This window comes from Pseudomonas sp. Marseille-P9899 (genome assembly GCF_903166565.1).
In the GTDB taxonomy this organism is placed as follows: domain Bacteria; phylum Pseudomonadota; class Gammaproteobacteria; order Pseudomonadales; family Pseudomonadaceae; genus Aquipseudomonas; species Aquipseudomonas huaxiensis.
In genome coordinates this window covers 456,225-512,895 of the sequence record NZ_CAESCG010000003.1, presented here as the reverse complement: position 1 = coordinate 512,895, position 56,671 = coordinate 456,225, and the positions used below count along the sequence as shown (strand labels likewise).

At 63.6% G+C, this 56,671-nt stretch carries 51 protein-coding genes and 1 pseudogene (2 of these 52 only partly in view); 29 read left to right on the top strand and 23 right to left on the bottom strand.

The features are described from left to right. The 4 genes from HWV67_RS18150 to HWV67_RS18135 form a co-directional block, all read left to right on the top strand. A protein-coding gene (locus HWV67_RS18150) for a sensor histidine kinase (RefSeq protein ID WP_175652226.1) crosses the window boundary here: on the top strand, window positions 1–886 show its 3' portion. The gene continues 872 nt to the left of window position 1, outside the view; the window shows 886 of its 1,758 coding nt (coding positions 873–1,758); the start codon falls outside the window, past its left edge; it ends in the stop codon at window positions 884–886. Then, entirely contained in the window at window positions 880–2,214 is a 1,335-nt protein-coding gene (locus HWV67_RS18145) for a sigma-54-dependent transcriptional regulator (RefSeq protein WP_175652225.1), read from the top strand. The genes HWV67_RS18150 and HWV67_RS18145 overlap by 7 nt, the downstream gene beginning before the upstream one ends. Window positions 2,215–2,475: 261 nt before the next feature. Then, window positions 2,476–3,801: an MFS transporter gene (locus tag HWV67_RS18140; protein ID WP_175652224.1), complete on the top strand. Its 1,326-nt coding sequence runs from the start codon at window positions 2,476–2,478 to the stop codon at window positions 3,799–3,801. A 123-nt stretch (window positions 3,802–3,924) separates the two neighbouring features. Then, window positions 3,925–5,147 (top strand): IS3 family transposase gene (locus tag HWV67_RS18135; RefSeq protein WP_175652223.1). Its coding sequence is split into 2 segments (ribosomal slippage): window positions 3,925–4,276 and window positions 4,276–5,147, totalling 1,224 coding nucleotides; the frame shifts between segments, so codons are not numbered across the junction. 41 nt (window positions 5,148–5,188) lie between these two features. On the opposite strand, the gene HWV67_RS18130 is transcribed toward HWV67_RS18135, so the two are convergent. Then, window positions 5,189–5,938, bottom strand: coding sequence for a COG4705 family protein (locus tag HWV67_RS18130; RefSeq protein WP_175652222.1), 750 nt, complete (start codon window positions 5,936–5,938; stop codon window positions 5,189–5,191). A 332-nt stretch (window positions 5,939–6,270) separates the two neighbouring features. On the opposite strand from HWV67_RS18130, the gene HWV67_RS18125 reads away from it, so the two are divergent. Further along, window positions 6,271–6,558: a hypothetical protein gene (locus HWV67_RS18125; RefSeq protein WP_175652221.1), complete on the top strand. Its 288-nt coding sequence runs from the start codon at window positions 6,271–6,273 to the stop codon at window positions 6,556–6,558. A gap of 108 nt (window positions 6,559–6,666) precedes the next feature. Continuing rightward, window positions 6,667–7,272, top strand: a complete 606-nt coding sequence (locus HWV67_RS18120) for a flavin reductase family protein (RefSeq protein WP_175652220.1) — start codon at window positions 6,667–6,669, stop codon at window positions 7,270–7,272. A 9-nt stretch (window positions 7,273–7,281) separates the two neighbouring features. Here the strand turns inward: HWV67_RS18120 and HWV67_RS18115 are convergent, their stop codons facing one another. Continuing rightward, a complete protein-coding gene (locus HWV67_RS18115) occupies window positions 7,282–7,512 on the bottom strand; it encodes a hypothetical protein (RefSeq protein ID WP_175652219.1) in 231 nt (76 codons plus the stop codon). A 40-nt stretch (window positions 7,513–7,552) separates the two neighbouring features. After that, complete coding sequence (locus tag HWV67_RS18110; protein ID WP_095154794.1) at window positions 7,553–7,861, bottom strand: putative quinol monooxygenase; 309 nt, start codon at window positions 7,859–7,861, stop codon at window positions 7,553–7,555. A gap of 303 nt (window positions 7,862–8,164) precedes the next feature. Between HWV67_RS18110 and HWV67_RS18105 the strand changes: the two genes are divergently transcribed. Beyond that, complete coding sequence (locus tag HWV67_RS18105; RefSeq protein ID WP_175652218.1) at window positions 8,165–9,070, top strand: AraC family transcriptional regulator; 906 nt, start codon at window positions 8,165–8,167, stop codon at window positions 9,068–9,070. Window positions 9,071–9,086: 16 nt separating this feature from the next. Here the strand turns inward: HWV67_RS18105 and HWV67_RS18100 are convergent, their stop codons facing one another. Beyond that, entirely contained in the window at window positions 9,087–10,724 is a 1,638-nt protein-coding gene (locus HWV67_RS18100) for a 5-guanidino-2-oxopentanoate decarboxylase (RefSeq protein ID WP_175652217.1), read from the bottom strand. A 116-nt stretch (window positions 10,725–10,840) separates the two neighbouring features. On the opposite strand from HWV67_RS18100, the gene HWV67_RS18095 reads away from it, so the two are divergent. Next, a complete protein-coding gene (locus HWV67_RS18095; protein ID WP_175652216.1) occupies window positions 10,841–11,719 on the top strand; it encodes a LysR substrate-binding domain-containing protein in 879 nt (292 codons plus the stop codon). A 45-nt stretch (window positions 11,720–11,764) separates the two neighbouring features. On the opposite strand, the gene HWV67_RS18090 is transcribed toward HWV67_RS18095, so the two are convergent. Continuing rightward, window positions 11,765–12,379, bottom strand: a complete 615-nt coding sequence (locus HWV67_RS18090) for an NAD(P)-dependent oxidoreductase (protein WP_110971762.1) — start codon at window positions 12,377–12,379, stop codon at window positions 11,765–11,767. 28 nt (window positions 12,380–12,407) lie between these two features. Continuing rightward, entirely contained in the window at window positions 12,408–13,292 is an 885-nt protein-coding gene (locus HWV67_RS18085) for an MBL fold metallo-hydrolase (RefSeq protein WP_175652215.1), read from the bottom strand. 102 nt (window positions 13,293–13,394) lie between these two features. On the opposite strand from HWV67_RS18085, the gene HWV67_RS18080 reads away from it, so the two are divergent. Next, a complete protein-coding gene (locus HWV67_RS18080; protein WP_110971760.1) occupies window positions 13,395–14,303 on the top strand; it encodes a LysR family transcriptional regulator in 909 nt (302 codons plus the stop codon). A gap of 78 nt (window positions 14,304–14,381) precedes the next feature. After that, window positions 14,382–14,555 (top strand): hypothetical protein, encoded by a 174-nt coding sequence (locus HWV67_RS18075; RefSeq protein WP_175652214.1) that lies wholly within the window; start codon window positions 14,382–14,384, stop codon window positions 14,553–14,555. Here the strand turns inward: HWV67_RS18075 and HWV67_RS18070 are convergent. Continuing rightward, entirely contained in the window at window positions 14,539–15,435 is an 897-nt protein-coding gene (locus HWV67_RS18070) for a helix-turn-helix domain-containing protein (RefSeq protein ID WP_175652213.1), read from the bottom strand. The genes HWV67_RS18075 and HWV67_RS18070 overlap by 17 nt on opposite strands. Before the next feature lie 165 nt (window positions 15,436–15,600). Between HWV67_RS18070 and pobA the strand changes: the two genes are divergently transcribed. After that, window positions 15,601–16,791 (top strand): 4-hydroxybenzoate 3-monooxygenase, encoded by a 1,191-nt coding sequence (gene pobA / locus HWV67_RS18065; protein ID WP_175652212.1) that lies wholly within the window; start codon window positions 15,601–15,603, stop codon window positions 16,789–16,791. 174 nt (window positions 16,792–16,965) lie between these two features. Further along, the gene (locus HWV67_RS18060; protein ID WP_175652476.1) at window positions 16,966–18,366 is read left to right on the top strand and encodes an MDR family MFS transporter; all 1,401 of its coding nucleotides are present in this window, start codon (window positions 16,966–16,968) and stop codon (window positions 18,364–18,366) included. 7 nt (window positions 18,367–18,373) lie between these two features. Here the strand turns inward: HWV67_RS18060 and HWV67_RS18055 are convergent, their stop codons facing one another. Continuing rightward, entirely contained in the window at window positions 18,374–19,258 is an 885-nt protein-coding gene (locus HWV67_RS18055) for a DMT family transporter (protein WP_110971757.1), read from the bottom strand. A gap of 157 nt (window positions 19,259–19,415) precedes the next feature. Further along, window positions 19,416–20,048 (bottom strand): TetR family transcriptional regulator, encoded by a 633-nt coding sequence (locus HWV67_RS18050; RefSeq protein ID WP_175652211.1) that lies wholly within the window; start codon window positions 20,046–20,048, stop codon window positions 19,416–19,418. A gap of 264 nt (window positions 20,049–20,312) precedes the next feature. Here HWV67_RS18050 and HWV67_RS18045 point away from each other — a divergent pair, with 264 nt between their 5' ends. The 4 genes from HWV67_RS18045 to HWV67_RS18030 all read left to right on the top strand — a co-directional run bounded on the left by HWV67_RS18045 (window position 20,313) and on the right by HWV67_RS18030 (window position 27,772). Further along, the gene (locus HWV67_RS18045; protein ID WP_110971755.1) at window positions 20,313–21,464 is read left to right on the top strand and encodes an efflux RND transporter periplasmic adaptor subunit; all 1,152 of its coding nucleotides are present in this window, start codon (window positions 20,313–20,315) and stop codon (window positions 21,462–21,464) included. 3 nt (window positions 21,465–21,467) lie between these two features. Further along, window positions 21,468–24,620: a multidrug efflux RND transporter permease subunit TtgB gene (ttgB, locus tag HWV67_RS18040; protein ID WP_175652210.1), complete on the top strand. Its 3,153-nt coding sequence runs from the start codon at window positions 21,468–21,470 to the stop codon at window positions 24,618–24,620. Continuing rightward, entirely contained in the window at window positions 24,617–26,071 is a 1,455-nt protein-coding gene (gene adeC, locus HWV67_RS18035; RefSeq protein ID WP_175652209.1) for an AdeC/AdeK/OprM family multidrug efflux complex outer membrane factor, read from the top strand. The genes ttgB and adeC overlap by 4 nt, the downstream gene beginning before the upstream one ends. Before the next feature lie 447 nt (window positions 26,072–26,518). Further along, entirely contained in the window at window positions 26,519–27,772 is a 1,254-nt protein-coding gene (locus HWV67_RS18030; RefSeq protein ID WP_175652208.1) for an OprD family porin, read from the top strand. Between the two features lie 68 nt (window positions 27,773–27,840). Here the strand turns inward: HWV67_RS18030 and HWV67_RS18025 are convergent, their stop codons facing one another. Then, window positions 27,841–28,746 carry a TauD/TfdA dioxygenase family protein gene (locus HWV67_RS18025; RefSeq protein WP_175652207.1) on the bottom strand — a complete coding sequence of 302 codons (906 nt, stop codon included), beginning with the start codon at window positions 28,744–28,746 and terminating at the stop codon, window positions 27,841–27,843. A 183-nt stretch (window positions 28,747–28,929) separates the two neighbouring features. On the opposite strand from HWV67_RS18025, the gene HWV67_RS18020 reads away from it, so the two are divergent. Beyond that, window positions 28,930–29,856, top strand: coding sequence for a LysR family transcriptional regulator (locus tag HWV67_RS18020; protein ID WP_175652206.1), 927 nt, complete (start codon window positions 28,930–28,932; stop codon window positions 29,854–29,856). On the opposite strand, the gene HWV67_RS18015 is transcribed toward HWV67_RS18020, so the two are convergent. Further along, window positions 29,813–30,859, bottom strand: coding sequence for an ABC transporter substrate-binding protein (locus HWV67_RS18015; RefSeq protein WP_110971749.1), 1,047 nt, complete (start codon window positions 30,857–30,859; stop codon window positions 29,813–29,815). The genes HWV67_RS18020 and HWV67_RS18015 overlap by 44 nt on opposite strands. A 285-nt stretch (window positions 30,860–31,144) precedes the next feature. Between HWV67_RS18015 and HWV67_RS18010 the strand changes: the two genes are divergently transcribed. The 3 genes from HWV67_RS18010 to HWV67_RS18000 are packed head-to-tail and all read left to right on the top strand — an operon-like array spanning window position 31,145 to window position 35,170. Continuing rightward, complete coding sequence (locus HWV67_RS18010) at window positions 31,145–32,737, top strand: ABC transporter permease (RefSeq protein ID WP_175652205.1); 1,593 nt, start codon at window positions 31,145–31,147, stop codon at window positions 32,735–32,737. Further along, window positions 32,734–33,558: an ABC transporter ATP-binding protein gene (locus HWV67_RS18005; RefSeq protein WP_110971747.1), complete on the top strand. Its 825-nt coding sequence runs from the start codon at window positions 32,734–32,736 to the stop codon at window positions 33,556–33,558. Before HWV67_RS18010 ends, HWV67_RS18005 begins: the two co-directional genes overlap by 4 nt. Before the next feature lie 10 nt (window positions 33,559–33,568). Then, entirely contained in the window at window positions 33,569–35,170 is a 1,602-nt protein-coding gene (locus HWV67_RS18000) for an arylsulfatase (protein ID WP_110971746.1), read from the top strand. Between the two features lie 51 nt (window positions 35,171–35,221). On the opposite strand, the gene HWV67_RS17995 is transcribed toward HWV67_RS18000, so the two are convergent. Beyond that, window positions 35,222–35,911 (bottom strand): Crp/Fnr family transcriptional regulator, encoded by a 690-nt coding sequence (locus HWV67_RS17995; RefSeq protein WP_175652204.1) that lies wholly within the window; start codon window positions 35,909–35,911, stop codon window positions 35,222–35,224. 91 nt (window positions 35,912–36,002) lie between these two features. Between HWV67_RS17995 and HWV67_RS17990 the strand changes: the two genes are divergently transcribed. Further along, window positions 36,003–36,527: an Mpo1 family 2-hydroxy fatty acid dioxygenase gene (locus tag HWV67_RS17990; RefSeq protein WP_175652203.1), complete on the top strand. Its 525-nt coding sequence runs from the start codon at window positions 36,003–36,005 to the stop codon at window positions 36,525–36,527. 62 nt (window positions 36,528–36,589) lie between these two features. Here HWV67_RS17990 and pcaC read toward each other — a convergent pair whose 3' ends face one another. The 9 genes from pcaC to pcaR all read right to left on the bottom strand — a co-directional run bounded on the left by pcaC (window position 36,590) and on the right by pcaR (window position 46,155). Then, the gene (gene pcaC / locus HWV67_RS17985) at window positions 36,590–36,982 is read right to left on the bottom strand and encodes a 4-carboxymuconolactone decarboxylase (RefSeq protein WP_175652202.1); all 393 of its coding nucleotides are present in this window, start codon (window positions 36,980–36,982) and stop codon (window positions 36,590–36,592) included. 12 nt (window positions 36,983–36,994) lie between these two features. Further along, window positions 36,995–37,786, bottom strand: coding sequence for a 3-oxoadipate enol-lactonase (gene pcaD / locus HWV67_RS17980; RefSeq protein WP_175652201.1), 792 nt, complete (start codon window positions 37,784–37,786; stop codon window positions 36,995–36,997). Between the two features lie 10 nt (window positions 37,787–37,796). Continuing rightward, on the bottom strand, window positions 37,797–39,161 hold the full coding sequence (locus tag HWV67_RS17975) for a 3-carboxy-cis,cis-muconate cycloisomerase (RefSeq protein WP_175652200.1): 1,365 nt from the start codon (window positions 39,159–39,161) through the stop codon (window positions 37,797–37,799). Window positions 39,162–39,206: 45 nt separating this feature from the next. Further along, complete coding sequence (locus HWV67_RS17970) at window positions 39,207–40,496, bottom strand: MFS family transporter (protein ID WP_175652199.1); 1,290 nt, start codon at window positions 40,494–40,496, stop codon at window positions 39,207–39,209. A 123-nt stretch (window positions 40,497–40,619) separates the two neighbouring features. Continuing rightward, window positions 40,620–41,825, bottom strand: a complete 1,206-nt coding sequence (gene pcaF, locus HWV67_RS17965) for a 3-oxoadipyl-CoA thiolase (protein ID WP_175652198.1) — start codon at window positions 41,823–41,825, stop codon at window positions 40,620–40,622. Continuing rightward, window positions 41,822–42,601, bottom strand: a complete 780-nt coding sequence (locus HWV67_RS17960; protein WP_175652197.1) for a CoA-transferase subunit beta — start codon at window positions 42,599–42,601, stop codon at window positions 41,822–41,824. The genes pcaF and HWV67_RS17960 overlap by 4 nt, the downstream gene beginning before the upstream one ends. Next, window positions 42,598–43,458 carry a CoA transferase subunit A gene (locus HWV67_RS17955; protein ID WP_175652196.1) on the bottom strand — a complete coding sequence of 287 codons (861 nt, stop codon included), beginning with the start codon at window positions 43,456–43,458 and terminating at the stop codon, window positions 42,598–42,600. The genes HWV67_RS17960 and HWV67_RS17955 overlap by 4 nt, the downstream gene beginning before the upstream one ends. A 192-nt stretch (window positions 43,459–43,650) precedes the next feature. After that, on the bottom strand, window positions 43,651–44,997 hold the full coding sequence (locus HWV67_RS17950; protein ID WP_175652195.1) for an MFS transporter: 1,347 nt from the start codon (window positions 44,995–44,997) through the stop codon (window positions 43,651–43,653). 282 nt (window positions 44,998–45,279) lie between these two features. After that, complete coding sequence (pcaR, locus tag HWV67_RS17945) at window positions 45,280–46,155, bottom strand: pca regulon transcriptional regulator PcaR (RefSeq protein ID WP_175652194.1); 876 nt, start codon at window positions 46,153–46,155, stop codon at window positions 45,280–45,282. A gap of 563 nt (window positions 46,156–46,718) precedes the next feature. Here pcaR and HWV67_RS17940 point away from each other — a divergent pair. Together HWV67_RS17940 and HWV67_RS17935 are read left to right on the top strand one after the other, a co-directional pair. Next, window positions 46,719–46,919 carry a hypothetical protein gene (locus tag HWV67_RS17940; protein ID WP_095154761.1) on the top strand — a complete coding sequence of 67 codons (201 nt, stop codon included), beginning with the start codon at window positions 46,719–46,721 and terminating at the stop codon, window positions 46,917–46,919. Between the two features lie 332 nt (window positions 46,920–47,251). Continuing rightward, on the top strand, window positions 47,252–48,724 hold the full coding sequence (locus HWV67_RS17935) for an inorganic phosphate transporter (RefSeq protein ID WP_095154760.1): 1,473 nt from the start codon (window positions 47,252–47,254) through the stop codon (window positions 48,722–48,724). Between the two features lie 56 nt (window positions 48,725–48,780). On the opposite strand, the gene HWV67_RS17930 is transcribed toward HWV67_RS17935, so the two are convergent. Further along, complete coding sequence (locus HWV67_RS17930) at window positions 48,781–50,256, bottom strand: helicase HerA-like domain-containing protein (RefSeq protein WP_175652193.1); 1,476 nt, start codon at window positions 50,254–50,256, stop codon at window positions 48,781–48,783. Window positions 50,257–50,427: 171 nt separating this feature from the next. Between HWV67_RS17930 and HWV67_RS32165 the strand changes: the two are divergent. The 5 genes and pseudogenes from HWV67_RS32165 to HWV67_RS17910 all read left to right on the top strand — a co-directional run. Further along, window positions 50,428–51,447: pseudogene (locus tag HWV67_RS32165) on the top strand (cache domain-containing protein); the annotation flags it as partial. A 90-nt stretch (window positions 51,448–51,537) separates the two neighbouring features. Further along, window positions 51,538–52,302, top strand: a complete 765-nt coding sequence (locus tag HWV67_RS32160) for a methyl-accepting chemotaxis protein (RefSeq protein WP_371929318.1) — start codon at window positions 51,538–51,540, stop codon at window positions 52,300–52,302. A 143-nt stretch (window positions 52,303–52,445) separates the two neighbouring features. Beyond that, window positions 52,446–53,570: a glycosyltransferase family 4 protein gene (locus HWV67_RS17920; RefSeq protein WP_175652475.1), complete on the top strand. Its 1,125-nt coding sequence runs from the start codon at window positions 52,446–52,448 to the stop codon at window positions 53,568–53,570. Next, entirely contained in the window at window positions 53,563–54,330 is a 768-nt protein-coding gene (locus HWV67_RS17915; RefSeq protein WP_175652191.1) for a DUF2334 domain-containing protein, read from the top strand. Before HWV67_RS17920 ends, HWV67_RS17915 begins: the two co-directional genes overlap by 8 nt. Further along, window positions 54,327–55,310 carry a lysylphosphatidylglycerol synthase transmembrane domain-containing protein gene (locus HWV67_RS17910; protein WP_175652190.1) on the top strand — a complete coding sequence of 328 codons (984 nt, stop codon included), beginning with the start codon at window positions 54,327–54,329 and terminating at the stop codon, window positions 55,308–55,310. Before HWV67_RS17915 ends, HWV67_RS17910 begins: the two co-directional genes overlap by 4 nt. A gap of 159 nt (window positions 55,311–55,469) precedes the next feature. Here HWV67_RS17910 and purU read toward each other — a convergent pair whose 3' ends face one another. Further along, entirely contained in the window at window positions 55,470–56,321 is an 852-nt protein-coding gene (gene purU, locus HWV67_RS17905) for a formyltetrahydrofolate deformylase (RefSeq protein WP_095154754.1), read from the bottom strand. Window positions 56,322–56,629: 308 nt separating this feature from the next. On the opposite strand from purU, the gene mvaT reads away from it, so the two are divergent. Then, window positions 56,630–56,671, top strand: the start of a protein-coding gene (gene mvaT / locus HWV67_RS17900) for a histone-like nucleoid-structuring protein MvaT (protein WP_095154753.1). It continues 339 nt past the right edge of the window; only the first 42 of its 381 coding nucleotides appear in the window; the start codon lies at window positions 56,630–56,632; its stop codon lies off the right edge, out of view.

Sequence of the window (56,671 nt, the reverse complement as noted above, 5' to 3'; positions counted from 1 at the left end):
GCCGCAGACCGGCAATGACGGGCGCAACGCCGCGCTGGCCGCCGCGGCGATCTGGCTGACCCTGGTCTTCGCCGTGCTCTTCGTCAACCAGCGCCTGCGCCTGGCCCGCCTGCGCCAACGCAGCCGCGAAGAACTGGAACGACTGGTGGAAGAACGCACCCGCGACCTGCGCACCGCTCAGGAAGGCCTGGTGCAATCGACCAAGCTGGCGGCGCTGGGGCAGATGTCCGCCGCCCTCGCCCACGAACTGAACCAGCCACTGACCACCCAGCGCATGCAACTGGCGTCGTTGCGCCTGCTGCTGGACCACGACCGCGTCGAGGAAGCCCGCCTCGCCCTGCAACCGCTGGAGCAGATGCTCACGCGCATGGCCGCACTCACCGGGCACCTGAAAACCTTCGCCCGCAACAGCCCCAGCGGCCTGCGCGAAAGCCTCGACCTGGCCACGGTGGTCGATCACGCCCTGCAACTGCTCGATACCCGCCTGCGCGCCGAAAGCGTCAGCACCGCGCTGTACCTGGCCCGTCCAGCCTGGGTCCGCGGCGATGCGATCCGCCTGGAGCAAGTGCTGATCAACCTGTTGCACAACGCCCTGGATGCCATGGCCGGCAAAGGTTATCGCCGCCTGGAAATCCGCATCGACTGCGAAGGTGACGGCTGGCGCCTGAGCGTGCTCGACAGCGGCGGCGGCATCGCTCCGGAACACCTGGGCAGCGTGTTCGACCCGTTCTTCACCACCAAGCCGGTGGGCGAAGGCCTCGGGCTGGGCCTGGCGATTTCCTATGGCATCATCCACGAAGCCGGCGGCCGCCTGCAGGTCGACAACCAGCCCGGCGGCGCCCGCTTCAGCTTCACCCTTCCCCGCGACCCGGAGCCCGTATGTTGAATTCGGTGATTGTCGTCGACGATGAAGCCAGCATCCGCACGGCAGTCGAGCAGTGGCTGAGCCTGTCGGGCTTCGAGGTCAAGCTGTTCAGCCGCGCGGACGAATGCCTGGCGAATCTGCCGGCGCACTTTCCCGGGGTGATCCTCAGCGATGTGCGCATGCCCGGCATGGACGGCCTGCAACTGCTGGATCAACTGCGCAGCCGCGACGCCGACCTGCCGGTGATCCTGCTGACCGGTCATGGCGACGTGCCCATGGCCGTCGAAGCCATGCGTAACGGCGCCTACGACTTTCTGGAAAAGCCCTTCAGCCCCGACGCCCTGATGGGCAGCCTGTGCCGCGCCCTGGAAAAACGCCGGCTGGTCCTGGAAAACCGCCGCCTGCACGAACAAGCCGACATCAAGAGCCGGCTGGAGTCCGCCCTGCTGGGCATGACCCAAGGCATGCAGCAACTGCGGCGTCAGGTGCTGGAACTGGCGAACCTGCCGGTCAACGTGCTGATCCGTGGCGAAACCGGCAGCGGCAAGGAACGTGTCGCCCGCTGCCTGCACGACTTCGGCCCGCGCGCCGACAAACCCTTCGTCGCGCTGAACTGCGCGGCCATTCCCGAGCACCTGTTCGAAGCCGAACTGTTTGGCCATGAAAGCGGCGCCTTCACCGGTGCCCAGGGCAAACGCATCGGCAAGCTGGAATACGCCGACGGCGGCACGGTGTTCCTCGACGAGATCGAAAGCCTGCCGCTGGCCCAGCAGGCCAAACTGCTGCGGGTGATCCAGGAGCAGCGCCTGGAGCGCCTCGGCTCCAACCAGAGCATCGCGGTAGACCTGCGCATCATCGCCGCGACCAAACCCGACCTTCTCGAAGAAGCCCGCGCCGGACGTTTCCGTGAAGACCTGGTGTATCGGCTGAATATTGCCGAGCTGCGTCTGGCACCGCTGCGTGAGCGGCGTGAGGACATCCCGCTGCTGTTCGAGCACTTCGCCCGCCACGCCGCCGAACGCAGCGGCCGCAGCGCGGCGCAGTTGAGCATTGCGCAACTGGGCCAGTTGCTTGGCCACGACTGGCCGGGCAACGTCCGCGAACTGGCCAACGCCGCCGAGCGCCACGCCCTCGGTCTGGCCGACCCGACCTCGCCTCCCGAAGAACCCGGACAGTCCCTGGCCGCGCAACAGGAGGCTTTCGAGGCCAACTGCCTGCGCGCCTCTTTGCGTCGGCACAAGGGCGAAATCAAGGCAGTGATGGAAGAACTGCAACTGCCGCGGCGCACCCTTAACGAAAAAATGCAGCGCCACGGCCTGGTCCGCGAAGACTTCCTCGATCGGCCCTGAGCGTCGGCGGATTCCTGCTCAAGCCCGTCTTCACATAAGCGGATTTCCGCTCATTTGATTTTTCATTGTTGCTGTTTGTGCTGCCGCTATCGCTGGCAAGCCCGCGCCCACAGGCGCCTTGAAAGCCTCTATTTCAAGGCTTTGGTGAGAGCTGGCTGACCAGCGATGACGGTGATCAAGCCCCCTGGCACAGCTCCTGCTATAGACCCGCCAGGCTGCGTTTCGGCGCGCTCCACAAAAACAACGATGAAGGTCCCGTCAATGGATAACTCCACCTCCGTGCCTGCTGGGGCGATTGCCACGCCCGCGCCGGTAAAAACCACCTCCAGTCGCCTCAAGTCGATCTTCAGCGGATCGGTCGGCAACATGGTCGAGTGGTACGACTGGTACGTCTCCGCCGCATTCTCCCTGTACTTCGCCAAGGCCTTCTCCCCCGCCGGCGACACCACCGCGCAACTGCTCAACACCGCCGCGATCTTCGCCGTGGGCTTCCTGATGCGCCCGATCGGCGGCTGGCTGATGGGCATCTACGCCGACCGCAAGGGCCGCAAGGCCGCACTGATGGCCTCGGTATTGCTGATGTGCTTCGGCTCCCTGGTCATCGCCCTGACCCCGAGCTATGAAACCATCGGCGTCGCCGCACCGGTCCTGCTGATCATCGCCCGCCTGATGCAGGGCCTGTCGGTAGGTGGCGAATACGGCACCTCGGCGACCTACCTCAGCGAAATGGCCACCAAGGAACGCCGCGGGTTCTTCTCCAGCTTCCAGTACGTCACCCTGATTTCCGGCCAGCTCATCGCTCTTGCCGTGCTGATCGTCCTGCAACAGACCCTGACCACCGAACAGCTCTACTCCTGGGGCTGGCGCGTACCCTTCGTGATCGGCGCGCTGTGCGCGGTGGTTGCGCTGTACCTGCGTCGCGGCATGGAAGAAACCGCTTCCTTCACCAAGAAGGAAAAAAACAAAGCCAAAGAGAGCCTGATGCGCACCCTGATGCGCCATCCGAAGGAACTCGCCACCGTGGTCGGCCTGACCATGGGCGGTACCCTGGCCTTCTACACCTACACCACCTACATGCAGAAATACCTGGTCAACACCGTCGGCATGAGCATCACCGACTCGACCATGATTTCAGCAGCCACCCTGTTCCTGTTCATGTGCCTGCAACCGGTGATCGGCGCCCTCTCCGACAAGATCGGTCGACGTCCGATCCTGATCGCCTTCGGTGTTCTCGGCACTATCTTCACCGTGCCGATCCTGACCACCCTGCACACCATCCAGAGCTGGTGGGGCGCGTTCTTCCTGATCATGGCGGCGCTGATCATCGTCAGCGGCTACACCTCGATCAACGCCGTGGTCAAAGCCGACCTGTTCCCCCCCGAAATCCGCGCGCTGGGCGTCGGCCTGCCTTACGCCCTGACCGTCTCGATCTTCGGCGGCACCGCTGAATACGTGGCCCTGTGGTTCAAGAGCGCCGGCATGGAAACTGGTTACTACTGGTACGTCACCGCCTGTATCGCCTGCTCGTTGCTGGTGTATGTGTTCATGAAGGACACCCAGAAACATTCGCGAATCGTGACGGACTGATCCACACGACACTCGCTCGCAATAAAAACAAAGCCCCCGGCCAATTGGCCGGGGGCTTTTTTCATGCGCGTGACCCGTCCTGAATAAGGTTTACACCTTCTGACCTTATTTCAGGAGGGAGCAATGGATTCGGGGAAAAGGCGCAGCCAGCGCGATTACACGCAGGCTTTTAAATTGTCAGTGGTCGACCAGGTCGAAAAGGGCGAGTTGAGTTATAAAGAGGCTCAACGGCGCTATGGTATCCAGGGCCGGTCTACGGTGTTGGTGTGGCTACGCAAACATGGTCGGCAGGATTGGAGCCAGGGCGCGTCTATTCGAGTGCCGAGGAACAGGTCCATGACCGAGCCAACGCTACCGCTCACACCCGAGCAGCGGATCAAAGAGCTTGAAGAACAGCTTGCACTGAGTAATCAAAAGGCTCAGTTCTTTGAAGCTGTCGTGAATGTTCTGAAGAACGACTACGGTGTATCCGTCGTAAAAAAGCGACCCGGCAAGTCCTCGCGCAAGGGCAAGTCAAAGACCTGAGTATTAGCAGGGCTTGCCTGTTCATGGGTATTTCACGCCAGGCTTACTACAAGCGCAATCGAGCTTTTGATGCCAAGGCTAGCACCGCTCAAAAGGTCGTGGATTTCGTTCTGGAAAAGCGCCGGCGTCAGCCAAGGCTGGGAACACGCAAGCTGCACTATTTGCTGCATGCCGAAGCAGAAACGGCATTGCAGGTGGGGCGGGATCGGCTGGTTCACATCCTGCGAGAAGCGCGAGAACTGGGCCCTCGCCGGCGGGCCTACCACAAGACAACTCACAGCCATCATCGATTTCGCCGTCATCCCAACCTACTCAAGGCAGGCCCGCAGCAGATCGTCGCCAGTGGTCCTGAGCAAGTTTGGGTAGCGGACATAACCTATCTGCCGACCCAAGAAAGCGTTGCTTATCTGAGCCTAATCACTGACGCCTACTCGCGAAAAATAGTGGGGCATCATGTGCATGAGAGCTTGCATACAGAGTCGGTGCTCAAAGCACTGAAGAAGGCTGCAGGGGGAAGGAAAACCAAGCAATCCCTGGTTCATCACTCAGACCGAGGGGTGCAATATTGCTCCGAGCTTTATCAGCGTTTTCACGTCAAGCATGGGGTCACTTGCTCGATGACCGATGGCTATGACTGCTATCAGAACGCTATGGCGGAGCGAATAAACGGAATTTTGAAGACGGAATTTTTGCTGCATCGCCCCAAGAACTTGGCCGACGCGGTAAAAATGGTTGATGAATCGGTACTGATCTACAACGCGGAGCGGCCACATCTGGCCTTGAAATACAAAACGCCCGATGCGGTGCATCGGGCGTTTTGAGACTGAAACAGGTGTAAACCTATTTCAGGACTGGACAGCGCTCAGAACTCAGGACAGCTCCGCCACCCGCGCCGGTTGAAGTGATGCGCCATGAGGATGAAGCCCAGCAGGATCCCGCCCAGCACCAACGACGATCCCACCGTGCCGAAATCCAGCCCGCCTTTTTCGTGAGGTTTGGTCAGGAAGTCGCCCAAGGTCGCCCCGAACGGCCGGGTCAGGACGAAGGCAACCCAGAACAGCACCACGCCCGAGATTCGCGTCCAGTACCGCGCCAGCACCACAAGGCCGATCGCCGCCCCCACCACCAGCGCACCACCGGCGAACCCCAGGCCCGAATCGTCGGCCAGGTAATCGCCCAGGGCCGTGCCCAGCGTGTTGGAAAACAGGATCGCCACCCAATAGAACAGCTCCGTGCGGCGGGTGCTGATGTTGTTGACGTTGATCGGGGCGCCACTCAGGCGCCACAGCGCGAAGGTCAACACCAGGATGCCGATCAGGATCGCCGAGCCGGTGGCATAGCCAAGGCCCAGGGTGCGGTCCATGAAGTCCGACATGGTGGTGCCGGCCGTACTGGTGGAGAGGATCACCAGCCAGTACAGCACCGGGTGATAACGCCTGGAAAACAACTGCGTCACCAGCGTGACCAGGAACAGGCTGATCAGGATCACCGAGCTCAGCGCATAACCCACGTTGAGCGTCATGGACAGCAGGTCGCCCGCTGTCTCTCCAAGCGTGGTGGCGCAGATCTTCATGATCCAGAACGCCAGGGTGATTTGGGGGAGTTTATTCATCGGCTCGAAGCTCCAGAGGGCAAGTGCGGCAGAGACTGCGCAAGCGGCGATGAAAAAGAGGTCAGCGCGAAATGAAAAAAGCGTTTGGCCCGAGAAAATCCCGTTAATCCGGCAATAACCTTGGGCGCGCATGCTTTGTGAGACGGGCAGCGCTGTGCCCCGCAAGCACGCAGTCCAGAGCAATTCGAGCAGTTGAAACAGACTGATCGCGCCCATACACATCGATTAAATCGATTTCTATAGCCGATTTTTTGCGCTTTTTAATCGAATTAATCGGCGTAGCATCAAACCCATAGAAACAAACAACCCCTCACTACCCCGGAGCAACGACCATGAAAAGCAAACTGATCCTGACCCTGGCCTTCTCGATCCTGACCGCCAACGCTTTCGCCGCCGATGGTTTCGACCGCACCAACGCCCACAACTTCGGCTATGCACCAGCCCACTCGGCGGCTGTAGCGGCTGACGGTTTCGACCGCACCCCTGCCGGCAAAGTCGCCGCTGACGGTTTCGACCGCACCCCTGCCGGCAAAGTCGCCGCTGACGGTTTCGACCGCACTCCAGCCGGCAAAGTCGCCGCTGACGGTTTCGACCGTACCCCGGCTGGCCGCATCAGCTAACACCGATGCAACGCCTTCACAGCCCGGCTTCGGCCGGGCTTAATCGTTTTCAGGGAACGCGGCACTTGGCACACTAGGCGTCCGTGCACTCGCCACAAGGCCTGATCGATGTACTACTACGAACCCGCAAAAGGCCACGGCCTGCCCCACGATCCGTTCAACGCCATCGTCGGCCCACGCCCCATCGGCTGGATTTCCACCCAGGATGCCCAAGGCCGCCTGAACCTCGCGCCCTACAGCTTCTTCAACGCTTTCAACTACATTCCGCCGATCATCGGTTTCTGCAGCGTCGGGCGCAAAGACAGCCTGAACAACATCGAGCAGACCGGCGAATTCGCCTGGAACCTGGCCACCCGCCCGCTCGCCGAGGCGATGAACCAGAGCTGCGCGGCCGTCGCGCCGGAAGTCGATGAGTTTGCCCTGAGCCAGCTCACGCCCGCCGCCTCACGGGTGATCGCTGTGCCGCGGGTGCAGGAAAGCCCGGTGTCGTTCGAATGCAAGGTCAGCCAGATCGTGCAATTGCAGCGCGCTGACCACGAGTTGGTGCCGAGCTGGCTGATTCTCGGTGAAGTGGTGGCCGTGCATATCGCCGAACACCTGCTGAAAGACGGCATCTACGACACCGCCGCCGCCGAGCCTATTTTGCGTGGCGGCGGTCCGGCGGATTATTTCGAGCTGGGCAACCTGTTCCAGATGAGGCGCCCACAGGTCTGAGCCTTGCGCTTACCAGACCAGTTCGGCGTCCGCGTTGACGCTGCTGAGCCGCTCAAGCTCGGCGGACGCCGCATCGTCGGCGTCCGCGGCGGTCTTGAAGGTCTGCTCTGCCAGCACCTTGTGGAAACGCGGCGCGCCGGTGGCGCCCAGGCCTTTCACCGCGATGGCGGCGCTGTAGCCGCCTTCGCCGGGAACCACCGCCGATACTGCTTCGAAACCTACGAATACTCTGCGAGCCATGTTGCTCGATCCCCATCAGTGACGAAAAAAGGCGCTCATTCTAACCTGCGCCGGGCTCGCTGAATGTGTGCAGATCGAGGCTGTCCAGCACCCGCGCCTGCACCAGCTCGCCAAACACCTGCAGGCTGGGCGAATTGAAGTAACCGCTCATCGCCGCCTGGTCACGCCAGTGGCTGCTGAGCAGCCACAAGTCGGCATCGCAGGTGGACCGTTGCAGGGTGAACGCCAGGCAACCCGGGGTACGCCGGCTGGGTTCGAGCAATTGCTGAAGACGTTCGCCCAGTTCTGCGGAACGGCCCGCGCTGGCGCGCACGAAGGAAAGGTGGCTGACCGGTTGAGATGACGTCATGTGCGGTGCTCCTGAAGACGGCCAGAGGGAAACTGCCAGGCTGCCAACAGTACGGGCCGCCGCGCGAGCACGTTAGGCGAAAGCTGTCGGACGATTGCCTGATCCTGCATGCCTCACTGAGTTCATTGCGGCGAACCAGCACCCACGGCGGTTTCGCCGAGAGGGCATCAGGCAATGGCAATCGCTTCAATTTGGTGACGGCACCAAGGTGACAGCAGGATCGTGCAAGAACACGACAGCATCCGGCTAGCGTGCGCACTTGCACAAACCTATGCTGCGAGGATCCGCCGAGGAAGCCTCTCCATGTCATCCCCCGAACTGCTCGACTCCGCCCTCGAATCCCAGCGCCAGGCGCTGGCCGATCTCGTCCGCCGCCACGCCTCGCCCGAGTGTTCGGCCATCAACGGCCTGTACCTGGTGCGGCATGAAGAAAACATCCGCTCGATGCCGACCCTCGCCCAGCCGGCGCTGTGCATCCTCGCGCAGGGCAGCAAGGCGGTGCACTTGGGCGACGAACGCTATGTGTACGATCCGCTGCATTACATGGTGGTGTCGGTGGCGATGCCGATCAGTGGCGTTTACCTCGATGCCAGCCCGGAAAAACCGAGCCTGGGCATTCGCCTGGACATCGACCCGGCAGAAATCAACAAGCTGATTGCCGAGGGTGGCCCGATGGGCGTACCGGCCGCGTCGGCGCGCGGGCTGTTTGTGGAACGGCTCGACGTGCCGCTGCTGGACGCCCTGCGGCGGCTGATCCGCCTGCTGGAAACACCGAAGGACATCGCGGTGCTCGCGCCGCTGATCCGGCGCGAGATCCTCTACCGCCTGCTGCGTGGGCAACAAGGCCACCGGCTGTACGAAATCGCCATGTCCAACAGCCAGACCCACCGCGTCTGCCAGGCGATCCAGTGGCTCAACGACCACTACAACAAACCGCTGCGCATCGACGACCTGGCCAGGGAAGTGAACCTCAGCGCCTCGGCCCTGCACCACCGGTTCAAGGCGGTGACCTCGATGAGCCCGTTGCAGTACCAGAAGCAGTTGCGCTTGCAGGAAGCCCGTCGGTTGATGCTCAACGACGGGCTGGAGGCGGCGGTGGCGGGCTATCGGGTGGGGTATGAAAGCCCGTCGCAGTTCAGCCGCGAATACAGCCGGGCCTACGGCGCACCGCCGCTGCGCGATATGGCGCGGCTGCGCAGCGCGCTGTAAGGCGCCGTCAGCAACCTCAGGCCAGGACGGTCTCGGTCCACTGCCACTGATCGATTTCGATCAGCGTCGGGCCTTTGCGCTCGCGGGCCTTGAGCAGGGCCTGACGCAGGGGCTCGATATCGCTCACCGCCTCGGTCGCGCAGCCAAAGCCCTTGGCGATGGTGATGAAGTCCGGGGTGTGGATGTCCACGCCCACCGGCTCGATGTCGCGGTTGACCATGTAGCGCTTGATCTCTTCGTAGCCCTGGTTGTTCCACAGCAGGACGATCAGCGGCACCTGGGCTTCCACGGCACTGGCCAGTTCCGGCAGGGTGAACTGGATGCCGCCGTCACCGATCAGGCACACCGCGGGCAGGCGCGCCTGCGGATCTTCGGCGCTGCCCAGCCAGGCGCCCATCGCCGCCGGCAAGGCGTAACCGAGGGTGCCGTAGCCGGTGGAAGCGTTGAACCAGCGGCGCGGCTGGTCCAGGTCCAGGGTCAGGTTGCCGGTGTAGACCGGCTGGGTCGAATCGCCCACCAGCACCGCATCCGGCAGCGCACTGAGGATGGTGCGCAGGAACAGGGTTTGCGCCTGCGCCGCCGCATCCCACTGGCCGGCCAGGGTTTCCCGCAGGCGGGCAGCACGGGCCGGGCCCCACTCGGCAGCGCGCACCGGCGCCGGCTGTTCGGCCAGGGCCAGCAGCAACGCATCGCTGGCTTCGCGGGAGTCGGCGACCAGGGCGAGTTTCGGCGGATAGTTGCGCACGGTCTGGTCCGGGTCGATATCGATGCGCAGCAAGGTGCCGGGGATCTCGAAGCCGCCCTTGAACGTCACGTCGTAGTCGGTCTCGCCCAGCTCGGTGCCGATGGCCAGTACCACGTCAGCCTCGCGCACCAGTTCGCGGGTCGCCACCAGCGATTGGGTCGAGCCGATCAGCAGCGGGTGGCTCGACGGCAGCATGCCCTTGGCGTTGATGGTCAGCGCGGTCGGCGCCTGCAGGTATTCGGCAAGGCGGGTCAGCGAGGCGCTGGCGTCGATGGCGCCGCCCCCGGCGAGGATCAGCGGACGCCGCGCGGCTGCCAGCAACCCGGCCATCTTCGCCACGGTCGAAGGTGCCGCACCGGCGCGGGCAACCCGCACCGGCTCGCTGGCCAGAAGGTGATCAGCGTCTTCGACAATCACATCCAGTGGAATCTCGATATGCACCGGCCGCGGACGCGCGCCCTCGAACACGGCGAAGGCACGGGCCAGCACCGCCGGCAGGTCATCGGCGCTCATCAGGGTGTGGGAGAAGGCGGCGACACCGGCCACCAGATTGCTCTGCGCCGGCAGTTCGTGCAGCTTGCCGCGACCACCGCCGAGGGCGTTGCGCGACTGCACGCTGGAAATCACCAGCATCGGGATCGAGTCGGCGTAGGCCTGGCCCATGGCGGTGGTGATGTTGGTCATGCCGGGGCCGGTGATGATGAAGCACACGCCCGGCTTGCCGCGGGTACGCGAATAGCCGTCGGCCATGAAGCCGGCGCCTTGCTCGTGGCGCGGGGTGATATGACGAATGGTCGATGCGGCCAGACCGCGATACAGCTCCACGGTGTGCACGCCGGGAATGCCGAAGACATGGTCCACGCCGTAGTTTTCGAGGAGTTTTACCAGCACTTCGCCGCAAGTCGCCATGTTCGTTCGCCTGTTGTTGGTTTTCGGAGCAGGCGTTAATTGGACCGCCGGGCGGCTACCGGCACAATGCAAAGTTCCTCATACTAGCCATGCGCCCAGATCATGGCTCCTGACCAATGAAACGACTTCCGCCTCTCCCCGCCCTGCACACCTTCCTGGTCACTGCCCAGTGTTGCAACTTCACCCATGCGGCCCAGCAATTGCACCTGACCCAGGGTGCGGTCAGCCGGCAGATTGCCGGGCTGGAAGAACAACTCGGCTACCCGCTGTTCGTGCGCCAGGCCCGTGGCCTGAGCCTGACCCGCGAGGGCCAGGAATGGCTGCCTCGGGTGCAGCAGGTGTTCGCGCTGATCGAGGACGGCGTGCAGCAGATTGGCGCAGCCGGCACGACCTTGCAGCTCAAGGCGCCCACCTGCGTGATGCGCTGGCTGCTGCCGCGGCTGATGGAATGGCAGGCGCTGCGCCCGGACGTCCCAGTGGAGCTGACCACCACCCTCCAGCACGGCGGGGATTTTCGCCGTGAAGGCTTCGATGCTGCGGTGGTCTATGGCGCCGAGCCAGAGACCGCGATGCCGCTGCTGAAGCTGTTCGATGAACAATTGACGCCGGTGTGTTCGCCACAGTTGCTCGCGGGAAAACTTCCGCTGCGGGAGGTGGCAGACCTGGAAAAACACATGCTGCTGCACCCGGCGCGGGACGAGCGCGATTGGCAGACCTGGCTGGAAGCGGCGGGATCGAGCCTGTCGGCACAGGGCAAGCGCCAGCATTTCGAAACGCTGGACATGGCCATGGCGATGGCGGTGCAGGGAACCGGGGTGGCGATCGGCGATTGGTCGTTGATCGGCGAAGATCTGGCGGGCGGGCGGTTGGTGGCGCCGTTCGGGCTGCGGGTGGCGACGGGGAAAGCGTATTACCTGGTGCGGCCGGAGAAAGGGGCGCCGCCGGGGTTGCTGGCGTTGTTTGAGTGGCTGGTGGAGCAGGCGAATAGCCGGTGACTTCAAGGGCCTCATCGTCGGCAAACCGACGATGAGGCCTGAAGATCAATACCCGACAGTAAACCGCTGGCGCGAGTGTGCTGGTTTCTCGACTTCATCCAGCAACGCGATGGCGAAGTCGGCAAAGGTGATCCAGCTCTTGCCGTCCGCGCCGATCAGCAGGTGATCCTTGCCCAGGCGGAAGGTGCCGGTGCGCTCGCCTTCAACGAATTCCGCCGATGGCGAAAGGAAGGTCCAGTCCAGCTCCTTCTCCTGCTTCAGCGCATCGAGGTACACCGCGCCGGCACTGGCTTCGGCCTTGTAGGCTTCCGGGAAGTCCGGGCTGTCGATAACCCGCGAGTCGTCAGGCAGCAGCAGGCTACCGGCTCCACCGACCACCAGTACGCGTTTCACGCCGGCCTTTTTCGCGGGCGCCAGCAACGTCTCGGCGGGGATACCGGTAAAGTGCGCGGCGCTCAGCACCACGTCATGACCGGCCAGCGCCTTTTCCAGCGCCGCAGCATCCTTGATGTCCAGCGCCACCGGGGTTACCCCGGCACGGCCCTGCAACTTCGCCGGATCACGGGCGATGGCGGTAACGCTGTGACCACGGCGCAGGGCCTCTTCCAGCAGTTGGCTGCCAGCACGGCCGGTCGCGCCGATGATTGCGATCTTGCTCATGAAACACCTCCGATCAGAATTGAATGACTTACCACTGCATTTCGCCCTTGGCGACCTTGGCTCCCAGCTCCAGAGAGCTTTCCTCGGCCAGGCCCGGGTAACGTTGCTTCATCGCCGCCGTCAGAGCGGCGGCATTGGCGGTGCGGGCGCTTTCTTCATCGAAGGCGCGAATGTATCCCGCAGTAAAGCGCACCGCGTCCAGCGAACCGCTGTTTTTGCCCAGGAAATGGCCCGGCACCACGGTGACCGGGTGCAGGTTTTCGATACGCTGCAAGCCCGTCAGCCAGTCGGCGTGGGATTGCGGAGTCTGGGTATCGGCCATCCACACGTGCAGGTTTTCCGCCACGAGGATGCCGCCCACCACCGCCTTGATCGACGGAATCCACACGAAGCTGCGATCCGGTTGAGGGCCTTCGAGGCCGATCACTTGCAGCGCCTGGCCTTCCAGCAGCAGGCGATCACCGTCCAGCACCTGCGGCACGATCAGCCGCTGCGGTTTGTCGCTGCCCATTTGCGGGCCCCAGTAGGCGAGCTTGGCGTCCATGGTCTTCTTGATGTGCTCGACGGTCGGCGCGCTGGCGACCACGCGGGCGTCAGGGAAGGCGCTGACCAGGGTGTCGAGGCCGAAGTAATAGTCCGGGTCGCCGTGGCTGATGTAGATGGTGGTGAGGTGCTTGCCGCTGGCGCGCAGCTTGTCCACCACCTGCTCGGCCTGGGCCTTGCCGAATTGGGCGTCTACGAGAATGGCGTCGTGCTTGCCGGCAACGATCACCGAACTGACCGGGAACAACGCATTGGTCCCCGGGTTGTAGACCGTCAATTCCAACGGCGCGCCCGCTGCGTTGGCGCGGGCGATCCAGAGCAGTGCAAACAGGGCCAGCAACAGGCGGCGTGGCGAGAAGAGGCGAAGCATCGGGCAATTCCAGTGAGGGGCAATGGCTCACAGCTTAGTTGCGCGATTCGTCGCAAAAAATGCGATGCTTGGACATAGTTTGTTTCAAGAATCGGGCAAATCATGGACCGTCTTACCGCAATGCGGGTCTTCGTCACCGTCGTCGACCTGGGCAGCCAATCGGCCGCCGCCGACCATCTGGACATGTCGCGCCCAGTGATTTCGCGCTATCTGGCGGACCTGGAGAACTGGGTCGGCGCGCGCCTGATGCAGCGCACCACGCGCAAGCTGAGCCTGACCGCCGCCGGCAATGAAATACTCCCGCGCTGCCGGCAGATGCTCGACCTTGCCGGCGACCTGCAAGCGGCCGTCAGCACCCCGGACGAAGCGCCGCGCGGCGAGCTGCGGATCAGCGTCAGTACCTCGTTCGGCCAGGCGCAACTGGTGGACGCGGTGGCCGAGTACGTCAAACGCTACCCGCTGGTAAAGATCGAACTGCAGATGCTCGACCGCACCGTCAACCTGGTGGATGAGCGCATCGACCTGGCGATCCGCACCAGCAACGATATCGACCCGAACCTGATCGCCCGGCGCCTGAGCGTCTGTAATTCGGTGATCTGCGCCTCGCCCGAGTACCTGCGGCGCCACCCTGTGCCAACGCGGGTGGAGGAGCTGAGCAACCACAACTGCCTGACCCACTCCTATTTCGGCCGCAGCCTCTGGCACTTCGAGGTGGCCGGCGAGAACGTCGCGGTGCCGGTGCACGGAAACATCAGCGCCAACGAGGCGCTGACCCTGCAACAGGCGACCCTCGCCGGCGCCGGCATCGCCATGCTGCCAACTTACCTTTCAGCCGGAAAACTGCGTAACGGCGAACTGATCCGGCTGTTGCCCGACGCCAGACCCATGCCGCTGAACCTCTACGCCGTGTACACCTCGCGCAAGCACATGCCGGCGACGCTGCGCAGCATGCTGGACTTCCTCGCCGAGCGTTTCACCGACATCCCGGAATGGGACCAGGCGCTGGCCTGAGCAACTTGCGCGGTGCTGGACTATCCTTCGTAACAACATGCGAGTAACAGCATGCGTTGGTCGCCGGAGGTCAGCATCATGGGTGTCAAAACCGCAAAATGCGCCATCGTCCTGGGTATCGTCGCCGTCATGGGGCTTTACGCAACCGCTGCCTACCGGGTCGAACAGACCCGTAACCAGCCGTGGTCCGCCGCCAGTTGCGGCCTCGCCCACTGCGTGCCGCACACCGCCACCCTCAGTGCGCTGAGGTAAGCCCGGTCTCATTGGGTTCGCGCTGGCGAAAGGCGCGGGGCGACAAGCCCGTCAGACGGCGGAAGAACCGCGAGAAATACGCCGGATCGGCGAATCCCAGGCTGTCCGCCAGCTGATTGATACTCAGGGTGGTGTAGATCAGCTCGCGCTTGGCCTCCAGCAACAGCCGCTGGTGAATGATCTGCAGCGCCGACTGCCCGGCCAGTTCGCGGCAGAGGGTGTTCAGCGACGTCACCGAAACCCCCACCTGATGCGCCAGGTCCTCCACTGCCGGATGCTGGCGAAAGCTGTGTTCCACCAATTGATTGAAGCGCCGCAACTGCTCGCGGCCGCGCTCGGGCACCTGCGCGCCAGCCTGGCGTTGCAAGTGCCGGCGGCTGATCCACACCACCAGCAGGTTGATGATCGAACGCAGTTGCAGGTCGCGACCCGGTTGGTCGCTCTGGTATTCGGCCTGCAAAGTGCTGAACAGGCTGTAGAGATAGTCGGCATCGGCGCCGGCCAGCCAGGTGCCGGCCTGGGTCAAGGGGGCCGGAGCGCTGCCCAATTGCTGGTGTAGCAAGACCACCAGCGGCGCAGCGAGGGTCACCACGTAGCCGTCGACATCCTCGGAAAAACGAAAACCATGCACGCACAGCGGCGGCACCACTTGCAGCGCCGGCTCGCGCAAGGTGCGCGCCTGGCCTTCCAGTTCCACCTCGGCGGTGCCCCGGTAGAGGAACAGCAACTGGCACAGGTCGGCGTGCCGGTGCGGCTCGATTTCCCAATGGTGCAGGCGGCTGCGGGCCGGGATCGACTCGCTGTGGAGCAGATCGGGCGTCGGCCAGTCGAGGGACTCGCCGTAGAGCTTGAACACCGGAATCGCTGCTTTTGCCACCATCGTCCGCCCCTTGGGTGAATGCCCGATAATCGCCCGTATTGGCGAAAAGTACAGTTTTGCTGTGCCTTTATCCCTTCTTCCGCCGCAATTACAGGCGAAAAATACAGGCGCTCACCACTATAAGATGCCTTCGGCGTTCAGCTGAAGCTGCCTGGGACAATAACAATGAAAACTCAAGTCGCAATCATCGGTGCCGGTCCGTCCGGTCTCCTGCTCGGCCAATTGCTGCACAACGCCGGGATTTCCAACGTCATCGTCGAACGCCAGAGCCCTGACTACGTGCTCGGCCGCATCCGCGCCGGCGTGCTGGAACAAGGCATGGTCGACCTGCTGCGCGAGGCCGGTGTCGGCGAGCGCATGGACGCCGAAGGCCTGCCCCACGACGGTTTCGAACTGGCCTTCGACGGTCGCCGCGAACACATCGACCTCAAGGGCCTGACCGGCGGCCAGGGCGTGATGATCTACGGCCAGACCGAAGTCACCCGCGACCTGATGGCCGCCCGCCAAGCCTGCGGCGCCGTCACCGTCTACGAGGCGACAAACGTGCAGCCTCATGAGCCGAAGTCCGAGCAACCCTGGCTGACCTACGAAAAAGACGGCCAGGTGCACCGCCTGGACTGCGACTACATCGCCGGTTGCGACGGCTACCACGGCGTTGCCCGGCAATCGATCCCGGCCGATGCGCTGAAGGTGTTCGAGCGGGTCTACCCGTTCGGCTGGCTGGGCATCCTCGCCGACACCCCGCCGGTCAACGACGAACTGGTCTACGCCCGCCACGAACGCGGCTTCGCCCTGTGCAGCATGCGTTCGCCGACCCGCCCCCGCTATTACGTTCAAGTGGGTGCCGAAGAGAAAGTCGAGGACTGGTCCGACGAGCGCTTCTGGGACGACCTCAAGCCCCGCCTGCCCGCCGACCTCGCCGAACGCCTGGTGACCGGGCCGTCGATCGAAAAAAGCATCGCGCCGCTGCGCAGCTTCGTGGTCGAACCGATGCAGTACGGACGGATGTTCCTCGTCGGCGACGCCGCGCACATCGTCCCGCCAACCGGCGCCAAGGGCCTGAACCTGGCCGCGAGTGACGTCAGCACCTTGTTCAACATCCTGCGCCGGGTCTACGCCGAAGGCCGCACCGACTTGCTGGAGCAATACTCGTCCATCTGCCTGCGGCGGATCTGGAAGGCCGAACGCTTCTCGTGGTGGATGACCTCGATCCTGCACCGCTTCCCTGACAGCGACCCGTTCAGCCAGCGCATCCAGCAGACTGAACTGGATTACTTCGTCAGCTCCGAGGCGGGGCGCAAGACCCTGGCGGAAAACTACGTCGGGCTGCCTTACGAGGCCATTGCAGACGCTTAGCAAGCTATCGGATAGACTCGGACATACTTTATTTGCCCCCAAGGGCCTCATCGCTGCGGTTCGGCGCCCCGACACGCTAGCGATGAGGCCCTGAAGACTCCAATAAGTAACGAGCCTGCCGTGACCCAACTGAGCACACCCCAGCCCGCCATCAAGACCGTCCTCGTCGCGCTGATGCTGGCCATCTTCCTCGGCGCCCTGGACCAGACCATCATCGCCGTGTCGATGCCGGCGATCTCCGCGCAGTTCAACGATGTCGGCCTGCTGGCCTGGGTGATTTCCGGCTACATGGTGGCGATGACCGTGGCCACGCCGATCTACGGCAAGCTCGGCGATTTGTATGGGCGGCGGCGGATGATCCTGTCCGGCACGGCCATCTTCACCCTCGCCTCGGTGTTCTGCGCCGCAGCGCAAAACATGGAACAACTGGTGCTGGCGCGGGTGCTGCAAGGCATCGGCGCTGGCGGCATGGTTTCGGTGAGCCAGGCGATCCTCGGCGATCTGGTGCCGCCTCGGGAACGCGGGCGCTATCAGGGCTACTTCAGCAGCATGTACGCGGCGGCGAGTGTGGCCGGGCCGGTGCTCGGCGGCCTGCTGACCGAGTACCTGTCGTGGCGCTGGGTGTTCTGGCTGAACCTGCCGCTGGGCCTGACCGCCTGGTGGGTGACCCGCAACAGCCTGCGCGGGCTGGCGACGCCGCAGCGCCAGGCCAAGGTCGATTATCCCGGCGCCTTGCTGTTGATCCTCGGCCTCACCGGCCTGCTGCTGGCCATCACCCTGATCGGCCAGGGCCACCCGTGGCATAGCCAGGCGGTGCTGGCGCTATTGGCGGCCGCGCTGTTCGGCCTGACGCTGTTCGTGCTCTATGAGCGCCGCGCGCCGGAACCGCTACTGCCGCTGAAGCTGTTTGGCAACCGGGTCGCGGTGCTGTGCTGGTGCACCATCTTCTTCACCAGCTTCCAGGCCATTTCCCTGACCATGCTGATGCCGCTGCGCTACCAGAGCATCACCGGCGCCGGTGCCGACAGCGCTGCGCTGCACCTGCTGCCGCTGGCCATGGGCCTGCCGATCGGGGCTTACTGCGCCGGTCGCCTGACCAACATGACCGGCCGCTTCAAGCCACAGATTCTCTTCGGCAGCGTGCTGATGCCGCTGTCGATTGTCGGCATGGCGCTGAGCCCACCCTCCTCCGGCCTGCTCAGCGGGCTGTTCATGCTGCTCACCGGCATCGCTTCCGGCACTCAGTTCCCGACCTCGCTGGTAGCGACCCAAAGTGCGGTGCAACAGCAGGACATCGGCGTCGCCACCAGCACCACCAACCTGTTCCGCTCGCTCGGCGGCGCAGTGGGCGTGGCCCTGATGTCGGCGTTGTTGCTGGCAATGTTGCAGGACGGCGGCTACGCCCTTGCGGGCGAAGCGCTACTGGGCAGCCTGCGTACCGGCGAGGCGAGCCTGGCGGTGCAGGCCGAGCTGTCGGTGACATTCCGCAACCTGTTGCTGGGCAGCGCGGCGATTTCTCTGTTCGGCCTGGCGGCGGCGCTGGCCTTGCCCAATCGTGAGCTGCGCGGTCACTGACCGACGTTCAACCGCGCCGCTGCACCCAGGCCACGGCCAGGCCGCTGAGGCAGATGATGGAGATGCCGACTACGCCAAAGACGTCCGGGCTGTGGTCGAAGATCAGGTAACCGAACATCCCGGCGAAGATAATCTGGCCATAACTGAACGGCGCCAGCATCGCCGGCGCGGCATGACGGAAAGCCTGGGTCAGGAGCATGTGGCCGAGCATTCCGCAGGTGCCGAGGCAAAGCATGAACAGGGCGTGGCTGAAGGTCGGCACGCTCCAGAAGAACGGCACCAGCGCGGTCATGATCAGGCTGTTGAAGATCCCGGTGAGGAAATTGCTGGTGGTCGGGCTGTCGGTGGCGCTGAGCTTGCGGGTCAGCAACTGATAGCAGCCAAAGCAGAAGGCCGAACCCAGCGGCAGCAGGATCGCCGGGGTGAACAGCGCGCCACCGGGGCGAATCACGATCAGCACGCCGACAAAGCCGGCGAGCACCGCGATCCACTGTCCGCGACTGACCCGCTCACCCAGCAGCGGCACCGACAACGCGGTCACCAGCAACGGCGCGAGAAAGTTGACCGCCGTGGCTTCAGCCAGCGGGATATAGCGCAGGCCCGTGGTGAACAGCAGGCTGGTGCCGATCAGACACAACGCCCGGGCCAGTTGCAGCAGCGGCCGCCGCGTGCGCACCACCGCCGACAGCCCGGTGCGCGGCACGAACACCACCAGCATCAACAGGGTGTGCACCACATAGCGCGCCCACACCACCATGACGATGGCATAGAAACCGGACAGGTATTTGGACAGGGCGTCGTGGCTGGCGAACAGCAGCACCGCCAGGCAGATCAGGGCAATCCCCCGCAGCGGTTGCTCGGCGCCTCGAAGGGACGGGATCTGCGCGGTCATGTGCGGACTCGATGAAGAAAATTTAATTAGCCAGCTAAGTATCCGCCTGGACCCCAGCGCCCATAATGACGACGCCAGGCGGATTCTTGCTCAGCCCGGCGTCGGAAACAACTCAACCCAATTGGAAATACAAAGATTCACAAACGCTCACAAAACCTCAATTGCGCAGGGCCGGGCTCACGCGCAGCATATCGAGCCCTGTATCGACCCAGCGTTCCGCATCGTTGAACAGGTCAAAACTGTCCGGCAACAACAGCCAGCGTCGGATCAGTCCGTCGATGTAGGCAAACAAGGCCACGGCCGCGCGCTCCGGGTCGACATCGGTCGGCAACTGCCCGCGTTTGATGGCGTTGCCCAGCGAGCGGGTGATGCGTTCGTGACATTCGACGGTCGCGCTCTGGCGCTGGAGGCGGATTTCGCACATCTCGTCGGTAAATTCACATTTGTGATGAAGGATTTCATTGATACGCCGCGTCTTCGGATCGCTGGCCATCTGATGCATCAACTGCACCAGCAGCTTGCGCATGCAGCCCAACGGGTCGAGTTCGTCTTCGCTTTCGCTGGCCTGTGCCAGAGCGTCCAGCGGCTCTTGCAGGCTGTCGAGCAGGGCCTGCACCAGTTCGGCTTTATTGTCGAAATGCCAGTAAATGGCACCACGGGTCACGCCAGCCAATTCCGCGATGTCGGCAAGGGTGGTACGCGCAATCCCGCGCTTGTAAAAGGCTTTTTCCGCAGCTTCGAGGATCTGGTTACGGGTTTCCTGAGCTTCCTCTTTGGTTCGACGGACCATGGCAGTACAACCTCATCAAGGAGCCGGCCACCTGCATCGGGCGACCGATTTCTGATCCGGTGCGACCTGGGTGGGGCCGCCTTCCGGGTGTTCTAGTTTCGTGCCTTGCGCAATGAGAAGACAAGGTAACGGGTGTTTACAAACAAGCATGAATGTAAGTATATTCATTAGCATGCTACTTATCCAGCCGGATAGAGTTTTTTCCTACATCCCGTTTTCTATTACTCTTGAGCGTCTTCAGCTCTTTCTGACCCGAGGATCTTCATGCAACTCAAGCCAGCTGTTTCCGCTCTGGTTTCCGCCGTCGCCCTGGCAACACTGCTCAGCGGCTGTAAAAAGGAAGAAGCGGCGCCCGTGGCGCAGATTCCTCAGGTCGGCGTCGTAACCCTTCAGGCCCAACCCTATACCCTCGTTTCCGATCTGCCAGGTCGCACTATTGCGTACCGGGTGGCGGAAGTGCGTCCGCAGGTCAACGGCATCATCCTCAAGCGCCTGTTCAAGGAAGGCAGCGAGGTCAAAGACGGCCAGCAGCTCTACCAGATTGACTCGGCGGTCTACGAGGCGACCTTGGCCAGCGCCAAGGCCAACCTGCAATCGACCCGCTCGCTGTCCGAGCGCTACAAGCAACTGGTGGCCGAACAAGCCGTCAGCCGCCAGGAGTTCGACGACGCCCAGGCCAAACGTTTGCAGGCTGAAGCGACGCTGAAGAGCGCCGAGATCGACCTGCGCTACACCAAGGTCCTCGCGCCGCTGAGCGGCCGTATCGGTCGCTCCAACTTCACCGAGGGCGCGCTGGTCAGCAATGGCCAGACCGACGCCATGGCCGTGATCCAGCAACTGGACCCGATCTACGTCGACGTCACCCAGTCCTCGGCCGAGCTGCTCAAGCTGCGTCGCGAGCTGGAAAGCGGCCGCCTGCAGAAGGTCGGCGAGAACGCTGCCAAGGTCACCCTCAACCTGGAAGACGGCAGCACCTACGCTCAGGAAGGCCGCCTGGAGTTCTCCGAAGTCTCGGTCGACCAGACCACCGGTTCCGTGACCCTGCGCGCCGTGTTCCCCAACCCGGAACACAACCTGCTGCCTGGCATGTTCGTCCACGCCCGCCTCAACAACGGTGTGAACGCCGCCGCCATCCTCGCGCCGCAACAAGGCGTGACCCGCGACCTTAAAGGCCAGCCGACCGCTCTGGTGGTCAACCAGGACAACAAGGTCGAGCTGCGTCAGCTCAAAGCCAGCCGTACCGTCGGCAGTGACTGGCTGATCGAAGAAGGCCTGAACCCGGGCGACCGCCTGATCACCGAAGGCCTGCAATACGTCAAGCCGGGCGCCGAAGTGAAGGTGAGCGAAGCCACCAACATCAAGCCTGCCCAGCCAACCCAGGCCAATGCCGCGACCGCAGGGGCCAAAGGGGAATAAACCATGTCGAGATTCTTTATCGATCGCCCGATCTTCGCCTGGGTGATCGCCCTCGTGATCATGCTGGTCGGGGCGCTGTCGATCCTCAAGCTGCCGATCAACCAGTACCCGAGCATCGCTCCGCCAGCGATCGCCATTGCCGTGACCTACCCGGGCGCTTCCGCGCAGACCGTGCAGGACACCGTGGTCCAGGTGATCGAGCAACAGCTCAACGGTATCGACAACCTGCGTTATGTGTCGTCGGAAAGTAACTCCGACGGCAGCATGACCATCACCGCGACCTTCGAGCAGGGCACCAACCCTGACACCGCGCAGGTCCAGGTGCAGAACAAGCTGAACCTGGCCACCCCGCTGCTGCCGCAAGAAGTGCAGCAGCAGGGTATCCGCGTGACCAAGGCGGTGAAGAACTTCCTGTTGGTGATCGGTCTGGTGTCCGAAGACGGCAGCATGACCAAGGACGACCTGGCCAACTACATCGTCTCCAACATGCAGGACCCGATCTCGCGGACTGCCGGTGTCGGTGACTTCCAGGTCTTCGGTGCCCAGTACGCGATGCGTATCTGGCTCGATCCGGCCAAGCTGAACAAGTTCCAGCTGACCCCGGTCGACGTGAAAACCGCGGTTGCCGCGCAGAACGTCCAGGTGTCGTCCGGTCAGCTCGGCGGCCTGCCCGCCCTGCCCGGCCAGCAACTGAACGCGACCATCATCGGCAAGACGCGTCTGCAGACTGCCGAGCAGTTCGAGAAGATCCTGCTCAAGGTCAACCGCGACGGTTCGCAAGTGCGCCTGGGCGATGTCGCCAAGGTCGCGCTGGGTGGTGAAAACTACGCGGTCAGCGCCCAGTTCAACGGCAAGCCGGCCTCCGGTCTGGCCGTGAAACTGGCCACCGGCTCCAACGCCCTGGATACCGCCAAGGCGCTGCGCAAGACCATCTCCGACCTCGAACCGTTCTTCCCGCCAGGCATGAAGGCGGTGTTCCCGTATGACACCACCCCGGTGGTGACCGAATCGATCAGCGGCGTGATCCACACCCTGATCGAAGCGATCGTACTGGTGTTCCTGGTGATGTACCTGTTCCTGCAGAACTTCCGCGCCACGGTGATCACCACCATGACAGTGCCGGTGGTATTGCTGGGTACGTTCGGCATCCTCGCCGCCGCAGGTTTCAGCATCAACACCCTGACCATGTTCGCGATGGTTCTTGCCATCGGCCTGCTGGTGGACGACGCCATCGTCGTGGTGGAGAACGTCGAGCGGGTGATGTCTGAAGAGGGGCTTTCACCCAAGGAAGCGACCAAGAAGTCCATGGGCCAGATCCAGGGCGCACTGGTCGGTATTGCCTTGGTTCTCTCGGCGGTACTGCTGCCAATGGCCTTCTTCGGCGGCTCCACGGGTGTGATCTACCGGCAGTTCTCGATCACCATCGTCTCGGCCATGGGCCTGTCGGTGCTGGTTGCCCTGATCTTCACCCCGGCGCTGTGCGCCACCATGCTCAAGCCGGTCAAGAAAGGCGAGCACCACACGGCCAAGCGCGGCTTCTTCGGCTGGTTCAACCGCAACTTCGACCGCAGCGTGCAGAGCTACGAGCGCGGCGTGGGCAACATCCTGCGCCACAAGGCCCCGTACTTCCTCGCCTACATCCTGATCGTGGTCGGCATGGTCTGGCTGTTCATGCGCATCCCGACTGCGTTCCTGCCAGAGGAAGACCAGGGCGTCCTGTTCGCCCAGGTGCAAACCCCGGCCGGTTCCAGTGCCGAGCGCACCCAGGCGGTGGTCGATGAAATGCGCGCCTACCTGCTGGACAAGGAGTCCGATACGGTCGCCTCGGTGTTCACCGTGAACGGCTTCAACTTCGCGGGCCGCGGCCAGAGCTCGGGTATGGCCTTCATCATGCTCAAGCCGTGGGGCGAGCGCTCTGCTGAAAACAGCGTGTTCAACCTGGCAACCCGTGCCCAGCAGCCCTTCTTCACCTTCCGCGACGCGATGGTGTTCGCCTTCGCCCCGCCTGCGGTACTGGAGCTGGGTAACGCCACAGGCTTCGACGTGTTCCTGCAGGACCGCGCCGGTGTCGGCCACGCCAAGCTGATGGAAGCGCGTAACCAGTTCCTCGGCATGGCGGCGCAAAGCAAGATCCTCTCCGCTGTGCGTCCGAACGGCCTGAACGACGAACCGCAGTACCAGTTGACCATCGACGATGAACGCGCCAGCGCGCTGGGCGTCACCATCTCCGATATCAACAACACCCTGTCGATCGCTCTCGGTGCCAGCTACGTCAACGACTTCATCGACCGTGGCCGGGTCAAGAAGGTCTACCTCCAGGGCGAAGCCTCGTCGCGGATGAGTCCGGAAGACCTGCAGAAGTGGTACGTGCGCAACGCTGCTGGCGAGATGGTGCCGTTCTCCTCCTTCGCCAAGGGCGAGTGGATCTACGGCGCACCGAAGCTGTCGCGTTACAACGGTGTCGAAGCAATGGAAGTCCTCGGTGCGCCAGCCCCTGGCTACAGTACCGGTGAGGCGATGGCCGAGGTCGAACGCCTGGCCGCTCAACTGCCAGCCGGTGTCGGCTTCGCGTGGACCGGCATGTCGTATGAAGAGAAGCTGTCGGGCTCGCAGATGCCAGCACTGTTCGCGCTGTCGCTGCTGATGGTGTTCCTGTGCCTGGCGGCGCTGTACGAAAGCTGGTCGATCCCGATCGCGGTCGTGCTGGTGGTGCCGCTGGGTATCATCGGTGCGCTGATGGCGGCCAGCATGCGCGGGCTGTCCAACGACGTGTACTTCCTGGTGGGGCTGCTGACCACCATCGGCCTCGCGGCGAAGAACGCGATCCTGATCGTCGAGTTCGCCAAGGAACTGCACGAACAAGGCCGCAGCCTCGCCGACGCCGCTATCGAAGCCTGCCGCATGCGTCTGCGTCCGATCATCATGACCTCGCTGGCGTTCATCCTCGGCGTAGTGCCGCTGACCATCGCCACCGGTGCGGGTTCGGGCAGCCAGCACGCCATTGGTACCGGGGTGATCGGCGGTATGATCACGGCCACCGTTCTGGCCATCTTCTGGGTGCCACTGTTCTTCGTTAGCGTGTCGTCGCTGTTCGGCAGCAAACAGCCCGAAGAAGACGCCACACCTGAAACTCCACGCTATGAGGCTGGGCAATGACCAAGTCCCTGATATCCCTGGCGGTCACCGCGTTCATCCTGGGCGGATGCTCGCTGATCCCCGAGTACAAGACCCCCGAGGCGCCGGTCGCGGCCGAGTGGCCGGCAGGTCCGGCCTACTCGCCGGCCGAGTCGGCCCAGGTGGCCGCCGCCGAGCAAGGCTGGCGCCAGTTCTTCCACGACCCGGCGCTGCAGCAGCTGATCCAGGGTTCGCTGGAAAACAACCGCGACCTGCGGGTCGCGGCGCTGAACATCGACGCCTACCGCGCGCAGTACCGCATCCAGCGCGCCGACCTGTTCCCGGCAGTCTCGGCCAACGCCAGCGGCCAACGCCAGCGCACGCCGGCGGATATGTCGCAGACCGGTCAGTCGAGCATCAGCAGCCAATATTCGGCCACCATCGGCGTCAGCGCCTATGAGCTGGACCTGTTCGGCCGGGTGCGCAGCCTGAGCCAACAGGCCCTGGAAACCTACCTGTCCAGTGAACAGGCGCGCCGTTCGACGCAGATCGCCCTGGTGGCCAGCGTCGCCAACGCCTATTACACCTGGCAGGCCGATCAGGCCCTGCTCAAGCTGACCGGCGAGACCCTCAAGACCTACGAGGAAAGCTTCAAGCTGACCCAGCGCAGCAGCGACGTCGGCGTGGCCTCGGCCCTGGACCTGAGCCAGGCGCGTACCGCGGTCGAAGGTGCCCGGGTCAAGCTGGCGCAGTACCAGCGCCTGGTGGCCCAGGACCTCAACAGCCTGACCCTGCTGGTCGGCGCCGGCCTGCCGGGCAATCTGCCAGCGGCCCTGCCGCTGGACGGCGACCTGCTCGCGGAAATGCCGGCCGGCCTGCCGTCGGACCTGCTGACCCGGCGTCCGGACATCATGGAAGCCGAGCACCTGCTCAAGGGCGCCAACGCCAATATCGGCGCTGCCCGTGCGGCGTTCTTCCCGAGCATCAGCCTGACCGCCAATGCCGGGACCCTGAGCTCCGACATGAGCGGCCTGTTCAAGGGCGGCTCCGGCACGTGGCTGTTCCAGCCGCAGATCAATCTGCCGATCTTCAATGCCGGTGCGCTCAAGGCCAGCCTGGATTACTCGAAGATCCAGAAAGATATCAACATCGCCAAGTACGAAAAAACCATCCAGACCGCCTTCCAGGAAGTCTCCGATGGTCTGGCTGCGCGGCAGACCTTCAACCAGCAGTTGCAGGCCCAGCGCGATCTGGTCGCCGCCAACCAGGATTACTACCGCCTGGCGGAGCGTCGCTACCGTATCGGCGTCGACAGCAACCTGGTGTTCCTCGACGCCCAGCGCAACCTGTTCAGTGCCCAGCAGTCGCTGATCACTGACCGGCTGTCGCAGGTGGTCAGCGAGGTCAACCTGTACAAGGCCCTCGGTGGCGGCTGGTACGAGCGCACCGGTGATGCTCAGCAGCAAGCTTCGGTCGAGACGCCGAAAGGCTGAACTGGCTGAACTGGCTGAATGTGATGTAGAAAAGCCCACCCTAGTGTGGTCAATGCCGGTCAGTTAAACCTGTTGAGGCCCTTCGCGAGCAAGCTCGCTCCTACACTGTAGGAGCGAGCTTGCTCGCGAAGGGCTGCAAAGCAGCCCCAATAGGGTTAACTGACTGGTTATTACCCGCTGCGGTGGGCTTTTTCATGGCTGACCACCGCTCTCCTGCAACGCCCCCAAAGCACTCTGTTTTCAACGCAAAAAAAGAAACTAACCATTCAGTTAGTGTTCGATAATCGCCCATTTCCGCCTGTAACGAATTGATTCGCCCCCGTCCGTCACAGCACCATCCTCTTGCCGCTTTTCCCAACGCAAACCCCAAAGACGCAACCCGGCCTGTGACCCTTTTCAGTCATGGCGGATGGTTTCGCTTACATAAAAACAAGAGACACATTGACGATGAACACTCCGCACCCAGCACGACACCTGCTTCCCGGCTTCATTGCCATGACTTGCGCCCTCCCCGCCCTGGCTGCTGAAAGCGGCTTTGTCGAGGACGCCAAGGCCTCCCTGAACCTGCGCAACTTCTACATCAACCGCAATTTCGTCGACCCGGCCAACGCCCAGGGCAAAGGCGAGGAATGGACCCAGAGTTTCATCCTCGACGCCAAGTCCGGCTTCACCCAAGGCACTGTCGGCTTCGGTGTCGATATCCTCGGTCTGTATTCGGTCAAGCTCGACGGCGGCAAAGGCACCGCGGGGACCCACCTGCTGCCGGTGCATGACGACGGCCGCCCGGCCGACGATTTCGGTCGCCTCGGTGTGGCGCTGAAAGCCAAAGTGTCGAAGACCGAACTGAAAGTCGGCGAGTGGATGCCAGTGCTGCCGATTCTGCGTTCGGACGACGGTCGCTCGCTGCCGCAAACCTTCCGCGGTGGCCAGCTCACCTCGCAGGAAATCGACGGCCTGACCCTCTATGCCGGTCAGTTCCGCGGCAACAGCCCGCGCAACGACGCGAGCATGGAAGACATGTTCATGAACGGCCGCGGCGGGATCACCTCCGACCGCTTCAACTTCGCCGGTGGTGAATTCACCTTCAACGAAAAGCGCACCCTGATCGGTCTGTGGAACGCGGAACTGAAGGACATCTACCAGCAGCAGTACATCAACCTGGTCCACAGCCAACCGCTGGGTGACTGGACTCTGGGCGCCAACCTGGGTTACTTCCTCGGCAAGGAAGATGGCTCGGCCCGCGCCGGCGACCTCGACAACCGCACCGCCTCAGCCCTGCTTTCGGCGCGTTACGGTGGCAACACCTTCTACGTCGGCCTGCAGAAAGTCAGCGGCGACGATGCCTGGATGCGCGTCAACGGCACCAGCGGCGGCACCCTGGCCAACGACAGCTACAACTCCAGCTTCGACAACGCCCAGGAACGCTCCTGGCAAGTGCGCCACGACTACAACTTCGCCGCCCTCGGCGTGCCCGGCCTGACCCTGATGAACCGCTACATCAAGGGCGACAACGTGCACACCGCTGCGGTGGACGACGGTGAAGAATGGGCACGGGAATCGGAACTGGCCTACGTGATTCAGGGCGGTGTGCTGAAGAACCTGTCGATGAAATGGCGTAACTCGACCATGCGTCGGGACTACAGCACCAACTCGTTTGATGAGAACCGGCTGATCATCAGCTATCCGATCGGGATTCTCTGAGGTTTCAAGGGCCTCATCGCGAGCAAGCTCGCTCCTACAGAGCTCGCTCGCGATGGACCGCAAATGAATCAGGCGCCTTTCACCGTCCGGCTCCGCTCCCCCGCCACACTCACCGGCACATCCCCCTGCAATGTCACCCGGCGCACCACCCGCCCCTGGGTGCCGTAGTCATCCACCGCGTAATGCTGGGTCGCGCGGTTGTCCCAGATCGCCACGTCACCCGCCTGCCAGCGCCAGCGCACGGTGTTTTCCAGACGCGTCACATACCCCTGCAACAAGCTGAACAGGTGCTGTGAATCGTTCTGCGAATAGCCCTTCAGGCGTTTGACGAAATGCCCCAGCAGCAGGTGCTTCTCACCGCTGACCGGGTGTACCCGCACCACCGGATGCTCGGTCTCGTACACGGTCGAAGTGAAGATCCGACGATAACTTTCCAGTTGCTCGACGCTGACATTCGGCTTGGCCCCGGCGTAGTCGTATTCGTTGCTGTGCACCGCCCACAGCTCCTCGGCGAGGGCCTTGAGCGCCGGCGACAGGTCGTTGTAGGCCGTCGCGGTGTTGGCCCAGACCGTGTCGCCGCCAGACGCCGGGGCAACCACCGAACGCAGGATCGAGGCCTTGGGGTAGGCGTCGACGAAGGTCACATCGGTGTGCCAGGAGTTGGCACGGCGCCCTTCGCCGCCATCCAGTTCCAGCAGGTAACGAGTGCCGTCACGCACCGGCACGGTGGGGTGGGCGATCGGCTCGCCGAGCAGGTGGGCGAAGGCTTCCTGACCCTGGTCATCGAGGTGGTGCTGGGCGCGGAAGAACAGCACCTTGTGCTCCACCAGCGCGGCCTGGATAGCCTCGATCACCGCCGGCTCCAGATCGGCGCTCAGTTGCACGCCACGCACTTCGGCGCCGATGCGTCCGGCGACCGGGTGAATGTCCAGCGCTTGGCTGACAGGGATTGCGGCGAGTGCGGCATTGCTCATGGTTCAAACCCTCATTGGCTGACGACACGGAAGTTGTCTTTGGAACAGTGCTCTATCGTTATGCGAATAAGTACTAACAGATAAATAACTGCTTCATTGACGGAATAAGAGCTTGCATTTAAAACCCCAGTCTCCCGTGGCGGCAAATACCTTCGCCCTATTTTTGAAATGCCGGAAATGCATATGGATCTTCGTCAACTGCGCTACTTCATCGCCCTTACTGAACACCGCAGTTTCGTTCGCGCCGCCGAGGCCATGGGCATCACCCAGCCGGCGTTCAGCCGCAGTATCCAGGGCCTGGAGCAGGAATTCGGTTGTGTGCTGGTGGACCGCGCCAACAAGGACCTGCGCCCCACGCCCGAAGGCCAGGTGGTCCTGCAGCACGCCCTGCGCCTGGTGCAGGGTGCGGCGCAACTGAGCAGCGAAGTGCTGCAGATGACCAAGCTCGACGCTGGCGAACTGCGCTTCGGCTGCGGTCCAGCGCCGGCGGCGGAACTGGTGCCGCGGGCGCTGGCGCAGTTCGTCAACGCGCACCCGAAGGTGCACACCCGTCTGCAGGTGGATAACTGGGAGAAACTCAGCCGTGCGCTGAACCGTGAGGAAGTCGAATTTTTCGTCGCCGATATCCGCCATTTCGAGGCCGATCCGAACTTCCAGACCCAGGCCCTCACACCCCGCCGCGGCCTGTTCTTCTGCCGCCCCGGCCACCCGCTGCTGGCCAAGGACAGCCTGTCCACCAACGACATGTTCGACTACCCGCTGGCCACCTCGCTGATCCCGCCCGGGGTGCGCAAGTTGCTGGCCAACCTGAGCGGCAAGACCGACTTCTCTCCCCAGGTGCAGACCGAACACTTGCCGACCCTGTTACGGGTGGTGCAGGACAGCAATGCCATTGGCATCGGCACCGAAGAGGCCTTTTCTTCGTACATCGGTCGCGGCGAGCTGATCCAGTTGCACTGGCGCAACCTGCCCACCAACCTCGACAGCCTCAGCGCCCGCTGCGGCATCGTCAGCCGCAGCGGTTACCGCCTCTCCCCGGCTGCCCGGGCGATGATCGAAACCCTGATTACTCTTGACCGCCAGCCTGTGCCACAGGAACTGGCCGGATAGCCTGGGGCGCCAGCCACTGGTTGACCTGAAACGGCTTGCGGATCAGCCGTTCCTTGGCCGCCAGGTCCACCGAGGCCTGCAGACGGGTGAGGAACTGCTCGTCGAGGGTGGCGGGGAAGATCTGGCTCAGGTGCTCGTCCTTCAGGTCATGGGTGAGGATTGCCGGTGGATAGCTGGCGCGGGACGAGACCAGTTGCACATAGGCGTCCTTGTTGCCATCACTGGTCAGCCACTGCACCGCGGGCTGCTGCGCCGCGAGGAACTTCGCCACGATTTCGGGATGGGCATCGATAAACGCACCGGACCCCACCAGCACCGCCTGAACATTACCGGCGCCGCCCAGGTCGCGGGTGCTCAGCGGCAGTTCGGCGAGACCGCGCTCCTTCAGCGCGGTGATCCCGGTCGAGCCCCAGGTGGCGTCGATCTGCTTGGCGGCCAGCGCGGCAATGGCGGCGTTGAAGTCCAGGTTGATGACTTTCAGGTCTTTCTCGCTCAGGCCCTGACTGGCCAGCGCGGCATCGAACGACAGCTGCGTGGCGGTGCCACGGAAGATCGCCACCCGCTTGCCCTTGAGGTCCTGCAGGGTCTTGATGCCGCTGTCCGGGGCGACGCCCAGGTAATGCTTGACCCCGCGCGCGGTGGCCGCGAGCAGGCGGGTATCGACGCCGTTGGCCTTGCCGATGATTGCCGCCAGATCGCCCAGGTAGGCGAAGTCCACCTGGCCGTTGGCGAACGCCTCGTTGATCACCGGGCCAGCGCCCTTGAAGTAGTTCCACTGGATGCTGATGCCATCGGCAGCGAAGGCTTTTTCCAGCAGTTGCTGCTCCTGCAACACATCGGTGATGCCGCCGCCGGAGTGCTGGGTGCCGGCACTCAGGTCGGGCACGGCGATGCGGATCTGCTTCACCTCGGCGCCCAGCGCTTCGGCAGGCAACCAGCCGACGACAGCGGCCAGGGCGGGGACGGCGAACAGGCTGAAAACACGGTTGAGCGACAGGTTCATGGCACGCGGCTCCTTGTAATGGTGCCGCCACCTAACGCTATTCCGCCGCGCAAGTTAAATACTAAGAAATTACATTTTAATAACTTGATTACATATAAGCGCTGGAGCCGGCGTCTTTATGGGCTATGCATGAAGCACACGAAAAATATGCTTCGAATGCATTGGCCGCTGCTTTGACGGTGCGCTTTAAATGCATCTCTTATTACCTGATCGAATTTAACAAACGATAAATAGATCAATAAGAACTAAGAAAAGAACCGCCTGTGCAGCCAACCCGGAGGTCTCATGGCACACGCTTCCCGCTCAGCCTTGCCGCTGACCGACCCGCCCACCGCGCAAGGTTTCAACCGCCTGCCCTGGCAGCGGCTGAACGCCTGGTATCTGCCGCTGGCGCTGGCCGCGCTGTGGTGGCTGGCGAGCCGCCATGAATGGATGAGCGAACAGATCCTGCCACCGCCTTCGCTGGTCTGGAGCAGCGCCGTCGAGTTGGGCCACGGCGAACTCTGGCTGCACCTGGGCATCAGCCTCTGGCGGTTGTTCGTCGGCCTGCTGCTGGGGGTCAGTGCCGGCGCGGTGCTCGGCGCCTGGCTGGGCTTCAGCCGGCGCAGCGAACGCCTGGTGCTGCCGACCTTCAATGCGCTCGCGCAGATTCCGACCCTGGCCTGGGTGCCGCTGTTCATGGCGCTGTTCGGCATCGGCGAAACCCTCAAGCTGGTGGTGCTGGTCAAGGCGATCATCGTGCCGATCACCCTGCACACCCTGGTCGGCGTGCGTGATGCCCAGCCCCGCCTGCGTGAAGCTGCCGCCGTGCTGCGCCTGCCGCCGCACCTATTGATCACCCGGTTGATTCTGCCGGCGGCGCTGCCGTCGTTCTTCGCCGGCCTGCGCCTGGCGCTGGCCACCGGCTGGACCTCGCTGCTGGCGGTGGAACTGCTGGCCTCCAGCGAAGGCATCGGCTACCTGATGGTCTGGGCACGCCAGCTGTTCATGCTGGATATCGTTTTCGTCTGCATCGCAGTAATCGGCGTGATCGGTCTGCTGATGGACCGTGGCCTCGGCTGGCTCGACCGCCGCCTGTTGCACTGGCCACACCCGGCGACTGCCGAACTGCGGGTCCAGCGGCTGCGCGGCGTCGAGCGGTTGCAGGCGCTGATTTTGCCGCTGGCCCTGCTCGCCCTCTGGCAGGTGGCGAGCCAGGCCGAATGGGTCGACGCGAATATTCTCGCGGCGCCGCTGGCGGTGCTCGACACCCTCGGCAACGGCGTGCTCGACGGCAGCCTCAGCGGCTCGCTGGCGATCAGCGTCGGCCGCGCCCTCGGCGGCCTGCTGCTGGGTGGCGGGCTGGGTCTGCTGTTCGGCTTGTGGCTGGGCCTGTCGTCGCGCGCCGAGCAGTTGCTCGGTCCGAGCCTCTCCGGGTTGCGGCAGATTGCCTTGTTCGCCTGGGTGCCGCTGCTGACCGCCTGGTTCGGCCTGGGCGAACTGGCCAAGTGGGTATTTGTCGGCCTGGCGGCGTTCTTCCCGCTGTTCATCGCCACCCAGCGCGCCGTCGCCAGCGTCTCACCGCAACTGCACGAAGCAGCCCGGGTGCTGCGCCTGAGCCGCTGGCAGCGCCTGCGCCGGCTGGTGCTGCCCAACGCCGCGCCGGGGATTTTCGCCGGCTTGCGCATCGGCCTGATTTATTCCTGGCTCGGCACCATCGGCGCCGAATACTTCATGCCCTCGGGCGGCGGCATTGGCAGCCTGATGATCGCCGCCCAGCAACTGCTGCGCATGGACCAGATCATGGCCGGGATGCTTCTGGTCGGCTTCACCGGCGCCCTGCTCGGCGCCCTCGGACAACATATCGAAGCGCGTGCCACGCGCTGGAGACGCGCATGAACGCACAGGTTTCCCCTCTGGTCAGCTTTCAACAGGTGAGCAAGCGCTTCGCCGTCAGCGATGGCGATGTCGAGGCGCTGCGCGACTTCAACCTGGATATCCGCGAAGGCGAATTCGTCGCCATCGTCGGCGCCAGCGGCTGCGGCAAGTCCACCCTGCTGCGCCTGCTGATCGGCCTCGACAACGACTATCAGGGGCAGATCCTGATCGACGGCAAGCGGGTCAGCGGCATCGGCAGCGAGCGCGGCATCGTCTTCCAGGAGCACCGCCTGTTCCCCTGGCTGACGGTGGCCGAGAACATCGAACTGGGCCTGGTCAACGAAGCACTGGACGCCGCGACGAAACAGCAACGGGTCAAGGACTTCATCGCCCTGGTCGGCCTGCACGACTTCAGCGCCGCCTACCCGCACCAGCTTTCCGGCGGCATGGCCCAGCGCGTGGCGATCGCCCGCGGCCTGGTGGCCAGCCCGCGCATCCTGCTGCTGGACGAACCCTTCGGCGCCCTCGACGCCCTGACCCGCCAGCAGATGCAGGACGAACTGCTGGCGATCCGCGAGCGAGCGCGCATCACCACGTTGTTGGTGACCCACGACGTCGAGGAAGCGATCTTCCTCGCCGACCGCGTGGTGGTGCTGGAACCGCGACCGGGGCGGATCAAGCGCGTGGTCGAGATCGACCTGCCGCACCCGCGCCAGCGCGCCAGCCTGGACTTTCACCTGCTGCGCGAAACCCTGCTGCACGAACTGACCCGCGACGACCGCTACCTGCCGACACCGGCACCGCGGATCCACGACCTGCCCCTGACCTACCTGGCCTGCTGAGGAGCGCTTCATGAGCCATCGCCCCAACTTCCTGGTCATCGTTGCCGACGACCTGGGCTTCTCCGACATTGGCGCCTTCGGCGGCGAGATCGCCACGCCGAACCTCGACGCCCTGGCCAGCGCCGGCCTGCGCCTGACCGATTTTCATACCGCGCCAACCTGCTCGCCGACCCGCTCGATGCTTCTCACCGGCACCGACCACCATATCGCCGGCATCGGCACCATGGCCGAGGCGCTGACACCTGAGCTGATCGGCAAGCCCGGTTACGAGGGCTACCTCAACGACCGCGTGGTGGCCCTGCCGGAACTGCTGCGCGAAGCCGGCTACCAGACGCTGATGAGCGGCAAATGGCACCTGGGCCTGACCGCCGAACTGGCGCCCCACGCCCGCGGTTTCGAACGCTCCTTCGCCCTGCTGCCGGGCGCCGCCAACCACTATGGCTTCGAGCCGACCTACGATGACGACACCCCGGGCCTGCTGAAATCCACCCCGGCGCTGTACATCGAAGACGATCAATTCATCGACGAGTTGCCGAAGGATTTCTATTCCTCCGACGCCTTCGGCGACAAGCTGCTGCAGTACCTCAAGGAGCGCGACCAGAGCCGGCCGTTCTTCGCCTACCTGCCCTTCTCCGCGCCGCACTGGCCGCTGCAGGCCCCGGCCGACGTGGTCGAGCGCTACAAGGGCCGCTACGACGCCGGCCCCGAGGTGCTGCGCCAGGAGCGCCTGGAAAAACTCCGCGCCCTCGGCCTGATCGCCGCCGACACCGAGGCCCATCCGGTGGACGGCCAATGGCAGGCGCTGAGCGACGAACAACGCCAGCGCTCGGCGCGGTCGATGGAGGTCTACGCGGCAATGGTCGAGCGCATGGACTGGAATATCGGCCGGGTGCTGGACTACCTGCGCAACCAGGGTCAACTGGACAACACCCTGGTGCTGTTCATGTCCGACAACGGCGCCGAAGGCGCGCTGCTGGAAGCCTTCCCGAAATTCGGCCCGCACCTGGCCAGCTACCTTGACCAGCATTACGACAACAGCCTGGAAAACATCGGCCGGGCCAACTCCTACGTCTGGTACGGCCCGCACTGGGCGCAGGCGGCCACCGCGCCGTCGCGGCTGTTCAAGGCCTTCACCACCGAAGGCGGCATCCGCGTACCGGCGCTGCTGCACTACCCGGCGCTATCGCGGCAGAAACAGATCAGCCATGAATTCAGCACCGTGATGGACATCACCCCGACCCTGCTCGACCTGGCGGGCGTGCGCCACCCCGGCAAGCGCTGGCGCGGCCGCGACGTCGCGCCTCTGCGGGGCAAGTCGTGGTTGGGGTATCTGTCGGGCGAGACCGAGCAGGTGCATGACGAACACACCGTCACCGGCTGGGAACTGTTCGGCCGCCGGGCGATTCGCCAAGGGCACTGGAAAGCGGTGTATATCCCGGGGCCGGTGGGGCCGGCGACCTGGCAGCTGTATGACCTGAGCAGGGATCCAGGGGAGATTCATGACCTGGCGGCGGAGCAACCGGCAAAGCTGGAGGCGCTGTTGGGGGAGTGGCAGAAGTATGTGGAAGAGACGGGGGTGATTTTGAGTCAGTCGCCGTTTCAGCCGGATTGATAGGTTGGTCTTTGGGGCCTGATCGCTGCGGTTCGGCCCCAAACACCACCCTCACTTCCCAGCCAACCGCTCCAACCGCCCCGGATCAAGAATCTCGATCTCGCCATAACTCAAGCGCACCGCACCGTCCTGCTCCAGCGCCTTGAGAATCTGGTTGGTGGTCTGCCGCGATAGCGACAGCATCAGCGCCAGTTGCTCCTGGGACAACTGCAACACCCGCCGCTCACCATCCACTTCGCCGTACCCCGCCGCCATCTGCAACAGCCGGTACGCCAAGCGCGGGGCGGCGCCCATCAGGCTTTGCTGTTCCAGGGCGACAAACGCCAGACGCAGCTTGTGGCTCATCAACAAGGCGAACTCCCGCCAGTACGCCGGTTGCTGGTCAAGCAGGCTCAGCAGCGTCGCCTGTGGCACCCTCAGCAGCGTGGTCGGGCCTTCGGCGAAGGCGTCATGAGTACGCGGCTGGCCGTCGAACAGGCAGATTTCGCCAAACCAGTGCGGCGGCTCGATCAGGGTCAACAGCGCTTCCTTGCCCCCGGCATTCACCGCGCCAATCCGCACCGCGCCCGCCAGCACCGCGTACAACCCGCAGGGCGCATCGCCGCGCTGGAACAGGCGTTCGCCGGCGGCCAGGGCGCGCGGGCGGGCGGCGTCCAGCAGGCTATCCTGCAACGCAGGTGAGAGTTGCCGGAACCAGTGACCCTGCAAGAGTTGCTCGCGCCAGGCGCAACGATCGTTCATCCAAAGCCTCGAAAAGTGACTCTGTCGGCCAGGCGACAGACATGCCCCCGGCCGCGGTCCATGCTGGGCCATCCCAACAGGAGGAATAACAATGAAAAACCTCGTGGAACACCTGAGTCAATATGCCAGCTACCACCGTGACCCGCGAAACATCGCGACCCACTTCGTCGGTATCCCCATGATCGTGGTGGCGGTCACCGTGCTGCTGTCGCGGCCGGGGCTGGATGTGGGCGGGTTGTGGCTGTCGCCGGCCTTCGTCGCGGCGCTGGCGTCGGTGTGGTTCTACCTGCGCCTGGACCTGCGCTTCGGCGTGGTGATGAGCGCCCTTCTCGGAGCCTGCCTGTGGGCCGGGCAAGCGCTGGCGGTGCAAAGCACGTCAGTGTGGCTGGTGGCCGGGCTGGGGCTGTTTTTCGTCGGCTGGGTGATCCAGTTCGTCGGGCATTACTACGAGGGGCGCAAGCCGGCGTTCGTCGACGATATCAGCGGGCTGATCGTCGGGCCGTTGTTTGTGGTGGCGGAACTGGCGTTCATGCTGGGGATGCGGCCGGAGTTGAAGGCGGCGGTGGAACACAATGCGGGGCCGGTGGCGATTCGGGAGAAGAAGGCTGCGGTTTGAGCTGATGGCCCTGTCGCCCCGGCAAGCCGGGGCGCCGGGCTGCGGCGATAGGGCCCTGAAGATCAAGCCCTGGACTCAACCCCCAACTCATCCCACACCGATTCCGCCAGGTGGAAGGTGGCATTGGCCGCCGGAATCCCGCAGTAGATCGCGCTCTGCATCAGCACTTCCTTGATCTCTTCACGGGTCACGCCGTTGTTGGCGGCGGCGCGCAGGTGCAGTTTCAGTTCGTCATTGCGGTTCATGCCGATCAGCATGGCGATGGTGATCAGGCTGCGGGTGTGCCGCGGCAAGCCCGGTCGGGTCCAGATATCACCCCAGGCGTGGCGGGTGATCATTTCCTGGAACTCGCTGTTGAACTCGGTCAGGTTGGTCAGGCTGCGGTCCACGTGGGCATCGCCCAGTACCGCGCGACGCACTTGCATGCCGGCGTCGTAACGTTGTTTCTCATCCACGAAAACAGCTCCTCAACGGGCCAGCAGAAAATCGATGACGCGGCGGCTGAACGGCTCGCCCACTTCAACGTTGGACAGGTGCGCAGCGTGGAACTCGGCAAACTCGGCACCGGCCACCCGCTCCTGGATAAACAGGCTGCCCGACGGCGGGGTCACCGCGTCGGCGCTGCCGGCGATGACCAGCAGCGGCGCCTTGATTGCGCCCAGTTGATCGCGGAAATCGGCATCGCGCACGGCGCCGCAGTTGGCCGCATAGCCTTCAGGCGAGGTGGACGCGAGCATGTCGGTGATGCGCTTGGCCTGATCCGGGTTGGAGCCGGCAAACGCCGGGGTGAACCAGCGCTCGATGGACGCATCGCGCAAGCCGACCATCGCCGCCTCGCGGTCACGCAGGACCATCTCGATGCGCGGGTTCCAGATCTCCGGGGTGCCGATCTTGGCCGCAGTGTTGCAGACGATCAGGCGGTTCAGGCGCTCCGGCGCATTGATGCCCAGCCACTGGCCGATCAGGCCGCCCATGGACAGGCCGCAGAAGTGCACCTTGTCCAGCTTCAAGGCATCCAGCAGCGCCAGCACGTCGCGGCCCAGTTGCTCGATGCTGTACGGGCCGTCGGTGACCAGCGAATCGCCATGGCCGCGGGTGTCATAACGCAGCACGCGGAAATGCGTGGCGAAGGCCGGCACCTGGGTGTCCCACATGTGCAGGTTGGTGCCCAGCGAGTTGGACAGCACCAATACCGGTGCGCCTTCGGGGCCATCGAGCTGGTAGTTCAGAACGCCATCGGCGAGTTGTACGCTTCCCACAGCAGCCTCCTCAGGCTTTGAATCGTTGATGTTCGGCCAGCGCACGCTCGACCCAGGCGCGAGCCTGGCCGAGGTAGTGAGCCGGGTCCAGCAGACGGTCGAGTTCGTCCGCCGACAGTTCGGCGCTCACCTGCGGATCGTCGCCGAGCACGGCGCGCAGATGGCGTTGTTCGGCGACCGCGCGTTTGCAGCAGGTCTCCAGCAGATGGTGCGCGGCATCGCGGCCCAGGCGCTGGGCGAGAACGATGCTCACCGCTTCGGCCAGAACCAGGCCCTGGGTCAGGTCGAGGTTGCGGCGCATGCGCGCGGCGTCCACTTCCAGACCCTCGGCGATGATCCGCGCCTGCCGCAGTGCGCCCGACACCAGGCAGCAGATTTCCGGCAGGGTTTCCCATTCGGCGTGCCACAGGCCGAGGCTGCGCTCGTGCTCCTGGGGCATGGCGGCGAACAGCGTGGCGAGCAGACCGGGGACGCGGGTGGCGGCGCCGATCAGCACGGCGGCACCGACCGGGTTGCGCTTGTGCGGCATGGTCGAGGAACCGCCCTTGCCCGGCGCCGACGGCTCGAAGACTTCGCCGGCTTCGGTCTGCATCAGCAGGCTGATATCGCGGCCCAGCTTGCCAAGGGTGCCGGCGACCAGGCCGAGCACCGAGGCGAATTCCACCAGACGGTCGCGCTGGGTGTGCCAGGGTTGTTCCGGCAGGTTCAGGCCCAACTGATCGGCCAGCGCTTCGGCGACCGGCAAAGCCTTGTCACCCAGCGCCGCGAGAGTGCCGGACGCGCCGCCGAACTGCAGGGTCAGCAGGCGCGGTTTGAGTTCGCGCAGGCGCTGGCGATGACGGACCAGGGCGCCGAGGCTGCCGGCGAGCTTCATGCCCAGGGTCACCGGGGTCGCATGCTGCAGCCAGGTGCGGCCGGCCAGCGGTGTGTCGGCGTGGGCGCGGGCCTGGGTGGCGAGGGCGTCGGCTAGGTGCGCCAGTTCGTCGTCGATCAGGGCCAGGGCATCACGCAATTGCAAGACCAGGCCGGTGTCCATGGCGTCCTGGCTGGTGGCGCCAAGGTGCACGTAGCGCTCGGCCTCGGCCACGCCGCTGGCGATCACCTTGCCCAGCGCCTTGACCAGCGGAATCGCCGAGTTGCCGGCGATGCCGATGGCTTCGGCCAGGGCGGCAAAATCATAGCGTTCGGCCTTGCAGGCCAGTTCGATCGGCGCCACCACCACGGCCGGGATCACCCCGACGGCGGCTTCGGCCCGGGCCAGTCCGGCTTCGAAATCAAGCATGCCCTGGATGCGGCCACGGTCGGAAAAGATCTCGCGCATGGCGGGCGCGGTGAAGTAGGCATCGAACAACTGGTTGCCCGGTCGTGGAGTCATGACAGGTCCTTCAACGGGGCGCGCCGGTCAGGGCGCGCCACTGGGTCAATGATCGTTATGCAGGTAAGCGGCCTGCTTCGGCAGGCGCAGGCTGAACAGGAAGGCGATCGCCATCATCGCGGTAACGTACCAGTAAAAAGTGTTTTCCATGCCCATGGATTTCAGGCCCAGGGCCACGTATTCAGCGGAGCCGCCGAACACTGCGTTAGCCACCGCGTAGGCCAGGCCAACGCCCAGCGCGCGCACTTGCGGCGGGAACATCTCGGCCTTCACCAGGCCACTGATAGAGGTGTAGAAACTGACGATGCACAGCGCCAGGGTAATCAGCACGAACGCCAGGAACGGACTGCTGACGGTCTTCAGCGCCAGCAGAATCGGCACGGTGAACAGCGTGCCCAGGGCGCCGAACAGCAGCATCGAATTACGCCGGCCGATGCGGTCGGACAACATGCCGAACAGCGGCTGCATGCACATGTAAAGGAACAGCGCGCCGGTCATGATGAAGCTGGCAGTCTTGGCGCTCATCCCGGCGGTGTTCACCAGGTATTTCTGCATGTAGGTGGTGAAGGTGTAGAAAATCAGCGAACCGCCGGCGGTGTAGCCAAGCACGGTGATGAAGGCGGCGGTGTGATTGCGGAACAGCCCGGCGATGCTGCCGGCTTCCTTGTCGTTGCGGGTTTCGGCGCTGCTGGTTTCTTTCAGCGAGCGACGCAGAAGCAGCGAGATCACGGCGGCGATGGCGCCGACCACGAACGGAATCCGCCAGCCCCAGGCACGCAGTTCGTCCTCGCTCAGCAGTTGCTGGAGGATCACCACCACCAGCACCGCCAGCAGTTGCCCGCCGATCAGCGTGACGTACTGGAACGAGGCGAAGAACCCGCGCTGACCGCGCAGCGCCACTTCACTCATGTAGGTGGCGGTGGTGCCGTATTCGCCCCCTACCGACAGCCCCTGGAACAGTCGGGCAACCAGCAACAGCGCCGGCGCCCAGGCACCGATGCTGGCGTAGGTCGGCAGGCAGGCGATCACCAGCGAACCCGCGCACATCATCAGCACGGAAATCATCATCGAATTCTTGCGGCCATGACGGTCGGCAACGCGGCCGAACAGCCAGCCACCGATCGGGCGCATGAGGAAGCCCGCGGCAAATACACCGGCGGTGTTGAGCAGTTGCACCGTGGGGTCGTCGGACGGGAAGAACGCCGGCGCGAAATAGATGGCGCAGAAGGCGTAGACGTAAAAGTCGAACCATTCGACCAGGTTGCCCGAGGACGCACCAACGATGGCGAAGATGCGTTTGCTGCGTTCTTCACCGGTGTAATAGGTTGAAGTCATGACTGCTTTACTCCTGGAGGGTATCACTGAGTCTAGACACACTCGGTAACACTCTCGTTCCGCCAGACAATCACCCCGGACAACCGGCCTTGCGTGGAGGCCGCCCGTCCGGGGTCATTGGTTTTACACGCGCTCGATAGCCAGGGCGAGGCCCTGTCCGACGCCAACACACATGGTCGCCAGGCCTTTGCGGCCACCGGTTTTTTCCAAGTGGTGCAAGGCGGTGAGGATCAAGCGTGCGCCGCTCATGCCCAGCGGGTGGCCGAGGGCGATGGCGCCGCCGTTCGGGTTCACCTGCGGTGCGTCGTCGGCCAGGCCGAGACCGCGCAGCACGGCCAGGCCCTGGCTGGCGAAGGCTTCGTTGAGTTCGATCACGTCGAAGTCAGCGACCGCCACGCCCAGGCGCTCGGTCAGTTTGAGAACTGCCGGGACCGGGCCGATGCCCATCACCCGTGGCGCCACACCGGCGCTGGCCATGCCAAGCACGCGGGCGCGCGGGGTCAGGCCGTGTTTCTTCACCGCTTCGGCGGAGGCAAGGATCATCGCCGCGGCACCGTCGTTGACGCCCGAGGCGTTGCCGGCGGTGACTGTCTTGTCCGGGCCGTTGACCGGTTTCAGTTTGGTCAGCGCTTCCAACGTGGTTTCAGCACGGGGATGCTCGTCCTGCTCGACGATGGTCTCGCCCTTCTTGTGGGCGATACGCACCGGCACGATTTCTTCAGCGAAGAAGCCGGCAGCCTGGGCGGCGGCGGTGCGCTGCTGGCTGCGCAGGGCGAAGGCGTCCTGGTCGGCGCGGGAAACCTGATGGTCGTCCGCCACGTTGTCGGCGGTCTGCGGCATGGCGTCGACGCCGTACTGGGCTTTCATCAACGGGTTGATGAAGCGCCAGCCGATGGTGGTGTCTTCCAGCTTCATGTTGCGCGAGTAGGCGCTGTCGGCCTTGCCCATCACGAACGGCGCGCGGGACATCGACTCGACGCCGCCGGCAATCGCCAGCTCCATCTCGCCGCTGGCGATGGCGCGGAAGGCAGTGCCCACTGCGTCCATGCCCGAGGCGCAGAGGCGGTTCAGGGTCACGCCCGGCACGCTTTCCGGCAGGCCGGCCAGCAGCAGCGCCATGCGCGCCACGTTGCGGTTGTCTTCACCGGCCTGGTTGGCACAGCCGAGGAATACTTCGTCGATCTGGTCCCACTGGACGGTCGGGTTGCGCTCGATCAGCGCCTTCAGCGGCACGGCGGCCAGGTCATCGGCGCGAACGCCGGCCAGGCCACCGCCGAAGCGGCCAATCGGGGTGCGAATCGCGTCGCAGATAAATACGTCACGCATCACGCTTCTCCTGGTGCCTGGCCGTGGGCCGCGGCGGTGCGGGCTTCGAGGTCACGCAGGGCGGTCAGCTCGACTTCGGTCGGTTCGGCGGTGGTTTCGACGTTATCGGCGAAACGGATGGCCCAGCCGGTGGCGGCGACGATCTGCTCACGGGTCACGCCCGGGTGGATCGCGGTGACCACGAATTCGTTGGTGCCGGCTTCCGGCTCCATGATGCACAGGTCGGTGATGATGCCCACCGGCCCTTGGCCTGGCAGCCCCAGACGCTTGCGGGAGTCGCCGCCTTCGCCGTGACCGACGGAGGTGATGAAGTCCAGCTTGTCCACGAACGCACGGTTGGACTGCTTGAGGATGATCAGCACGGTTTTTGCGGAACCGGCGATTTCCGGCGCACCACCGGCACCCGGCAGGCGCACTTTCGGCGCGTGGTAATCACCGACCACGGTGGTGTTGATGTTGCCGAAGCGGTCAACCTGAGCGGCGCCGAGGAAGCCGACGTCAATGCGCCCGCCTTGCAGCCAGTAGCGGAAGATTTCGCCGGTCGGCACCACGGTGTCAGCGGTTTCGGCCAGTTCGCCGTCACCGATGGACAGCGGCAGTACGGTCGGCTTGGCGCCGATCGGACCTGATTCGTAGATCAGCACCACGTCAGGCGAGGACGTCAGGCGGGCCAGGTTGGCGGCCTTGGACGGCAGGCCGATGCCAACGAAGCATACGGCGCCGTTGCGCAGGCGGCGGGCGGCGGCGACGGTCATCATTTCATTGGTGGAGTAGCTCATTGTGCAGCCTCCGAAGCGCTGGCCAGTTTTGCCTTGAATTCGTTGAAGTCGGCGGTGCCGCGGATGTACTGGTCGATCCAGGCGGTGAAGGTTTCACGGTTGCGGGCGATCGGGTCCCAGGCCTGGTAGAAGCGGTTGTCGCGCTCGTAGTAACCGTGGGCGTAGGACGGATGCGCGCCGCCCGGTACCAGGCAGACCGCAGACAGCGCCCAGGTCGGCAGGACGCAGGCGTTCATCGGTGCCTGCAGGTCGTCGACGATTTCTTCGACGGTGACGATGCAGCGCTTGGCCGCCAGGGCCGCTTCTTTCTGTACGCCGAGGATGCCCCACAGCAGCACGTTGCCTTTACGGTCGGCTTTCTGCGCGTGGATCACGGTGACGTCCGGGCGTACCGACGGCACGGCGGCCAGTACTTCACCGGTGAACGGGCAGCTCACGGTCTTGATCAGCGGGTTGACCTTTGGCAGGTCGGAACCGGCGTAGGCACGCAGCACCGCGAACGGCAGGCCGGAAGCGCCAGCGACGTAGGCGTTGGCCAGGTCGGCGTGGCTGTGTTCTTCGATTTCGATGTCGTGCGGCCATTGTTTCTCGACGGCATCACGCAGACGGTGCAGGGAACCGACACCCGGGTTGCCGCCCCAGGAGAAGATCAGTTTTTTCGCGCAGCCGGCGCCGATCAACTGGTCGTAGATCAGATCGGGGGTCATGCGTACCAGCGTCAGATCCTTTTTGCCCTGACGAATGATTTCATGCCCGGCGGCGGTCGGAATGAGGTGCGTGAAGCCTTCAAGGGCAACGCTGTCACCGTCGTGGACGAACTGCTTCACGGCGTCGTGGAGCGAGAGAATTGCAGCCATGGAAGACTCCTGGATGTGCTGAGTCGAGGTCGGTTTCAAGGCGCCTTGAGCGGCGCCGGTATGAATTCAGATTAAGGCGGGGTGCGGGGCGGTTCAATCCGATAATCGGCATAGCGTTCGATTATCGAACGGATTGTTAGCAAGCTTTGTGGACCTATCGCGACCGTTCGGCGCGATGGCCCACAAAGGCTCTCAGGTCGCATCCGCGTGGCTGACAATCCCCTTCCCCCCCACCGCCACGGTCGCCAGACCGGCTGGAATCACCAACGCCGTCAGCACCTGCTCGAAGTTCCAGCCCAGCCCCAGCAGCGTCGCACCCATCCAGGCGCCGAGGATCGCGCCGAAGCGGCCAATACCCAGCATCCACGACACACCGGTCGCCCGGCCCTGGGTCGGATAGAACCGCGCCGCCAGCGATGGCATGGCCGATTGCGCGCCGTTGACGCACATCCCGGCAACCAGCACCAGAGTCGCCAGCAAGGTGATGTTGCCCAGGCTCTGCCCTACCGCGTAGGCAAACACCCCGGCCAGCAGGTAGAAGGTGCCGATAACCTTGTGCGGATTGAAACGGTCCATCGCCCAGCCCACGCCCACCGCGCTGAGCACGCCACCGAACTGGAACAACGCGCCGATGAACGCCGCCTGCTCCATGCTCGCGCCACTGTCGCGCATCAGGGTCGGCAACCAGCTGGTCAGCAGATAGACGATCACCAGGCCCATGAAGTAGGTCAGCCACAGCAGCAAGGTGCCGATGCTGTAGGTGCCGGAGAAGATCACGGCCAGCACGTTGCGGCTCTTGACGGTTTTCTGCTCCGGTACGGTGAAGGCGCTGGCCTGGGCCACGGTCGCCGGATCGATGGGCGCGAGGGTCTTGCGGATCTTCTCGATGCTGCGGTTACGCACCACCAGGAAACGCGCCGACTCCGGCAGCCACACCACCAACACCAGCGCCAGCAGCAGCGGCAGCACGCCACCGATCAGCAGCAGGCTGTGCCAGCCGAACGTCGGGATCAGCTTGGCCGAAATGAAGCCGCCACCGGCCATGCCCAGGTTGAAGCCGCAGAACATGCTGGTCACCAGCAGCGACTTGAGGCGCTCGGGGGTGTACTCGGACAGCAGCGTGGTGGCGTTGGGCATGCCGGCACCAAGACCCAGGCCGGTCAGGAAGCGCAGCACCAGCAACTGGTCGACGTTAGTGCTGTAGGCCGAGGCCAGACTGAAGGCACCGAATACCAGCACGGCACCGACCAATACCACTTTGCGTCCGAAACGGTCGGCCAGTGGCCCGGAGCCCAGGGCACCGAAGACCATGCCGATCAGCGCGGCGCTCATCACCGGGCCCAGGCTGGCGCGGTCGATGCCCCAGTCCTGCGACAACGCCGGGGCGATAAAGCCCATGGCGGCGGTGTCCAGGCCATCGAGGAAGACGATCAGGAAACAGAGAATCCCCACCCGCCATTGGTAGCGCGACAGGGGCTGGGCGTTGATGAACGACTGGACATCCAGGGGCGTTCCGATAGCAGCTTGCGGACTATTCATTGTTTTTTTATCCAGAAGAAAGCGCGCGAGCACCGGACAGGCGCGCACGTCGTAGCGAAGGCGGATCAGTGTAGTCAGACGGGAATTTCTAGCGTCCGCATCGTCGGCAGGGAGACGGGCGGCTCGGGGAAAGGGTGCGGGTCATGGGGCTATGCCTCTCGCTTCATTATTATTGACAGTCGGGGCGGGCCAACCGTTGCGAGGGACATTAATCAGGCGCACTGGACGGCGCAATTCGATAAACGCAACAGTGTGCGTTTATCGAACAGGATCGCGCTGCCGTCAGGCGAACAACTGGGTGCTGAGGTCGCGGCTGGCGGACAGCATGATCGGCAGGAACCGCTGCTCCAGTTCGCTGCGGCTGACCCGGCCAGCGTGGGTGCTGACGTTGAGCGCGGCCAGCACCTGGCCGGAAGCGTCATACACCGGCACGGCAATCGAACGCAGGCCCTGCTCCAGTTCCTGGTCGACGACGCACCAGCCTTGCTGCCGCACCAGTTGCAGGCATTCCAGCAGCGCTTGAGGGTCGTGGATGGTGCGGCTGGTCTTGGCCTGCAGGTCGGCGTGTTCGAGGTATTCGTGAAGGGTCGCGTCATCCAGCGCCGCCAGCAGGATCCGGCCCATGGACGTGCAATAGGCCGGCAGTCTGCCGCCCACCGACAGGTCTACCGAGATCAGCCGCTGAACCGTGGCCGAGCGGGCGATATAAAGGATGTCATCGCCTTCCAGGGTGGCCATGTTGCAGGCCTCGTGGAGCTGGTCGCTCATGCGGTCCAGATAAGGCTGCGCCGACACCGCCAACGGCGTCGAAGACAGATAGGCATGGCCCAGCGTCAATACCTTGGGCAGCAGCGAATAGGTACGGCCGTCGGTGGTGGCATAGCCGAGCTTGATCAGCGTATGCAAACAGCGGCGCACCGCCGCCCGGGGAATCTCGGTGCGGTGGCTGATCTGGGCGATGGTCAGGTGCCGCTTGCGCTCCTGGAACGCCTGCACCACTGCCAAACCTCGCGCGAGAGAGGTCATGAAATCCGGATCACCGGTGAACGCCTGGATGCGCCGGGCCGGCGAAGCCACGATGGGCGGCGCCAGGGACGCAAAGGAACTGCGCACGTTGTCGTTCAAACCAGGTCCTTTGGGTGTTGCTTCATCACTCATGACTCACCTCGGTCACTCACACACAGGGGCGATTATCGAACCATCGACCGATAATCGCAATTGACCGCTGACCACAATTGCTTATACCTTTCCCCAGCCACAATGTGGCTTCTTGGAGAGACTGGTCAGGTACCCACCGTAGAAGTCCCCGGGCACGGCCTCGCCCACCAGCGAGGCCGTTTTTCATTTAAAGCACAATCGAGCAACCCGCTCCGGATGTTTCCCGGAAGTACTGGCATACGCCACAACGGTTGAAACAAAAACCCTTCTTTTATTGTCCATTCTTGCAAGGCTTACTTGAACGGTATCCTTCCTGATTGCAATTGCTATACTCAAAACCTGATGCCGCCCACCGGCGTCATCGAGAACGGATCCAATACTGACGTAAAGTTGTCAGTTGCCAGATCCCGCGTGTCAGACGCCGGTGCGCGTCGGCACCTACTGAATGTCTGTAGCTGCGACAGCCATTACTACACTGGCAACGTAGCCGCGTGCGCGTTACGCACTCTCGCAACAACGCCCTCGCGAAAAGCCAGCGTTAACTTTGATCAACAGGTAGCACTGTGACGAAAGAAGAACTGCGCGCGGAACTTGAGCGCCAGGAACAACGTTACAAGGATGTTTATGGCGGAGAAGTCACGACTTATGCCGCTCAACCCGACCCGGAACGCAAACCCTGGCGCAAACGCGCCACCGTCATGGACCAGGCGTTTGCCCAGGAACTTCGCAAGATCGAAGAGGAACTCAAGCCCGAAGAGCCTTGACGCACGCCCTTCATTAACGTGTAGCGAAGACCTCCCGGTACCTGTTCGAACAGGTACCCGGGTCTATCATTGCGCGTGCGAACATGAAACCGTAATGGATTCTCACAAATTTCATACGTTTGTTTGAAACCTTTCCGACATCAAAAATTCATCCTGTTGCCTTCAGAAAGCCACATTCTCCCGGCTTTTTGCCGACGTTTTCCGACACCCGCCGCAGTCGATACCTGAACGGAACTTTCGCTGAAGCGATCAACCGGTCGGCAGCCAGTGCATCGATTACCGGGGATTTCTGGCATAATCGCGCCCCCTTATGACCGGGTCAGAAAACCTTCATGATCGAATTATTCAGCGGACTTGATGCGTGGGTACTGGTGAGTCTCCTGCTCGCCTTGACCTTCGTCCTCGCCTTCGAGTTCATCAATGGCTTTCATGACACCGCAAACGCGGTTGCGACAGTCATCTACACCAAAGCCATGCCTCCTCAGCTGGCGGTCTTCGCCTCGGGGATCTTCAACTTCCTCGGCGTATTGCTGGGCGGCGTCGGCGTTGCCTACGCCATCGTTCACCTGCTGCCGGTCGAGCTGCTGATCAACGTCAACACCGGGCACGGCCTGGCCATGGTCTTCTCGCTGCTGGCCGCAGCCATCGCCTGGAACCTGGGCACCTGGTACTTCGGCATCCCGGCTTCCAGCTCCCACACCCTGATCGGTTCGATCCTCGGTGTCGGCCTGGCCAACGCCCTGATCAACGACATTCCATTGGGTGACGGGGTCAACTGGCAGAAAGCGATCGATATCGGCATGTCGCTGGTGCTCTCGCCAATGGCCGGCTTTGTCGTTGCCGCGCTGGTGCTGCTGGGCCTGAAATGGTGGCGCCCGCTGTCGAAAATGCACAAGACGCCAGAACAGCGCCGCATGCTCGACGACAAGAAACACCCACCCTTCTGGAACCGCCTGGTACTGATCATGTCCGCGATGGGCGTGAGCTTCGTGCACGGTTCCAACGACGGCCAGAAAGGTATCGGCCTGATCATGCTGGTGCTGATCGGTATCGTCCCGGCGCAGTTCGTTCTGGACCTCAACAGCACGACCTACCAGATCGAGCGGACCCGCGACGCGACCCTGCACCTGAGCCAGTTCTACGAGCGCAATCACGAAACCCTGGGCGAATTCCTCGCTCTGGGCAAGGCCGCCAAGGGCGATCTGCCGGAGCAGTTCAGCTGCAACCCGCACCAGACCGAGCCGACCATCGCCGCGCTGCAGCAGTCGCTGGCTGGCGTGACCGACTACCGCGCCCTGAGCTCCGAGCAACGTGTCGAAGTGCGCCGCTACCTGCTCTGCCTGGACGACACGGCGAAGAAGGTTGGCAAGCTGCCGGTCCTGCAACCTCGCGAAAAGGCCGACCTCGACAAGCTGCGTAAAGACCTGACCGCCACCACCGAATACGCACCGTTCTGGGTGATCCTGGCCGTCGCCCTGGCCTTGGGCCTGGGCACCATGGTTGGCTGGAAGCGCGTGGTACTGACCATCGGCGAGAAGATCGGCAAGCAGGGCATGACCTATGCCCAGGGCATGTCGGCGCAGATCACCGCAGCCTGCGCGATCGGCATGGCCAACATCTTCAGCCTGCCGGTATCGACGACCCACGTACTGTCCTCTGGTGTTGCCGGCACCATGGTCGCCAACAAGAGCGGCCTGCAAGGCGGCACGGTCAAGACCATCCTGCTGGCGTGGGTCCTGACCCTGCCGGCCACGATGGGCCTGGCGGCGGGACTGTTCTGGCTGGCGACCAAGTTCATCAGCTAAAACGCACCGCACTGAAAAAGGCGCCCAAGGGCGCCTTTTTCATGCCTGCGAAACCACTATTTGCGCTTGCTGCCCAGCAGCGACCCCATCAAACCGCGCACCAACTGCCGGCCGAACTGGTTGGCCGCCTGACGCACCGCAGACTTGATTGCCTGCCCCGCCGCACTTTGCAAGAACTCACCCGCCTTGTCGGCCAGGCTCTCTTCTTCTTTCTGTGCCGCCGCCGGCGTGCCGGGGGCCTCGCCCTTGCGCGCGTTAAGCATTTCGTAGGCGGACTCGCGGTCAATCGGCTTGTCGTAACGCCCGGCCAGTGGCGACGCGGCAATCAGCGCCGCGCGCTCGGCCTCGCTCAACGGACCGATCCGCGATTGTGGCGGCGCGATCAGCACCCGCTCGACCATCGCCGGCGTGCCCTTGTCCTGCAGGGTGCCGACCAGCGCTTCGCCGATGCCCAACTCGGTTAGCACCGCCAGGGTGTCGAACGCCGGGTTGGGGCGGAAACCATCCGCCACCGCGCGCAGCGACTTCTGTTCCTTGGCCGTGAACGCCCGCAGCCCGTGCTGAACCCGCAGGCCCAGCTGCGCCAGCACATCGTCCGGCAGGTCGCCGGGCGACTGCGTGACAAAATACACCCCGACGCCCTTGGAGCGGATCAGCCGCACCACCTGTTCCAGACGGTCCTGCAATGCCTTGGGCGTGCCATTGAACAGCAGATGTGCCTCGTCGAAGAACAGCGCCAGCAACGGTTTATCGGCATCGCCGCGCTCCGGCAGTTGCTCGAACAACTCGGCCAGCAGCCACAGCAGGAACGTCGCATAGACCTTGGGCGCCTCGTGAACCAGGCGGCTGGCATCGAGCAGATGAATCCGCCCGCGCCCATCCGCAGCCGGGTGCAACAGGTCTTCCAGTTGCAGCGCCGGCTCGCCGAACAGCGCCTCGGCGCCCTGCTGCTCCAGGGTTGCCAGCCGGCGCAACAACGCCTGGGACGAACCGCTGGTCATCAATGCGCTGTCTTCGCCCAGCACTTGCGGGTTGTCCTTCAAGTGGCCGAGCAGTGCCTTGAGGTCCTTGATGTCCAGCAGCAACAGCCCCTCGCGGTCGGCCACCTTGAACGCCGCATACAGCGCGGCCTGCTGGCTGTCGTTCAGCTCCAGCAGGTTGCCCAATAGCAGTGGGCCCATTTCACTCAGGGTCGTGCGCAATGGATGGCCGGACTGGCCGTGAATGTCCCACAGGGTTACCGGATACGCCTGCGCCTGGTAATCAAGGAAAGGCATCCCGGCGATGCGCTCGGCGATCTTGCCTTCGGGCTTGCCCACCGCACCGAGACCACACAGGTCGCCCTTGACGTCTGCGGCGAACACCGCGACCCCGGCATCGCTGAACGCCTCGGCCAGATGCTGCAGGGTCACGGTCTTGCCGGTACCGGTCGCACCGGCCACCAAGCCATGGCGGTTGGCCAGACGCATGGCCTGCGACACGGGTTTTCCACTGAGGTCGCTACCAAGCACGAATTGCGAAGAATCTGGCATGTTTTTTCATCCTCCATTTAAAGCTTTGGTACGACTCAGCCGATACCGAAGTGTGATTGATTACCTGAAAGTGAGGAAAAACCCGACAAGGATAGGGGACATACGCGGCTTTAAAGCTGCTCTTTCGTGCGAACGACCCGAACTTCAAGACCTTAGCGGACCCAACACGCCATGAACAAAAACCTCCGTTTCAGCCACAAGATATTGTTGGCCGCCTCGCTGATCGTGATGATCGCGTTCTCGCTCTTTACGCTGTACAACGATTACTTGCAGCGTAATGCGATTCGCGAAAACCTGGAGAACTATCTTCAGGAAATGGGCGATACCACGGCAACCAACATCAAGAACCTCTTCGATGGTCGGATGCTGCTGGTAGAAAGTGCTGTTCAGAACATTGCCGCCGATCCGCAGAATGCCGGCAAGCTGCTCGGCCAGAAGGCACTGACTTCAAGTTTCCTCACTATTTACCTGGGCCACCCCAATGGTGATTTCACCATTCGTCCCTTGATGAAAATGCCTGATGGCTACGACCCGCGCGTACGCCCCTGGTACAAGGACGGCCTGGCCGCCGGCAAGACCATCCTGACCGAACCGTATATCGACATGAGTACCGGCAAGATGGTGATCTCCATCGTTTCACCGGTCTCGCCGCAAGTCGGTGTGGTGGGTGGCGACCTGGCGCTGGATGGCCTGGTGGAAATCATCAACTCGCTGAACTTCGGCGGCATGGGCTACGCCTTCCTGGTCAACGACCAGGGCAAGATCCTAGTCCACCCGAACAAAGACCTGACGATGAAGTCGATGACCGACGTGTTCCCGCAGAACACGCCGCGCCTGAGCAAAGACCCGGTTGAAGTCGAACTCGACGGCAAGACCCGCATCCTCAGCTTCACCCCGGTGAAGGGCTTGCCGTCGGCAAACTGGTACATCGGTCTGTCCGTAGACAAGGACAAAGCCTACGCAATGCTGAGCAAGTTCCGCACCTCTGCGGTGGTTGCCACCATTATTGCGGTCGGCTTCATCATCGGTCTGCTGGGCTTGCTGATCAGCGTCCTGATGCGCCCGCTGCACACCATGACCCGCGCGATGGAAGGCATTGCCCAGGGCGAGGGCGACCTGACCCGCCGCCTGAACATCCACAACCACGACGAATTCGGCACGCTCGGCAAGGCCTTCAACCACTTCGTCGGGCGTATCCACGAGTCGATCCGCGAAGTGGCCTCGGCCACCGAGCACGTCAACGAAGTGGCCCTGCGCGTGGTCAGCGCCTCGAACTCGTCGATGGTCAACTCCGACGAGCAGACCAACCGCACCAACAGTGTCGCCGCGGCGATCAATCAGCTCGGTGCGGCCGCCCAGGAAATTGCCCACAACGCCGCCCAGGCGTCGCAACAGGCAAGCTCCGCGCGGCACTTGGCGGAAGAAGGCCAGCAGGTCGTGGACCGCAGCATTCAGGCGATGAACCGTCTGTCAGACATGATTTCCACGTCCAGCACCCACATCGAGACGCTGAACAGCAAGACCGTGAACATCGGTCAGATCCTCGAAGTGATCACCAGCATTTCCCAGCAGACCAACCTGCTGGCGCTGAACGCCGCCATCGAGGCCGCGCGTGCCGGTGAGGCCGGTCGCGGCTTCGCGGTGGTCGCCGACGAGGTGCGCAACCTGGCTCACCGCACCCAGGAATCGGCGCAGCAAGTGCAGAGCATGATCGAGGAGCTGCAGGTCGGCGCCCGCGAGTCGGTGGAAACCATGGGCCAAAGCCAGCGCCACAGCCACGACAGCGTATCCATCGCCAACCAGGCCGGCGAGCGCCTGAACAGCGTGACCCTGCGCATCGGCGAGATCGACGGCATGAACCAGTCGGTCGCCACCGCGACCGAAGAGCAGACCGCCGTGGTCGACTCGATCAACATGGATATCAACGAAATCAACATGCTCAACCAGGAAGGCGTCGAGAACCTGCAATCGACTCTGCGCGCCTGTTCCGACCTGGAAGAACAGGCCGGCCGCCTGAAGCATCTGGTCGGCCGCTTCCGCATCTGACCCTCCCCCCACCCGGCGGCGCAATGCCGCCGGGCCCTTGATCGCCGATCGAACAAACTATCCTTATGAAAGGTCAACCTTAGGGCGCGTCATCGCGGCAGCCAGTACGCCGGATGACAGTCTCTGAAGACGATCCCGGAGGGATGCTGATCGTGCATATCGCGGACATCACCATGTTCTACGCCCCCGCCAGCGGCGGAGTGCGTACCTATCTTGATGCCAAACACCGACGCCTGGGGCTGACCCCGAATGTGCGCCACAGCCTGTTGATCCCCGGCGCCAGCGCCTGCGAGCACAACGGCATCCACCAAGCCCCCGCACCTCCCCTGCCCTTCGGCAACGGCTATCGCTTCCCCCTGCGCCTCGCGCCCTGGTGCAATGTGCTGCACGAACTGCAACCGGACCTCATCGAGGTCGGTGATCCCTACCTCACCGCCTGGGCCGCCCTGGGCGCGCGCCGGCGCCTCGATGTGCCGGTGATCGGCTTCTACCACTCCGACCTGCCGCTGCTGGTGAGCAACCGCATGGGCAACTGGTTCACGCCCAATGTGGAGGCCTATGTCAGCAAGCTCTACGGCAATTTCGACCGGGTCCTGGCGCCCAGTCAGGTGATGGCCAGCAAGCTGCGCAGGCTCGGCATCGACAATGTCCACGTGCAGCGCCTCGGGGTCGACCTCGCCACTTTCCATCCAGACCATCGCGATCCGGGCCTGCGCGCCGAACTGGGCTTGCCGGACGACACCCGTCTGCTGGTGTTCGCCGGACGCGGTTCGCGGGAGAAGAACCTACCGGTGCTGCTGGACTGCATCCAGCGCCTGGGCAAGCCGTATCACCTGTTGCTGGTGGGCTCGCACATGCCCGCCCATGTGCCGGACAACGTCACCGTCTTCGATCATTTCCGCCCGGCCAGCGAAGTGGCGCGGTTGCTGGCCAGCGCCGACCTGCTGGTGCACGCCGGCGATCAGGAAACCTTCGGCCTGGTGATCCTCGAAGCAATGGCCAGCGCCATTCCGGTGGTGGCGGTGGCGGCCGGGGCGTTTCGCGAGATTGTCGATCCCGGCTGCGGCCAACTCTGCGCCCCGGGCGACGGACAGGCGATGGCCGCTGCCGTGGCGCAAGTGTTCGAACGCAATGTCACCCTCCTCGGCCAGCGGGCGCGCCTGCATGTGGAGCAGCATTACAGCTGGGACAGCGTGGTCAGCGGCCTGCTGGAGCATTACCGGGCCGTGCTCGGCTACAGCAACCTGCCGGTGCGCGCCCATGCCTGATGCCAATTCCGCCCACAAGCGCAGTGTGCTGCTGGTGCTGCACGACGTGGCGCCGCAGACCTGGCCGGACTACCAGCCCTTTGTCGAAGCGGTGGATGCTCTCGGCAACATTCCCATGACCTTGCTGGTGGTACCCGACTTCCATAAGTGCAACGCGCTGGAGAACGCCACTGACTTTCGCCGCGTCATGGATCAGCGCCTGGCCCGTGGCGACGAACTGGCCCTGCACGGTTATTTCCACGCTGACGACGGCCCGCCACCGCGCTCGCCCGGCGAGTACTTCATGCGCCGGATTTATACCTGGGAAGGCGAATTTCATAGCCTCGATCAGGATCAGGCCTTGCAGCGACTGAGCGCCGGAATCGAGGTGTTCGATCGGATGGACTGGCCCCTGAGCGGCTTCGTCGCGCCTGCCTGGCTGATGAGCGAAGGCACGCGGCAGGCGCTGCGCACACTGCCGCTGCATTACACCAGCGATCCGCAGCATTTATATCGCCTGCCCGATTTCAGCACGGTGAAAGCCCCGGGTCTGGTCTGGAGCGCCCGCAGCGCCTGGCGCCGGGGCCTGTCGAAAATGGTCTGCACCTATCAGGAAAGCCGCCAGCAACAGGCCAGTACCCTTCGCCTCGGCCTGCACCCGGTGGACATGCGCCACGGTTTTTCCCGGCGTTATTGGCTGCAGACCCTGCAACGTCTGCTAGCGGACGGGCGCACGCCCATGACCAAGATGGCCTGGCTGGCCAGCAGGCCCGGCCCGTGAATCGCATCGGCTGGTTGCTGGCGGCGCTGGTCATGGCGGCGCTGGTGCCAGCCGTGCTCGGCGGCAGCGAACTGCTGCCGCGACTGCGCAGTTTCCCGCCCGGCCTGCTGTTGGTGCTGTTCGGCATGATCGTGCTGTGCTGGACCCTCAACGCCATGCGCCTGCGTCTGTTATTGGGCAGCCAGGGCGAGAAGATCGGCCGGCTGCGCAGCCTCGGCGTGATCATGGCCACCGAGTTCGCCATCTGTTCCACGCCGGGCGGCAGCGGCGGGCCGCTGACGCTGATGGCGCTGCTGTCCCACGACCGCGTGCGTCCGGCCCACAGCGGCGCGGTGTTCGCCATGGATCAGTTGAACGACTTGCTGTTCTTTCTCTTCGCCGTCCTCGGGATCATCGTCTACACCCTGTTCCACAGCTTCAATCGCAGCCTCGAAGGACTGCTGATCAGCAGTGCGGTACTGATGCTGGCTACCTTGGGACTGGGCTTGGTGCTGGTGCGCTGGCGACGGGGAGTGATGCGGTTCAACGGCCGGCTCTTGAAGCGCATGAAGGTTTCGCCACTGACCCGGCGTCGCTGGGCGCGGCGCCTGCTGCAGTTCTTCCGCGCTTTTCGGGCCACCCTGCGCCTGCCACGGCGCGTTCTCGCGCTGGTGTTCGGCCTGACCTGCCTGCACTGGGCGCTGCGCTACAGCGTGCTGTATTTGGTGTTGATCGGATTGGGCGGGAATTTGCAGTGGATAACGAGCTTCCTGGTGCAGGTGCTCTCGTTGAGCGCCGGGCAAGTCAGCCTGCTGCCCGGTGGCGCCGGCGCCGCGGAGCTGACCTCGGCCACGCTGCTGACGCCCATGGTGGGCAAATCAACCGCGGCGGCGGCGGTGCTGGTCTGGCGGGTGGTGACCTACTACTTCTACCTGGTCGCCGGCGGACCGGTGTTCCTCTGGCTGCTCGGTCGACCCTTGCTCGAGCGCATCACCCGCTAGCTGCGCCTGCCACAGCTCAGCGGCACCGGGAAACTCGGTGCCATCCTCGCTGCTCAGCGCGTCGGGGTCATAGCGACTCAGGCAACCCTCGCCCAGGGTGGGCGGGGCATGGGCGGCGGCTTTATCCAGGGGATCACGCATCGCACCGCCCTCGTGCTGTCAGTTGAAGACCACAGTCTTGTTGCCGTGCACCAGCACGCGGTCTTCCAGGTGATAACGCAGGCCGCGGGCCAGCACCATCTTCTCGACGTCACGGCCGAAACGCACCATGTCTTCGATGCTGTCACTGTGGCTGACACGCACCACGTCCTGCTCGATGATCGGACCGGCGTCCAGCTCTTCGGTGACATAGTGGCAAGTCGCGCCGATCAGCTTCACACCGCGCAAGGACGCCTGGTGATACGGCTTGGCGCCGACGAAGGACGGCAGGAAGCTGTGATGAATGTTGATGACCTGTTGGGCATATTCCTGGCACAACTGCGGCGGCAGGATCTGCATGTAGCGCGCCAGTACCACTACATCGGCACGGTGTTCCTTGACCAGACGCGACACTTCGGCGAACGCCGGCTGTTTGTCTTTCGGATCGACCGGGACGTGGAAGAACGGAATGCCGTGCCACTCGACCATGCTGCGCAGGTCGTTGTGGTTGGAAATCACGCAGGGAATATCGTAGTCCAGCTCATTGCTGTGCCAGCGGTGCAGCAGGTCGGCCAGGCAGTGGGATTCACGGCTGGCCATCAACACGACACGTTTCTTCTGGTCGGTGTCGGTGATCCGCCAGGTCATCGAGAACTCTTCGGCGATTGGCGCGAATGCCTCGCGGAAACCTTCGATATCGAATGGGAGGGTATCGGCACGGATTTCGTGACGCATGAAGAACCAGCCGCTCAGGTCATCGGAGTGATGGCTCGCTTCGTTGATCCAGCCATTGTGGGACGCCAGGAAATTACTGACTTTGGCGACAATGCCGACACGGTCAGGACAAGCGATCACCAGCCGATAGGTACGCATGCAGGGGGCTCCAGAAACTCGCAAAGGCGCACATTCTAACGATTGCCCGGCAAAACAACAGTAGTGATGTGACGTCCGGGCTCATCCGCAGCATGCCCAAAGACGGGGCACAACATCGCACGGAAACGACCGATGCATTAAAAAGTTGGGTATTTGCCGCCGCACACATTTGTAAATTTCTATCTCTACAATCTGCCGTAGCAAACAAACATTGAAACCCCTTCGCACTTGTATGTTTACTTGGTCACATTGTCTGACTATTATTGCCCCACTGTTTATCCCGAACTACCTAATCCAAGGAATGCCGCATGTCCCTGATCAACGAGTATCGCGCGACCGAAGAAGCCATC

What these genes read in the sequence shown, in the direction of transcription:
- ttgB (WP_175652210.1), top strand. Translation starts at nt 21,468, where the DNA reads ATGTCGAGATTCTTTATCGATCGCCCGATCTTCGCCTGGGTGATCGCC.
- HWV67_RS17930 (WP_175652193.1), bottom strand. Translation starts at nt 50,256, where the DNA reads ATGCCAGATTCTTCGCAATTCGTGCTTGGTAGCGACCTCAGTGGAAAA.
- HWV67_RS18025 (WP_175652207.1), bottom strand. Translation starts at nt 28,746, where the DNA reads ATGAGCAATGCCGCACTCGCCGCAATCCCTGTCAGCCAAGCGCTGGAC.
- adeC (WP_175652209.1), top strand. Translation starts at nt 24,617, where the DNA reads ATGACCAAGTCCCTGATATCCCTGGCGGTCACCGCGTTCATCCTGGGC.
- HWV67_RS18090 (WP_110971762.1), bottom strand. Translation starts at nt 12,379, where the DNA reads ATGAGCAAGATCGCAATCATCGGCGCGACCGGCCGTGCTGGCAGCCAA.
- HWV67_RS18045 (WP_110971755.1), top strand. Translation starts at nt 20,313, where the DNA reads ATGCAACTCAAGCCAGCTGTTTCCGCTCTGGTTTCCGCCGTCGCCCTG.
- HWV67_RS18120 (WP_175652220.1), top strand. Translation starts at nt 6,667, where the DNA reads ATGTACTACTACGAACCCGCAAAAGGCCACGGCCTGCCCCACGATCCG.
- HWV67_RS17960 (WP_175652197.1), bottom strand. Translation starts at nt 42,601, where the DNA reads ATGAGCTACTCCACCAATGAAATGATGACCGTCGCCGCCGCCCGCCGC.
- HWV67_RS18080 (WP_110971760.1), top strand. Translation starts at nt 13,395, where the DNA reads ATGGACCGTCTTACCGCAATGCGGGTCTTCGTCACCGTCGTCGACCTG.
- HWV67_RS18115 (WP_175652219.1), bottom strand. Translation starts at nt 7,512, where the DNA reads ATGGCTCGCAGAGTATTCGTAGGTTTCGAAGCAGTATCGGCGGTGGTT.
- HWV67_RS18110 (WP_095154794.1), bottom strand. Translation starts at nt 7,861, where the DNA reads ATGACGTCATCTCAACCGGTCAGCCACCTTTCCTTCGTGCGCGCCAGC.
- HWV67_RS17955 (WP_175652196.1), bottom strand. Translation starts at nt 43,458, where the DNA reads ATGGCTGCAATTCTCTCGCTCCACGACGCCGTGAAGCAGTTCGTCCAC.
- HWV67_RS17975 (WP_175652200.1), bottom strand. Translation starts at nt 39,161, where the DNA reads ATGACTCCACGACCGGGCAACCAGTTGTTCGATGCCTACTTCACCGCG.
- HWV67_RS18055 (WP_110971757.1), bottom strand. Translation starts at nt 19,258, where the DNA reads ATGACCGCGCAGATCCCGTCCCTTCGAGGCGCCGAGCAACCGCTGCGG.
- HWV67_RS18075 (WP_175652214.1), top strand. Translation starts at nt 14,382, where the DNA reads ATGGGTGTCAAAACCGCAAAATGCGCCATCGTCCTGGGTATCGTCGCC.
- HWV67_RS18000 (WP_110971746.1), top strand. Translation starts at nt 33,569, where the DNA reads ATGAGCCATCGCCCCAACTTCCTGGTCATCGTTGCCGACGACCTGGGC.
- HWV67_RS17950 (WP_175652195.1), bottom strand. Translation starts at nt 44,997, where the DNA reads ATGAATAGTCCGCAAGCTGCTATCGGAACGCCCCTGGATGTCCAGTCG.
- HWV67_RS18020 (WP_175652206.1), top strand. Translation starts at nt 28,930, where the DNA reads ATGGATCTTCGTCAACTGCGCTACTTCATCGCCCTTACTGAACACCGC.
- HWV67_RS17915 (WP_175652191.1), top strand. Translation starts at nt 53,563, where the DNA reads ATGCCTGATGCCAATTCCGCCCACAAGCGCAGTGTGCTGCTGGTGCTG.
- HWV67_RS18130 (WP_175652222.1), bottom strand. Translation starts at nt 5,938, where the DNA reads ATGAATAAACTCCCCCAAATCACCCTGGCGTTCTGGATCATGAAGATC.
- HWV67_RS18050 (WP_175652211.1), bottom strand. Translation starts at nt 20,048, where the DNA reads ATGGTCCGTCGAACCAAAGAGGAAGCTCAGGAAACCCGTAACCAGATC.
- purU (WP_095154754.1), bottom strand. Translation starts at nt 56,321, where the DNA reads ATGCGTACCTATCGGCTGGTGATCGCTTGTCCTGACCGTGTCGGCATT.
- HWV67_RS18030 (WP_175652208.1), top strand. Translation starts at nt 26,519, where the DNA reads ATGAACACTCCGCACCCAGCACGACACCTGCTTCCCGGCTTCATTGCC.
- HWV67_RS18100 (WP_175652217.1), bottom strand. Translation starts at nt 10,724, where the DNA reads ATGGCGACTTGCGGCGAAGTGCTGGTAAAACTCCTCGAAAACTACGGC.
- HWV67_RS18060 (WP_175652476.1), top strand. Translation starts at nt 16,966, where the DNA reads ATGCTGGCCATCTTCCTCGGCGCCCTGGACCAGACCATCATCGCCGTG.
- HWV67_RS17920 (WP_175652475.1), top strand. Translation starts at nt 52,446, where the DNA reads ATGCTGATCGTGCATATCGCGGACATCACCATGTTCTACGCCCCCGCC.
- HWV67_RS18070 (WP_175652213.1), bottom strand. Translation starts at nt 15,435, where the DNA reads ATGGTGGCAAAAGCAGCGATTCCGGTGTTCAAGCTCTACGGCGAGTCC.
- HWV67_RS18095 (WP_175652216.1), top strand. Translation starts at nt 10,841, where the DNA reads ATGAAACGACTTCCGCCTCTCCCCGCCCTGCACACCTTCCTGGTCACT.
- HWV67_RS32160 (WP_371929318.1), top strand. Translation starts at nt 51,538, where the DNA reads ATGGTCAACTCCGACGAGCAGACCAACCGCACCAACAGTGTCGCCGCG.
- HWV67_RS18085 (WP_175652215.1), bottom strand. Translation starts at nt 13,292, where the DNA reads ATGCTTCGCCTCTTCTCGCCACGCCGCCTGTTGCTGGCCCTGTTTGCA.
- pobA (WP_175652212.1), top strand. Translation starts at nt 15,601, where the DNA reads ATGAAAACTCAAGTCGCAATCATCGGTGCCGGTCCGTCCGGTCTCCTG.
- HWV67_RS17935 (WP_095154760.1), top strand. Translation starts at nt 47,252, where the DNA reads ATGATCGAATTATTCAGCGGACTTGATGCGTGGGTACTGGTGAGTCTC.
- HWV67_RS17970 (WP_175652199.1), bottom strand. Translation starts at nt 40,496, where the DNA reads ATGACTTCAACCTATTACACCGGTGAAGAACGCAGCAAACGCATCTTC.
- HWV67_RS18125 (WP_175652221.1), top strand. Translation starts at nt 6,271, where the DNA reads ATGAAAAGCAAACTGATCCTGACCCTGGCCTTCTCGATCCTGACCGCC.
- HWV67_RS18105 (WP_175652218.1), top strand. Translation starts at nt 8,165, where the DNA reads ATGTCATCCCCCGAACTGCTCGACTCCGCCCTCGAATCCCAGCGCCAG.
- HWV67_RS18010 (WP_175652205.1), top strand. Translation starts at nt 31,145, where the DNA reads ATGGCACACGCTTCCCGCTCAGCCTTGCCGCTGACCGACCCGCCCACC.
- HWV67_RS18015 (WP_110971749.1), bottom strand. Translation starts at nt 30,859, where the DNA reads ATGAACCTGTCGCTCAACCGTGTTTTCAGCCTGTTCGCCGTCCCCGCC.
- HWV67_RS18145 (WP_175652225.1), top strand. Translation starts at nt 880, where the DNA reads ATGTTGAATTCGGTGATTGTCGTCGACGATGAAGCCAGCATCCGCACG.
- HWV67_RS18140 (WP_175652224.1), top strand. Translation starts at nt 2,476, where the DNA reads ATGGATAACTCCACCTCCGTGCCTGCTGGGGCGATTGCCACGCCCGCG.
- HWV67_RS17995 (WP_175652204.1), bottom strand. Translation starts at nt 35,911, where the DNA reads ATGAACGATCGTTGCGCCTGGCGCGAGCAACTCTTGCAGGGTCACTGG.
- HWV67_RS18005 (WP_110971747.1), top strand. Translation starts at nt 32,734, where the DNA reads ATGAACGCACAGGTTTCCCCTCTGGTCAGCTTTCAACAGGTGAGCAAG.
- pcaR (WP_175652194.1), bottom strand. Translation starts at nt 46,155, where the DNA reads ATGAGTGATGAAGCAACACCCAAAGGACCTGGTTTGAACGACAACGTG.
- HWV67_RS17990 (WP_175652203.1), top strand. Translation starts at nt 36,003, where the DNA reads ATGAAAAACCTCGTGGAACACCTGAGTCAATATGCCAGCTACCACCGT.